This is a genomic window from Haloferax sp. Atlit-6N (genome assembly GCF_003383195.1).
In the GTDB taxonomy this organism is placed as follows: Archaea; Halobacteriota; Halobacteria; order Halobacteriales; family Haloferacaceae; genus Haloferax; species Haloferax gibbonsii.
In genome coordinates this window covers 335227-389040 of record NZ_QEQJ01000001.1, presented here as the reverse complement: position 1 = coordinate 389040, position 53814 = coordinate 335227, and the positions used below count along the sequence as shown (strand labels likewise).

Genomic DNA, 53814 nt, shown 5'->3' with positions numbered 1-53814 from the left:
CACGTCCTCGTTGTTCGATTTCGCGCGCGACCCCGGCCCGTAGCCGAACCAGTCGTGGGTGTGGACGATGTCGGCCTCGGCGGCGCGCTCCGCGAACGTCGACCCCAGCCGTCCGATTCGGGTGATGATGTCCCCTTCGCCCGTCGGGACCCCGACGATTCCCTCGCGGTCCGGCGCGTACTCGGCGGGAAGCACGAGTTCGATGTCCACGTCATCCCGGTCTTCGAGTCGCTCGAACATTTCGCCGACGTGCGTGTCGAGCCCGCCGCTGACGTTCGGCGGAAACCCCCACCCCAGCATCAGGACCTTGGCAGTCATAGATGCCACAATGTACCACAGAGGCCTATTTAATTCCTGTCCGGCAATACTGCGACGGCACCCCACCGAAAGGCGTTTTCGCCGCGGCGACGACCCGCGAGTATGCACGTCCACGTCAACGCCGCCGCCAGCCTCGACGGCAAGCTCTCGTCTCGCCGCCGCGAGCAGGTGATGATAAGCGGCGACGACGACTTCGCCCGCGTGGACGAGATTCGCGCGGCCGCAGACGCCGTCGCCGTCGGCGTCGGAACCGTCCTCGCCGACGACCCGCACCTCACGCTCGACGACCCCGACCTCGTCGCGGCCCGCGAAGAACGGGGCGACCCGCCGCATCCCGCCCGCGTCGTCGCCGACTCGCGCGCTCGAACTCCGACCGACGCCCGGATTCTGGACGACGCGGCGACGACCTACGTGCTCGTCTCCGAGGCCGCGCCCGCCGACCGCCGCGAGGCGCTCGACTCCGCCGGCGCGGAACTCGTCGTCGCGGGCGCGGAGCGAGTGTCGCTCCCCGACGCCTTCGACGCGCTCGAATCGCGCGGCGTCGACCGGCTCATGGTCGAAGGCGGCGGGGAACTCATCTTCTCGCTGTTCGAGGCCGGCCTCGTCGACGAACTCACGCTCTACGTCGGCTCGATGGTCATCGGCGGCCGCGACGCGCCGACGCTCGCCGACGGCGAGGGCTTCGTCGCCGACTTTCCCAAGCTATCGCTCCGCGACGTGGAGCGCGTCGACGACGGCGTGCTCCTGACCTACGACTGCTGAGGATCGCTCCCTGAACCCGGCCGATTTCGCCGCGAACACGGAGTTTCGCGGTCGTGCGTCGGCACGCAAACAGGCGCAATGGGTAAGAGTGTCGCGCCGATACGTGGAGGTATGAGCACTCCGAAGACAACCGATGCACCCGTCCACGTCGAGAGTTCGGACCACCTCGACGAACTCATCGCCGACAACGCGGTCGTCCTCGTAGACTACCACGCCGAGTGGTGCGGCCCGTGTAAGATGCTCGAACCCACCGTGGAGGAAATCGCCGAGGAGACCGACGCCGTCGTCGCCAAGGTCGACATCGACGAACTCCAAGAACTAGCCCGCGAGAAAGGAATTCGCAGCGTCCCGACCCTGCAGTTCTACGCCGGCGGCGAGCAGGTCAAAGAGGTCATCGGCGTCCAGAGCAAAGAGGACCTCGTCGACATCATCGAAGCCGCCGCGTAACTCGGCGTCCGCTCGACTCGACTCGACTCGGTTCCTCAGTTTTCTCCCACGGCGAGCGACGGCGCGGCGCGCGCTCGGGGCGGCGTCGCTCGTCGGGGCGGTTCGGTCGAAAAGCGATGTCAGAGGCCGCTCAGAAGGGCGCGTCGGACACGTCGGGTTCGAACCCCGCGCCCGGTTCGTCGTCGTAGAAGCCGCCGGTCGAGGCGTGGACCGCGTCTATCTCCTCGAACTCGGCGACCATGCGCGCCTTCAGTGCCTGAATCGTCATCGGCGAGATGCCGCATCCGGAACACGCGCCGGTGAGTGAAATCCACACCTCGCCGGTCTCCTCGTCGATTGCCTCGATACCCGCGTCGCCGCCGTGCATCTCGATTTGGGGGAAGTTCCGCCGCATGAACAGGTCGAGCCGTTCTTCGAGGGACTTCTCCGACGTCTGCGAACTCATACCGAGAGGTGGGGTGCGGGCGAGCATAACGATTGCTCCGAACGGGTCGCGGCGAATTTCGCGAGACGCTGTCGGGGGAGTCGGTCGGCGAGGGCTTTTTACCACGGAGAGAGTATCGGAACCTATGATTTCACTCGACGAGGCAGTCACGGCCCGCCTGGAATCTCACGGCGCGCGGTTCGAGGTGCTCATCGACCCCGACGCGGCGCTCTCGATAAAGCGCGGTGAGTTCGACGGCGACCTCGAAGAGGTCATCGCCGCCGAAGACGTGTTCGAGGACGCCTCCCGCGGCGACCGCCCCGCCGAGAACGACCTCGAGAAGGTGTTCGGAACGACCGACCCGCTCCAGATAATCCCCGAGGTCGTCAAGAAAGGGGAGATTCAGATCACGGCCGAACAGCGCCGCGAGATGCAAGAACAGAAGCGCAAGTCGCTCATCAACCGCATCGCCCGCAACGCGGTCAACCCGCAGATGAACGACTCGCCGCACCCGCCGGAGCGAATCGAGCGCGCGCTCGAAGAGGCCGGGTTCAAAATCGACCCGATGGAGCCGGTCGAGTCGCAGGTCGACGACGCGCTCGACGCGCTCCGACCCGTGTTGCCAATCAAGTTCGCCGAAGTCACCGTCGCCGTCCAACTCCCGGCCGAGTACGCCGGCAGCGGACAGGCACAGATTCGGAGCTACGGCGACCTCGAACGCGAGGAGTGGCAGAACGACGGCTCGTGGGTCGGCGTCATCACGTTCCCCGCGGGGATGCAAAACGACTTCTACGACAAGGTGAACAACATCACGAGCGGCACGGCCGAGACGCGCATCGTCAAGGACGAAGACGAACTCTGAGGCGCGTCGGCGAGTCTCGAACGCGAACTACCCCTTCTTGAAGCCGACGAGGAAACCGCCGGAGAAGCCGGCGGAGATAGACAGGGTCGAGAGCACCGTCGAAATCCAGTCCGGCGGCGCGCCGGTCGCGGCGTCCTGCGTGGCGCTCACGAGGCCGCCGGTGAGGCGCTCCCAGTCGACGGTGATGATGCCCCGCGATTCGAGGAACTTGAACACGGCGAGTTCGAGGCCGACGATGACGGCGATGAGCTTCGCGACTTTCTTGGCCGCGAAGCCGATGATACCGCCGATGACGGCCCCGCTCCCGAACTCGATGCCGAGCTGCTGCGGGTCGATGCTCAGTTGCAAGGGGTCCATACGGCGAACATCCCGCCCGTTGGTATAAGTGATTTGTGGGGAGACTGTCGCAGTCACCGAACTGTCAGGTCGCGTCCGGGCAACCTACAAGAGTCCCGGCGTCCAAACGCGGCCATGGAACGGGAGGTGACGGGACGCCATCTCGACGCGTGACCCCGGCCGAGCGGGGCTTAAGTGCCTCCGGCGGCTAGTACCGACTGACACAGTGCAGGCTACGTACCCCACACTCGAGGTGCGGCGATGAGTCGCGTCGTCGTCGCGAAGCGCGTCGACCGCGGCGACGCCGACCTCACGGAGATTTCCGACCTCGCCCGCGCGGCGGGCTACGAGGTGGTCGGCGAACTCACCCAGACCCGAGAGGAGGACGCCGCGTTCCACTTCGGCGAAGGGAAGGTCGGCGAGTTAGCGTCGCTCGTCGCGCGTGAGGACGCCGCCGCCGTCGTCTTCGACAACCGACTGGGCCCCTACCAGACGTACAACATCGCCCAGAAGCTCCCGGACGACGCGGAGGTCATCGACCGCTTCACGCTCATCCTCGAAATCTTCGGCCAGCGGGCCAACACCCGCAAGGCGCAGCTACAGGTCGAACTCGCGGAGCTACGCTACGAACTGCCGCGCGCCGAGGCGAAGGCGTCGCTGGCGAAGCGCGACGAGCGCCCCGGGTTCATGGGCCTCGGCGAGTACGACGAGAGCCGCGAGCAGGACATCAAGGCCCAGATTTCGCGCATCAAGAACGAACTGGACGCCATCGCGGACAAAGAGGAGACCCGGCGCGAACAGCGCCGCGAGTCCGGCTTCGACCTCGTGGCCCTCGCGGGCTACACGAACGCCGGGAAGTCGACGCTGATGCAGCGGCTCGCCGCCGACCTCGAAGTCGGCCAGAACGACGACCTTCACCCGGACCTCGACCCGACCGCGGAGTCCCAAGACAAGCTGTTTACCACCCTCGGGACGACCACGCGCCGCGCCGAGACGGGCAAGCGCGACGTGCTTCTCACCGACACCGTCGGGTTCGTCTCGGACCTCCCCCACTGGCTCGTGGAGTCGTTCAAGTCCACGCTCGATTCGGTCTACCGCGCCGACCTCGTGTTGCTCGTCGTGGACGCCTCCGAGCCCATCGAGGAGATGCGCGAGAAGCTCGTCACCAGCCACGACACGCTCTACGAGCGCAACGAAGCGCCCATCGTGACCGTGTTCAACAAGGTGGACAAGGTCGAGGCCGAGGAACTCGAGGAAAAGCGCGCGGCGCTGTCGGCGCTCGCGCCCAATCCGGTCGCCGTTTCGGGGCTGACCGGCGAGAACGTCGAGGAACTGGCCGACCGCGTCGAGGGCGAACTGCCCGCGTGGAAGCGCGAGCGACTGCTGTTGCCGATGGCCGACGACACGATGAGCCTCGTCTCGTGGCTCTACGACCACGCCCACGTCGAGGCCGAGGAGTACGAGGGCGAACAGGTCCACGTCGAGTTCGAGGCGCGACCCGCAATCGTCGAGAAGGCGCGGGCGAAGGCCGCCGACCTCTCCGCGCCGGCCGACTCGGCCTGAGTCGAACCGTCGGAGCCGCCCGCCTCGGCGCGGGACGGCGGAAGTCGGACCGCTGACCCGACTCAGTCGAGCGTCTCTTTTTCCTTCGTGACGACTTCGACGTCCGAGATGCGCGTCCCCGGATACTGGCCGTCGTCGTTTTTCTCCGCGGCTTTCACCATGTCCCAGACGACGTTGAGGCCGGTCGTCACGCCCTCTAACGCCTCCATCTCACAGCCCGTCTTGCCGGTCGTGCCGACCGTCACGGAGAGCGTGACCGACTCGTCGGCCACCTCGAACTCGGTGTCGACGTTCGTGATGGGTATCTGGTGGCACATCGGAATCGTCTCCCACGTGTGTTTGACGGCCTGAATCGCGCCGATTCGGGCCGTCGCCAACACGTCGCCCTTCCCGATTTCGTCGTCGCGGATGGCCCGAACGGTGTCGGCGCTGAGGTGGATGGTCCCGCGTGCGACCGCGCGGCGGCGGGTGTCCGGCTTCGCCCCCACGTCGACCATCTGAACGTTGCCCTCCTCGTCGACGTGGGTCAGGTCGCGGTCGTCCGAGTCGTTCGACTCCGAACCGGCGCGGTCGTCGCTCATTCCGCGTCACCTCGGAGGCCCGCAGGCAGTCGTTCGAGCAGGTCGGTCGCGACGAGGCCGCCGCCGAACTCCTCGGCGGCGAGGTCGCCCGCGCGGCCGTTCGCGTAGGCCGCGACGGCGGCCGCGTCGAGCGGGGGCAAGACGGCCGCGAGCGCGCCGGTCGCGCCCGCGAGCACGTCGCCGGTCCCGCCGACGGTCATGCCGGGGTTCCCGGTCCGGTTGACGCGGACCCCGTCGCCGTCGGAGACCACGTCGTACGCGCCTTTCACGAGGAGCGTGTGGCCGAGGTCGGCGGCGAAGTCGCGGACGAGGTCGCGCCGCGTCTCCCAGTCGGCGTCGGTCTCGCCGCCCATCTTCCGCAACTCGCCCTGATGGGGCGTGCAAATCAGGGTCGCCTCGGTCTCCACCTCGGGGACGACCTGCAGGGCGTCGGCGTCGACGACGGCGGTCCCGTCGTAGGCGGCGAGGAACTCGCGGACCGCGTCGAGCGACTCGTCGGCGTCACCGAGACCGGGGCCGAAGACGACGACGTCGCGGTCGGCGGCGAAATCGAGGAGGTCGGGGACGTGTTCGGGCGCGAGTCGGTCGCCCGAGAAGCCGCGGACGATGAGGTTCTCGGAGTAGCCCTGCACCTCGCGGGCGACGGCTTCGGGACAGGCGACGCGGGCGAGGTCCGCGCCGGCTCTGAGGGCCGACTGCGCGGCGAGCGCGGGCGCGCCGGTGTACGGACCGCCGCCCACGACGAGCACGTCGCCGTGGTCGCCCTTGTGGCTCTGTGCGTCGCGGTCGAGCGCGAGGAGGTCGCCGGGGCCGGTGAACAGTTCGGCCGCCTCGGGAATGCCGATGTCGGCGACGACGACCTCGCAGTCGAGGTCCCCGAGACCGGGCTTGTCGTCGTGGAAGGTGACGACGCGGTCGGCGTCGACCGCGAGACCCGCCGCCTCGCCCGTGTCGGCGTCGACGCCGGAGGGAACGTCGACCGCGAGGACGGTCGCAGCCGATTCGTTGATGGCGCGGGCGGCCGTCGCCTCGGGTTCACGGAGCGCGCCGGCGACGCCGGTTCCGAGCATCGCGTCCACGACGAGGTCGGGGTCGCCGAGGTCGAAGGCGGCCGAGTCGGCGACGGTCCGCCGGTCGGCCTCGCCCGCGACGAGGGCGTCCCAGTTCTCGCGGGCGATGTCGGTCGAAATCGTCTCCGGGCGGCCGAGCAGGTGAACGGTCACGTCGTACGCCTTCAGGAACCGCGCGGCGACGAGCGCGTCGCCCCCGTTGTTGCCGCGTCCGGCGACGATTGCGACCGACGCGCCGGGGTCCGCGAGGTCGCGGCAGGCCCGCGCGACGGCGTTCCCGCTCGACTCCATGAGCTGTTTCCGCGGCACGCCGAGCGCCTCGGCGTTCAGGTCGACCGCGGCCATGCGTCGACTCGTAATCATACGCCCCCGTTGGCCCGGGGCCGCGTTAACACATGTGGTCGCGGGTCGGATTCGCAACGCTTGACACGGCGGCGACTGAATCCGGGGTAGTGACTCGCCGCCTCTTCGGAACTCTCTGCGGTCTCGTCTTCCTCGTCAACTTCGGCCGCGTCGCGTTCCCGCCGCTCGTCGAGACGCTCCAGACGCAGTTCTCCGTCGGCCCGGCGACCATCGGCGTCGTGACGAGCCTCGTCTGGCTCGGGACCGCCATCCCGCGAATCCCCGTCGGCTACCTGCTCACGCGCGTCTCGCGGTCGAAGGTCGTCCTCGGGTCGGGCACGCTGCTCGTCGTCGCCGCGGCGTTCACCGCGAGCGCGACGTCGGTGCTGACCCTCCAAATCGGCGCGTTCGGCCTCGGCCTCGCCTCGGGCGCGTACTTCGTCTCCGCGACCCCGCTCGTCGGCGAACTGTTCCCCGAGCGCGTCGGCCGCATGGTCGGCATCCACGGCGCGGCCAGCCAGGTCGCCGCCGTCGTCGCCGCGCCCGTCGTCGTCATCATCCTCGCGTCGTACACGTGGCGCGAGACGTTCTGGGTCCTGGCCGCCGCCGCCGCGCTCGTGACGCTCCTCCTCTACGCCGTCTCCCGCGACGGGAGCGCGGGGGCCGGAACGGGCGCTGACCGCGACTTCTCGGCCGCGCTCGGCCACTGGAAGCTCATCCTCACGGGCATCCTCCTCATCGCGCCCGCGGGGTTCGTCTGGCAGGGCCTGTTCAACTTCCTCGTGTCGTACATGACCCAAGCGAAGGCGTTCGACGCCGCCACGGCGAGCACGATGCTCACCATCGTCTTCGCCGCCGGCGTCCCCGCGTTCTCGCTGTCGGGCCGACTCGCCGACAAACTCCCGCACGTCCCCTACATCTTCGGCCTGCTCGTCGCCTTTATCGGCGCGCTCGTCGCCCTGACGTACGCGCAGGGCTTCGTCGCCGTCGCCGTCGTCGTCGCGGTGCTCGGCTACGTCATCCACAGCCTGTTTCCCGCGCTGGACACGTTCATGCTCTCGTCGCTGCCGAGCGACGCCCGCGGGAGCGCCTACGCCGTGTTCAGCGGCGCGGCGCTCCTCTTGGAGGCCAACGGGAGCGGCGCGGTCGGCTTCCTGACCGAGGCGAACTACGCTTTCGAGGCGGTCTTCCGGACGCTCGCCGCGGGGCTCGCGGTGTTCGTCGCCGCGCTCGCCGTCCTCTACGCGCTGAACCGACTGCCGGGCGTCGACCGGACCGGGGCGGACCGGAGCGCGCCCGAGCGCGCCTGACCTCCCGAAACGGTTTACTTCCCGCACCGAAATGTCGATTGTATGTCAGGGTTGCTCCCGTCCGACGGGTCCGTCGATTCGAGCGTCGAGACCGCCCCGCGCGTCCACTGGCTCGACGACGACGAGACGGAGCAACTCCTCGGCTGCCTCTCTTGTGACACCGCCCGCGACCTGCTGTCGTGCCTGCAGGACTCGCCGGCGACGGCGACCGAGCTCTCGAAGCGGGTCGAGACTTCCGTCCAGAACGCCCGCCACCACCTCGGGAACCTCATCGAGGCCGACCTCGTCCGCGTCGCCGGCACCCGCTACTCCGAGAAGGGGCGCGAGATGAAGGTGTACGCCGCCGCCGCGCCGTTCGTCGTCTGCGTCGGCGGCGACGGCGGGGACCGCGAGGCGTTCGCCGAGGCGATCGCCGCCTTCCTCGAATAGCGTCGCCGGCCCGGCCGCCATCCCTCGCGCGAACGTTCAAGTGCGAGTCCGCGGCCAGTCACCGACACCCCTATGGCCGTCGCAACTGGACCACAGAGCGTGACCTGGCAGGAGGTGTTCGGCCACCCGGAGGCGTACCCGGAGCAGGCCGACGGAATCGAGACCGCGATACAGACCGCCCGAGACGACGGGTTCGCCGTCGTGGAGGGCGCGTGCGGGACCGGCAAGACGATGCTCGCGCTCACCGCCGGCATCGACCTCGTCCGCGACCCGGACTCCGACTACGAGCGCGTCTTCGTCCTCACGAGCGTCAAACAACAGCTCCGGCAGTTCGAAGCCGACCTCCGAACCATCAACGAGAACCTCCCGAGCGACTGGAAACCCGTCTCGGGACTCACGCTCGTCGGCAAGTCCGACGTGTGTCCCTACAGCCGCGAGGGCTGCGGCGGCATCGACGACGCGACCGTCTACGACCGCTGTGAGGGCCTCCGCGACCGGACCCGCGGGCTCGTCGGCGACGGCGGCCGGACCAGCGCCGAGGCGCTCGCGAAAGACGCCCGCGAGCAACAGACCGGCCTCCTCGACACCGGTTCGACGACCGCGGGCCCGAACTACCTCGAAACCGCCGGCGACCCGACGCCGTACCCCAAGTCGATGCCGGACTACGAGGACGTGGAGTACTGCCCGTTCTACGCGAACTTCCTCGCTGACCTCCCCGAAGACGGCGACCCAATCGAGGCCGTTCCCTTCGAGTTCGACGATAAGGGCCTCATCGCGACCGAAGACCTCGTCTCGCTGGCCGCGGGCGCGGGGTCGTGTCCACACTCGGTGATGGGCGCGCTGTTGCCCAACGTCGAGGTCGTCGTCGGCAACTACTACCACGCGTTCGACCCGACGACCGTCGGCACCTTCACCGGCGCGCTCGTCGACGACTCGACGTTCGTCATCTGCGACGAGGCGCACATGCTCGAACCCCGCGTCCGCGACCTCGTCTCGGTCGGCGTCGGCGACCGGACGCTCCGCGACGCCGAAAGCGAGTTCACCCGCGTCATCCAGCCCGTGAAGTTCGACGACGCCGGCAAGTCGACCGTCGACGCCGAACTCGTCCGCGGAGAGCTCCAAGAGGCCGACGTGACGCTCCGCGAACTGGAGGAGACCCAGGACTTCATCCGCGACCTCCGGGAGGAACTCGACCGGCGCGTGACCGCGCACCTCGACCGCGAGTACGTCGGCTGGCGCGCCGACCTCACCGAACTCGAAGACGAGGAACTCCCCCTGCGCGACCCCGAGGAGCCCGGCGTCGACGAACTCACCGAGTGGGCCGAGGAGAGCGGCCACGACGAGGGGACGTGGGTCCGCGCCGAGGCGACCGGCTCGGCGGTCGCCCGCATCCTCGACTCGGTGGAGGAAGACGACAAGCGCCGGGCCGCGCCGGCGGCGGGGCGGGCGCTGGCGACGTGGGCCTACGCGGACCACGAAAAGCACTTCCGCGAAATCGAGCTCGAGCGGACGTGGGACGAGATGGAGCCGCCGGAGTCGTGGCGTCGCGCGTACAACGCCCGGCTGTCGGTCCACAACTGCGTCCCCGGCGAGGCCATCGCCGAGCGCCTCGGCGACTTCGGCGGCGGCGTCCTGATGAGCGCGACGCTCGAACCCATCGACGTGTTCCGCCGCGTGACCGGCCTCGACGCCCTCGCCGACGACGGCCGCCCGGTCGCCGAGCGGACGTTCGGCCTCGGCTTCCCCGAGTCGAACCGCGCGAGCTTCGCCGTCGACGTGCCGAAGTTCACCCACAGCAACCGCGGGCCGCCCGGCGAGGAAAACGAGACGCGGCTCGCGTACACCGACGCCGCCGTCGAGGTGTGCGAGCGCTCGCCGGGCAACGTCCTCGTCGGGATGCCGAACTACGCCGAGGCCGAGTGGATGGCGGGCGCGCTCGAAGCCCGCGTCGACAAGCCCGTCCTCCTCGACGAGTCGTCGGACGACGGGGCCACGGAGCGGCTCAAGCGCGACTTCTTCGGCGGCGACGGGAAGGTGCTCGTGACGAGCCTCCGCGGCACGCTCACCGAGGGCGTCGACTACAGCGGCGACAAGCTCTCGGCCGCCGTCGTCTGCGGCGTCCCGCTCATCAACACGTCGTCGCCGCGGACCCGCGCGGTGAAGACGGCCTACGACCGCGAGTTCGGAAACGGCTTCGAGACGGCGCTCACGGTGCCCGCGGTCAGAAAGGCGCGGCAGGCCATCGGGCGCGTCATCCGCGGGACCGACGAGGTCGGCGTCCGCGTCTTCGTGGACGCTCGGTACGCCCGCGACTCGTGGAACGGCGTCCGCGACTACCTGCCGGAACAGGAGCGCGAGGAGTTCAGGCCGGTCAGTCCCGACATGCTCGGCTTCGGCCTCGACCGGTTCTGGTCGTCGGTCGAGTAGTCGCGGGCGCGCCGCGCCGCGGCCGGCGTGCCGAGGGCCAGACGTGTCGTCAGGAGAGCGTCAGCGTTCGTCGTCCCACGCGTCCCGGCAGTCGTCGTCGCAGAAGTGCCGCGCCTGCACGGCGCCGTCTTCGACCCACGTGACGACGCGGTGCGTCGGATTGTTGGCAACCGGCTCCCCGCACGTCGCGCAGGTCGGGGCGTCTTCGGGGTCTACGTTCTCTTCCAAATCGGACGTGGGATCGACCATCGACAGCCAGATGGCGGTCCCGGGCACTTCAACCCGTCTCCGCCGGCAGAAGTCGCCCGGCGGGGCGGATTCTCCCGCGGAACTGTGGAATCCACACCCGCGCGAGGGGAACCGAAGCTATGTATCACTCCGTACTCCCACTTGGTGCAACGTTTTGTAACCAACGGGTATTGTCAATCACTACCACACTTAGTGAAGGTTATGTAATCGCCGTCGCGTGTGTATAGGTGACGGCGAATGTCAGAAGTGCCCGCCTCTCAGGACTCGGTTGCAGGGACCGCTGACCGCACCGGCGCGGATACCACCGGGGATTGCTACCTCCATAGCGTCGTCGTCACCTATCGAGGGAGCCCCGACCAAGTGACCGTTTACCCCCGGCGCGACAGCTGCTGCGACCGAATGGAGGCGTGGTTGACCGCCGACGCCGACGCGTTCGTCTCGCTCGACGAGATGTGCTGATTCGTCGCCGCCGCGGTCGCCGCGCAGCCGACGAGAACGCACGCCGCCGATAGCTCTCCCTGCCGCCGCGTCGGCTCAGCCGACGAACTCGGCGTCGGACAGCGTCTTTTGTACCGCCTCTTCGCCCACCGCCGCCGCCAGCGCCTCGAAGCCGGCGCGCTCGGCGCGGTCGCGGGCGTTCGCCACCAGCCGCGAGACGATGAACTCCGGCGTGGACTTGCCGACCGTCCCGAACCGCGGCTGGTAGTCCACGCGCAGTTCCAACTCGTCGGTCAGGCCCTCGGCGAAGATGCCGTCGATGCGCGCCTCGGGCGGGAGCGGGCTCAGTTCGTCCGCGAGGTGCGTGACGTAGACGCCGAAGGCGTCGCGCTCGACGGTGAGGTTCACGAGGCCGTTGAGCAGGTCGGCCGCGCGGCCCGGCTCGGTGATGGCCTCGAACTCGTCGACGAGCATCAGCGTCCGGCCGTCGCCCGACAGCGGCGGCACGATGGACTTGAGCGTCGATTCGAGCACGCCCGCGTTGAAGCTCGCGTGCCGGCGGTGGAACACGACCGAGTCGAACCGGCCGACGACCGCCGACTCGGCGGGGACCGGAAGCCCCATCGACGCGAGGATGGCGACCTGCGAGAGCGTCTCCAGAAGCGTCGTCTTCCCGCCGCTGTTGGCCCCGGTGAGGACCGACACGCGGTCGCCGACCGGCGGCGTCGGCCCGGCGGCGCACGCGAGTTCGTGGTCGCCGACGGCGTAGGAGACGGGCTGTGGGTCGTCGATGAAGAGGTTTCGGGCCCCGCAGACCGCCAGCCCCGTCTCGGCGATGTCCGGCCGCGTCAGGTCGTACTCGTCGGCGAACCGCGCGAGCGACAGCGACAGCGCGACCTCGTCGACGGCCTCGACCGCGAGGTCCACGTCGTCGCGGGCGGCCCAGATGCGGTCGCGTAGCTCCTCGGCGACGGTCTCCTCGCGCGCGGTGACGTCGGCTTCGAGGTCCTCGACGAGCGCCCGGAGCGACGCGCTCACGAAGTCGGTCGCGTCGCGGGCGTCCTCGGCGGCGACCGCCTCGACCTCGCCGCGCGAGAGGTCGGTCTCCTGGGCGACGTACTGGACGAACGCGGCGCGGAAGTCGTCGAGCGAGCGGACGCCCCGCGACTGGATGGTTTCGAGCACGTCGAACGAGCCGGATTGGAGTTCGTTCGCGGTGTCGAGCCGGCTCCGCAGGCTGTCGAGGCGGTTGTCAGCACCCGCGGCGACCGAGCCGTCCTTGTCGACGTAGCCCAGCGCGCCGAGGGCGTCGCGGAGGGAATCCGGGTCGGCCTCCTCCAGGGCGTCGAACGGCTCCCCGCGAAGTCCGGCCTCCCGGAGTTCGAGCGCGGCGCGAACGGCGGCGCGCTCGGTCTCGCCGGCCTCGTCGTAGTCGCGGAACGTCGCTTCGACGGCGTCGCGGGCGTCGTCGTCGAGGTCGGCCCACGCCTCCCGCGCCGCGAAGACGCGGTCGAGGCGGTCGCGCCGGTCTCCGACGGTCGGGAGCGGCGTCAGCACGCGGATTCGGTCGGCGGCGTGTTCGGTCAGCGCGCGGTCGCTCGCGAGCGACAGGAGGTCGTCGTACACGTCGCGGGCGTCGCGGGTCGACAGCGCGTCGATGCCGGCCTGTCCGTCGGCGCGGCGGAGGATGCGAACCGCCCGCCCGCGCGTGACGCCGGCGTCGACGAGCGCCCGCACGTCGGCCGACTCGATGGCGGCGACCGCCCCCTCCCTGCCGAGAGCCGATTCCAGTCGGTCCGAGGTCTTCGGGCCGACTCCCCAGTAGTCTTCGAGTCGCATACCGGGGGCGTCTCGCCGGGCGCTCTTAGGTCCATCCGTCGGCCGGTGCCGCCGCTGTTCGAGGGGGAGTCCGCGAAGAAAATATCAGTGTGACGTGACGCGCTGGTCGGTGTCGGGGTCGGTGTCGGTCGCCTCGTCGGGACGGAGCAGGTGTCGGCCGGGCACCGACTCCGCGTCGAGGTCGAGGTCGCGGGCGGCACCGACCGCGAGCGCGGTCGTGAGCGTCCGGACGGCGTGCTCGTGGTCGGCCCGGCAGTCCCGGAGGGCCATCGGGCCGATTCCAAGTCGGTGGTACGGTTCGAGGTCGGCGCTGGTGAGCACCCCGCGGTCGAGGTAGTCTGTGGCGATTTCTACGAGCAGCGAATGCACGTGAATGAGCTCGTTTTTCTTCATGGGTTGCACGTATGTGCTCATCCGGCGTAAATGGCGCGGTGGTGCGTGCTTTTGGTCTTGTATCTGCCTCGGCTAGAAATGAATGTACGCGCCGGGGACACGAACGAAACACCCGTCGCTCGTCGGTCGATTTCGCGGAAAGGGAGTTGGGGTTTGGGCAGGGACACGTCCCCAGGGCGGAGAGAGGGGGTAGGTTGTCGATTCCGCCGTAGGGTCGTGCGGGCACGACGAGTGACCCGGGCAGGTCACTGTGGCCATATAGTCGAATGGCGCGGTCGGTACTAATTCACGGCCCTACGTGGTTAGGGACGGCTCGGGCCGACCGAGAAACGCACAAGTCAGTGGGGGTTAGAGTCGGGGTATGCACGCACGACGGGACGCCGGTTCGAGGGGGGGTCGAGACGGATGACCGACGGGGCTCCGCAGTCGGTCGACGACCCGTCTGCGACGGAGCGCGAACTGCGCCAGCGACTCGACATCCTCGCGACGTTCAACGAGGTCGTCGCGGACGTGAACGAGGCCATCGTCGACGCCGGCGGGCGCGCGGACATCGAACGGCAGGTCTGCGAGCGACTCGTCCAGACCGACGAACTCCGGTTCGCGTGGGTCGGCGTCGTCGACGAGGCGACCGGCGACGTGGAGCCGACCGAGTGGGCCGGCGTCGAGGACGGCTACCTCGACGAGATAGACGTGTCGGTGTCGGCGGAGCGCCCCGAGGGAAACGGCCCGGTCGGCCGCGCGGTCCGGTCGAACGCGGTGCAGGCGACCCACAGCATCGCCGACGAACCGGCGTTCGGGCCGTTCCGCGAACCGGCGCTCGAACGCGGCTACCGCTCGGCGGCGTCGGTGCCGCTCGTCTACGACGACGCGCGCTACGGCGTGCTCACGATGTACGCCGAACACGAGCGGGCGTTCACCGCGGAGCTCGCCGAGCCGATTTCGAATCTCGGCCACGCCGTCGCCCACGGCATCGACACCCACGTCCGGCGGGAGCGCGAGCGCGAACTCGAACGCCGCGAGCAGGCGTTTTCGCGCATCGTCGAGGACATCGAGGAGTACGCGCTGTTCCGCCTCGACGCCTCGGGTCGCGTCGAGAGCTGGAACCGCGGCGCGGCGGCCATCAAGGGCTACGATACGGAGGAGATACTCGGCGAACACATCGAGACGTTCTACACCGACGAGGACGCCGAAGACGGCCTGCCAGAGCGCCTTCTCGACCGAGCGCGGACCGAGGGCCGAGCCGAAAACGAGGGGTGGCGCGTCCGTGCCGACGGCACTCGCTTTTGGGCGTCTGTCACCATCACCGCCCTGACCGACGACACCGGTGAGGTCATCGGCTTCGCCAAGGTGACCCGCGACATGACCGACCGGAAGCGCCGCGAGCGACAGTTGGACGCGGTGTTCAACAGCACGTTCCAGTACATCGGGCTGGTCGAGCCCGACGGAACGGTCCTCCGGGTGAACGACGCCGCGCTCGACCTCGTGGACGGCGACCGCGACGACATCGTCGGACTGCGGGCGTGGGAGACGCCGTGGTGGCGCGGCGACGACGAGCGAATCGCCGATCTCCGGGCCGCGCTCGACCGCGCGGCCGACGGCGAGTTCGTCCGCTACGAGGTCGAAATCGAGCGACAGAACACCGACCGGCCGGTCGTCATCGACTTCTCCGTCACCCCGGTCCGCGACGACGACGGCGAGGTGTCGCTTCTGGTCCTCGAGGGCCACGACATCACCGCTCGCAAGGAGCGAGAGCGGGAGTTGCGGCGCGAACAGGAGCGACTGGAGTTCGTAAACCGCATCATCCGCCACAACCTCCTCAACGGGCTCAACGTGGTCGGCGCGCGGGCGGACATCGTCGAGGACTTCGTGGACGACGCGGGGCTGACCCACCTCGAAACGATACAGGGGCGCGTCCGCGAGATGACCGAACTCGTCGGGACGATGCGGACGTTCATGAAGGTCATCGTCGAGCGCGAGTCCCACGAGTTCCGACCGCGTCGAATCGACGAGGCGGTCGACCACGGCGCGGAGTCGCTGCGGAGCGAGACCGACGCCGCGAGCGTCGAAGTCGGACGGCTCCCCGACGTCTCGGTCGTCGCCGACGATCTGCTGGACGAGGTCATCGAGCACCTGCTGAAAAACGCCGTCCAGCACAACGACAAGCCGAACCCGGCGGTCGAAGTCGAGGTTGGGGCCGGCGACGACGCGGTCGAACTCCGCGTCTCCGACAACGGCCCGGGCGTCCCGGACGAGGAGAAACACCGCATCGTCGACCAGCGCATCGAGGACCTGTCGAATCCGGGCAACGGGTTCGGGCTGTTTCTGGTCCGCGAAATCGTCGAGAGCTACGGCGGGACGGTCGCAATCGAGGACAACGACCGCGGCGGAGCCACGTTCGTCGTCACGCTCCCGCGAGCGTGAGTTCGGCCCGGGGCCGTCTCGCGGGTCGGTTCGCAGTCGGTCGCGGGAGTTCCCCGTCCGTCGGAGACGACCGAATCGGGTCACTGAACCGCCTAAATTCCACCTGCTGCGATGGGCAGATATATTACTGTTCGCCGTTACTGTGTGTTCGATACGATGGTCACCGAACGCTCGGCGCGCGAGAGCCCCGAACAGCGGGCCGCCGAGCAGGTCGTTCTCGTGGTCGACGACGACGAGGACCTCGCAGACACCTGCCGGTACTGGCTCGACGGCGAGCGGTTCGCCGTCGAGACCGCCTACGGCGGTGAAGAAGCCCTCCACCGACTCGACGACACCGTCGACGTCGTCCTCCTCGACCGCCGAATGCCGAACGTCACGGGCGACGACGTGCTCGACGAGATTCGCGAGCGCGGCCTCGACTGCCGCGTGGCGATGATGACCGCGGTCGAGCCCGACACGGACATCGTCGACATGCCGTTCGACGCCTACCTTGTCAAGCCCGTCTCGGAGTCGGAGGTCAAAGAGACGGTCGAAGAGCTGCTCGTGCGGTCGGGCTTCGAGTCCGAGGTCCGCGAGTACTTCGCGCTCGAATCCACGGAGGCGGCGCTCGACAGCCGCGACGTGGAGGAGCTCCGCGAGCCCGAGGCGCTGTCGGACCTCCGCGGTCGACTGGAGGCGGTCCGAGCCGAACACGAGGCGGCGATTCGTAACCGCGAGGCGCAGCTCGACCGCCTGAACCGGACCAACGAGCTCCTCCGCGACATCGACCGGGCGATAATCGACGCGCGGAGCCGCGACGAAATCGAACAGACCGTCTGCGACGCGGTCGCGAGCGCCCACGAGGCCGCGTTCGTTCTCAGACGCACCGCCGCCGGCACGCTCCGGTGTACCGCCGCGGCGGGCTACGGACTCGACCCCTCGGGCGTCGACCTCGACTTCGTCGACGAGGCGTTCGACATCGACGGAACGGTCGAAGACGGCTTCGCCTTCGAGGACGTCTCCGAGGCGCACCGAGCGGCGGTCTTCGGCGACGACGCCGCCGACCTCGACGCGGTGTCGGCGCTCTGTGTCGCCATCGACTACCGCGAGACGGTGTACGGCGCGCTCGTCGTCTACGACGAGACCGACGGCTTCGACGAGGAGTCCGCAGGACTGTTTTCTGACCTCGGCGCGACCGTCGGCAACGGCATCAACGCGACGCAGAGCAAGCAGCTTCTCAACGGCGACAGCGTCGTCGAACTGGAGTTTCAGGTCGGCGGCGGCGCCGGCGTGCTCGCCGGTCTCTCGGCGACGCTCGACTGCCGACTCTCGCTGGACGGCGTCACCCGAGCCGGCGACGAGCTCACCTGTTTCGTCAGCGTCGCCGGCGCGTCGGGGTGCGACGCGGTCGCGGCCGCTATCGACGCCGCCGACGTCTCGCAGGCCCGCGTCGTCGCCGACGGCGACGAGGAGTCCGTCGTCGAACTCCGCACCGACGCCGAGGCGGTGCTGTCGACCGCCATCGACCACGGCGCGAGCGTGGAGCGGTTGACGCTCTCCGAGGGGAGCGGCACCCTCGCGCTCCACGTCGCGGCCGACGCCGACCACGGCGCGCTCGTGGAGGCGGTGACGACGGCCGCGGCCGGCGTCTCGGTCGTCGCAAAGCGCGAGGTGGAGCGCTCCGTCCAGTCGGCCGACTCCTTCCGGCGGACGCTCGACTCGAAACTGACAGACCGGCAGAAGACGGTCCTCGAAACGTCGCTCGTCTCCGGCTACTTCGAGTGGCCCCGCGGGAGCACGGCAGAAGAGGTCGCCGACTCGCTCGGCATCTCGCCGCCGACGCTCCACGAACACCTCCGGACGGCGGAGCGGAAGCTCATCGAGACGTATTTCGACGAGCTGAACCCCGCGTCGGCGGACGACTGAAGCGGGCGGTCACGGACCGTCGGAAGGAGATTAGTCGAGTTTGGCTTCGGGCGCGTCGCCGACGAATCGGTCGGCGGCGTCGAAGACGTCGCGTTTGGTGACTGGCTTCGTGAGCACGGCGTCAACGGGGAGGTCGGCGAGTTCGTCGCCGGGCGCGGCGCTGAGCATGACGACCGCGAACGACGACGGGTCGACCCGTCGGGAGAGTTCTTCGAGGACGGACTCGCCGGAGAGACCGGGGAGGTTGTGGTCGAGGAAGACGAGGTCGACGCTCTCGTCGAACGTCTGGAGGGCCTCACGCCCGGAGTACGCGACTCGGACGCGGTAGCGGCGTTCGAGCCACAGCGCGAGGCTATCGGCGAGGGCGGCCTCGTCGTCGACGAGGAGGACAGTCGGCGCGTCTGGTGTGGGTGGCTGTGTCATGGCTCGGACCGTGGCTACGTCGGTGTGGCGGAGGCGGTCGGTCGGGGTCGGGCGTGGTCTGCCGAGGGTGGCCGGCGGTCGGCGGGGGTATCGCTCACGCGTCGTTCATTCGCTGGGACCGCGTGTTCCCGCAGCGCGTACAGCGCGTGACACGGTACGGCTCGCGGGAGAACTCGCGGTTCTCGCGTTTCCGGCTCTCGGTCTTGATTTCGATGGAGACGTCGTGCGGCGTCCGGGACTCACACGACTGGCACTCTTCGACGAACTCGTTGTTTCGGGGACTGCTTTTACTCTTCGACATAGAGTGGTCGTAGCAGTAGCTATGGACTGCGCGCCGTTGAATACGGAACCTAATCGATTTGGGACACGACCAATCGAGAGGCGGCGGCCGCTCGTCGGTCGAAGGAAACTACTCCGCGGGGACGATTTTCTCGTCGTACTTGTCGCGGAACTCTTGGATGAGCGTGCCCATCTGGGCGTACCAGTCGTTGAGCATGCGCTGCATGTCGTCCGCGACCTCGTTGGGGTCGGTCGGATGGTAGACGTGGTAGTAGCCGCCGTGTTCGTAGTTCACCTGTTCTTTCTGGATGAGCCCCGCCTGCAGGAGGCGCTGGATGGAGCGGTACGCGGTCGAACGTTCCCGCTCGACCGCCTCGGCGACCTCGTCGACGGTCAGGTGTTCGTCGGTCTCGACGAGCACCTCGAAACACCGTCGGTCGAGTTGCTTCAGTCCGTGGAGACACTCGAGGAGTCCCTCACACTCCATGTCCGATTGCAGGTATTCGACCATCGAGCTAGCCATTATCGGTTCGGGCTACGTGGTCAGCCCTCAAAAGGGTTTGTATAGTTTGCACAACACCGGGCGAGAAACGGCGTCCCGGTGTCGTGGATTCGCGTTCGATGCGAGTGCGGTTCGCGTGCGAGCCGTCGCCCTCAGTCGGCGGTGGAACCCCCGGTGGTCGAGGGCGCGCGCATGGACTTCACGGCGCTGTAGAGCACCGCGCCGGAGACCATGAGCGCCGACCCGAGGATGAGCGCGAGGCTGACGTAGTCGAGGACGCCCATGCCGAGGTAGTTCCCGGCCTGCCGCACGGCGACGGCGAGCGCGCCGAGGAGCAGCATCAGGCCGAAGTAAATCTTGATCTCGTCCTCGTCGACGATGGAGGTCGCGGCGGAGCCGACGCGCGCGCCGAGCGCCGACCCGGCGAGGAGCGGCGCGACGATAGAGAGGTCGACGCCGCCGGACTGCGCGTAGAGGAACGAGCCGATACCGCCCGAGAACATGATTTCGAACAGGTCGGTGCCGACCGCGATGGGCACCGGAACGCCGATGAGGTAGAACAGCGCGGGCATGCGGATGAAGCCGCCGCCGACGCCGAGGAAGCCCGAGAGGAGCCCCGTGGCGAACGCGACCAGGAGAATCATCCACAGCGAGACTTTGACGCCGCCGCGGAGGGTTATCATCGGCGGGAGCGAGTAGCTCTGAATCTTCTTGGCCAGTTCGGGGATGTCGTCGGCGTCGATGTCGGCGTCGCCGTCCACGTCGTGGCTCACGCCGCCGCCGTTGCCGCCCTTCAGCGCCTCGTAGGTGACGAACAGCCCGATACCGCCGAGAAGCAACACGTACGTGACGCTGATGATGTTACCGGCGAGTCCGAGCTCTTCGAGGTAGAGGACGATTTCCTTCCCGACTTCGAGGCCGACCGTGGTCCCGATAATCATCGAGATGCCGAGTTTGTAGTCGACCTGTCCGAGGTCGCGGTGCTTCAGCGTCGCGATGACGGAGGTCCCGAAGACGAACGCGAGCCCGGAACCGACGGCCACGCGCGAGGGATAGCCCATGACGAGCAGCGCGGGCGTCACGAGGAACGACCCGCCCATGCCGAAGAAGCCGAACAGGACGCCGATGAGAACCCCGAACGCGACGAAGAGGGCCAGCATCCCGGCAGACATGCCGAGTAGTTCGAACACGCTCACTCACCACCGATGGCCTTCCGAACGGTCGGTCCGAGTGCGGCGGTCAGCGCGCCGTACCCGACGTACAGCACCATCGCCTCGACGAGGACGACGCCGACGAGCGCGGCGGCCTGTGCGTTCCCGCCCAACGTCTCGATTCCGAACATCTTACCAGCACCCCTCGGGGTGCCCGGAGTGTATTGCACGCATCATACTATCTTGTACACCGCTGGCTAACCGGAGTGAGGATATAACGCTTTTGGGAATACTGTACAATACCATATCGCTGTTGCATACTCGTAAGTTATAGAATGGACATAGAAATACCACTAAATCGAGCTATATTTTGTATCACGAGACGTTACGAACATATTTGTCCGCTATCTATGACAAAATAGTTGTTTGCTTCTTGTGCAATACTATATCTGGCCGGTTACAATCGCATAGACTCGGTCGAGAGCCGCTCACGACGACGTTCTCGGACATCGGCGGCGAGCGTCGACCGTCGACTCGCGGAGGAAACGACCACCGACTGCTCGACAGCGCGCGCGAGCCGCGGCCCATCGGCGGCGGTTCGCCGACAGGGAGGCGAGAACGTCGTCGCCGTCGCTCTGCGGGCGACGGACGGGAAAAGAACGAGATCGGATTCGCCGACGAGGGGTTCAGTCGGCGGAGGTGCCGGTTACGGCGCTCTCGGCGCGGCGGGCCCGCCAGAGCCCCTGCAGGTACGCGCCGACGAACATCCCGCCGATGGCGATGAGGATGGGGTAGTTGCCGACGCCGAGGCTGGCGTAGGCGGCGCCGGGACAGATGCCGGAGATACCCCAGCCGGCTCCGAAGACGACCCCGCCGACGACGACGTTCTTGTCGAACGACTTCAGGCGGCGGCCGTAGTCGCGCCCGGTGAGGGGCGCGCGGTCGCCGAACGCCTCGGCGAGCGCGAAGACGGTGCCGGTGACGACCGCGGCCCCGCCCATCACGAAGACGAGACCGAGGTCGTCGAACTGAAGGAAGTCGAGGACGACCTCCGGGCGGGCCATGTTGCTGACGGCGAGGCCGAACCCGAATATCAGGCCGCCCGCGACGACGACCAGCATGAACCCGAGTCCGCGTTCGTCGTCGCTCACGGCGACACCCCCAGCGCGCTCAGGAGCTGTGCGACCCCGATGGCGACGAGCATGAACGTGGCGACGTTGACGAGCGAGGTCCGCGAGCGCGAGCCGACGCCGCAGACCCCGTGGCCGGACGTACAGCCCTTCCCGATTCGGGTGCCGACGCCGACGAGGACGCCGCCGACGGCGAAGCGCCACGGTTGCACGTCGGAGACCCACCAGCCGTCACCGAACAGGACGGTGTAGATGGCGGCCCCGGCGACGATGCTCAGGGTGAACACGACCCGCCAGTCCCGCGAGGCGACGTACTTCGCCTTGTTGAACCGCGGGAGGTCGGAGGCGTACGACAGCGTCGATTCGAGGAAGGTGCTCGCGCCGGCGATGATGCCCGTCCCGAGGTAGATGACGGCGGTCCCGAGGCCGATGAGGAGACCGCCGAGCGCGTAGTGCGCGATACCGTTCGGAAAGAGCCCTTCGACGAGGAGCGGCGTCAGACCCGACATTTAGTTCGTGAGGGCTTCGTTGCTGGCCGCGCAGTTGTTCGGCCCGAGTTCGAGCTCGAAGGCGCGGTCGTCGTCCGACTCCTGCACGCCGAGGTTCGTCTCGATGATGTCGACGTAGTTGGCCGGCCGCGGCGGCATGTCCGAGAGGATGAACTCCACGAACTCGTCTTTGGGCATCGAAAGTGCGTCCATCGTGTCCTTCAGTTCCCCGAGCGTGGCGGTGTAACTGCCGTCGGCGGCGGGGATTGCCGCGTCGCTGAAGTGCGCGGAGGCGACGATGGCGTCGTCGTCGTGCGAGAGGACGCGCTCCTGCAGCGAGTCGTAGAGCATTCCGGCCGCGTCGGGCGCGCCCTCGTCGCCGTCTTCGAGGTCGGGGCGGGCGACCGACTCGATGAACAGGCCGTCGCCCGTGAACAGCACGTTGTCGACCGCGTAGGTCGTCATGCCGGTCGTGTGGCCGGGCGTGTGGATGGCCTCGATGTCGGTGTCGCCGACGGTGAGCGTCTCGCCGTCCGCGATTGTGTCGTAGGGCGTGTCGTAGTCGACGCCGCGGTCCTCGGCGGCCTCGGGGATGACGCCCGTGACGCCGTGGTCTTCGACCAGCGTGCGGACCCCGCTGATGTGGTCGGCGTGGATGTGCGTGTCGACGGCGTACTTCAGTTCCGCGCCGAGGGCCTTCGCGTCGGCGACGTACTCGTCGGCGAAGTACCGAAGCGGGTCGACGACGGCCGCCTCGTCGCCGTCGACGACGAGGTACGCCAGACAGCCGCTGGAGGGGCGCTGGTACTGCGCGACGAGCGCGTCGCCGTCGGTCTCCAGTTCGGTGTACTCGTAGATGCTCGCCCAGCCGTTCATCCCGCGTTCGAGCGCCACGGCGTCGTAGCCCTCCTGAATCAGGAGCCCGGCGACGTACTCCGAGGAGTGGCCCTTCGCACAGAGGACGACGAACTCCTCGTCTTCGGGCAGGTCCTCGAACAGCGCCTCGTCGAGCTCCTCGTCGAGGAACTCGAAGTAGGGGATGTTGACGTGGGAGACGTTCTCGCCGTCGATGCGCCAATCCTCGTGTTCCGACGGCACGCGATTGTCGAGGATGGTGAGCGCCTCGCCCTCGTCGATGCGGGCTTTCAGCGTCTCGGGCTCGATGACTGGCACGTCGACTTCGAGTTCCGGCAGGTCTGGAACGGTCATGTATGCATCACCCACTATCGGGTGGTTCGACTTAAGCTTTCGGATGGTAGTTTGAATTTCTTGCAATACTAACTCAGAATATATCGTCAGAAGGTAGTGCGATTTCGCACTCGTGCGAGCGTGTAATGACGCTAATCCCCGTTTAACCGCCGATTTCGGCATGCATCGCTGTCGAGCCTAAGTATTGTGTAGTCTACCCAAGAACCGACACACTTTTACGAAGCACCCCTATATTGTGGAATACACCCAACACAGGTGACCTCGAAAAATGAGTACATACGAACCCACCGAAACCCTCGACGTGAAAGGACTGTCCTGCCCGATGCCCGTCGTCAAGACCCGCGGCGCGGTCGACGACCTCGAAAGCGGCGAGATTCTGCAGGTCGTCGCGACCGACTCCGGTAGCATGAGCGACCTGAAGGGCTGGGCTGACTCCACCGACGGCGTCTCCATGCTCGACCAGGAAGAGGCCGAGGAAGACGGCGACGCGGTCTTCCGCCACCTCATCCAGAAGGAATGAGCTCGGACGCCGACGCGCCCGTCGACGCGGGAGCCGCCTCCGTCGAAGACCTCCGCGCGCAGGTCCAAGCCCTGCAGGAGGAGGTCTCCGACCTTCGGGAGGCCACCGACGACGACGGACAGAAGTCGATGACCATCATCGCGACCAAAGGCACCCTCGACATGGCGTACCCGCCGCTCATCCTCGCCAGCACGGCGGCCGCCTTCGGCTGGGACGTCGTGGTCTTCCACACGTTCTGGGGGCTCGACATCCTCCACGAGGAGAAGTCGAAGAACCTGAAGCTCAGCGCGGTCGGCAACCCGAGCATGCCGATGCCGAACGCCGTGGCCGCGTTGCCCTTCATGGACAACGTCGCCACGAGCATGATGGAAAAGAAGATTCAGGAAAACGGGACCGCGACCGTCGAGGAACTCATCGAGACCTCCCTCGACATGGGCGTGGACCTCCAGGCCTGCCAGATGACCATCGAGCTGATGGGCTACGACGAAGCCGAGTTCTACGACGGCGTCACCACCGGCGTCGGCGCGGCGACGGCCCTCCAGCACATGGCCGACGCCGACGTGCAACTCATGATTTAGGCCGGTCCGTCGTCTCCACCGGCCATTCAATCCCCCACTCCACCCCAACCCACACCACCCAACCCAGCCAATCCCTGCGGTTCCCTTCTTACGTTCTTCGGACGCGATGAGTGCCGCGGCCGCCCGCCGTTCTGCGGTTGACGCGTGAAAATCAGAGCCTCGTCGGGCGCGCCGTCGCCCGTCTCAGACGTTCCAGCCGTCGCCGAACGACTCGAACCGTTCGAGGTCGTGGCCGAACAGCACGTCGCCGCCGGTCCGGCGTTCGAGTTCCTTCACTTTCTGGAGGCTCTCGAACCAGTCGCGCTCGCTCCAGAGCAGGCCGGGGCCGAGCGGCACCTCGTCCGTGTAGTTGCCCTCGACGTAGCACTCGTCGCCCGCGACGAGCACGTCGCCGTCGGGCGTCTCGATGTGCGCGCCCAGCACGCCGGGGGTGTGACCCGGTAGGTGGACGAGCCGGAAGCCGTCGAACAGCGTGTGCTCGCCGCCGTGGACGACGTCCCAGTTCAGGTCGCGGTCGAAGTCCGACGCGAGGTACGCGATGGAGCCCTCGGTCGTCTTCGCCGAGTAGTACGCGAACTTCAGTTCCTCCTCGTGGACGTATATCGGCACGTCCGTCCCGGCGAACTCGGCGAGGCCGCCCGCGTGGTCGAGGTGCAGGTGGCTCATCACCACGGCGTCGATGTCGCCGAGGTCGTAGCCGACCGAATCGAGGTCGCCTTCGAGCGTGTGTTCCGCGGCGTCGACGTACTCGAACGCCTCGTACAGCGGGGCGGGCCAGTAGCCGTCGCCCGCCTCGGGGTTCGCTCCGGTGTCCCACAGCACCGTCCGGTCGGGGCCGTCGACGACGGCGTTCCAGACGACGAACTCGGCCGTTTCGTGGTCGGGGCTTCGGTTCGACGCGCTCCCCATGGTGTACCCGTCGAGGACGTACCCCATATCCGTGAGAACGCGACCGCGGTCGACCAGATGGACGCTGATGTCACCCATACGCCGGGATTAGGACGGAGCCGGCATAACAGTTCAGGCAGACAATATATGTCCGCCGGGCACGAGAGATACGCGCCGTCTCGGCCCGTTCGGTCCGAGTAACGACGAAAACGGCCGAAAAACGGCCGCTGAGCGCAAAACTGGAGTCGGAGTCGCGCCGGGCGACTACTCGCCGGGGCCGACTTCCTCGAACGGCTGGACGATGACGAAGCCGCCTTCGCCCGCGAATTCGAGCTGGTAGGACTCGCCCGACGAGCGGCCGAGCAGGCCCTTGATGTTGATGTCGCGGTTCGACGACGGCGAGACGGTTCCGCTCCACGCGACGGTCGCGTTGGGGTCGGTCTTGGCCGGCGTCTGGAGGACGATGGGCTCGCCGTGGGTCGTGATGGCGACGTGGCCGGGGCCTTCGAGGAAGACGTTGAACAGGCCGCCGGAGGACGCCCCGGCGATGCTCGTCAGCATCTTGATGTCCCAGTTCACGCTCGACTCGAACGCGAGCACGTCGTTACCGTTGACGCTCAGTTCCTCGCCCGCGTCGAGTTCGAGAATCTGGACCTCCTTGGCCTGGTCTGCGAGATAGAGGTGCCCGGTTCCGGTCGCCTGCATCATGACGTCGCCCTCGCCCGTGGCCTTCTTCTTGAGCATCCCCGTCAGGCCGCCGGCGGACTTCCGCTCGAAGGAGATGTCGCCGGTGTAGCCGACCATCGACCCGGCCTTGGCCATGACGCTCCCGTCGAGAGCCACGTCGAGTAGTTTCGAGTTTTCGAGTTCGAAGGATTCGCCGCCTTCGGACGGTGCGTGCGTGCTGACGAATTCGTCTAAATCCATTGGAGTCACCGAGTCGCAGCGGAGACGACTCTACCGGAGAGGCGACTGTCAGGGATATAGTTCTATGTGCCGCGAGAATTCGAAACGCGGAGCGACGACCGAAGGGCGTCCGGCGCGCTCAGTCTCGCCGACTTCGGTGGCCGGGGTTCCACTCGGCGTCGAGCGCCTCGTGGGTGAAGGGGACGGCGTCCTCGCCGGCGTAGGTGGCGACCAACTGGCCGTCGCCTTCGAGGTAGTACTTGTAGGTCGTCAGCCCTTCGAGACCGACCGGGCCGCGGGCGTGAATCTTGCCCGTCGAGATGCCCACCTCGGCGCCGAGACCGTAGCGGTAGCCGTCGGCGAACCGGGTCGAAGCGTTGTGGAAGACGCTGGCGGCGTCGACGCCGGTCATGAACGTCTCGGCGCGCTCGGTGTCGCCGGTGACGATGGACTCCGTGTGTTTCGAGCCGTGGGCGTTGATGTGGTCGACCGCGTCGTACAGGTCCGAGACGACCTTGATGGAGAGTTCGAGGTCGCCGTACTCGGTGTCCCAGTCGTCGTCGGTCGCGGGGTCGACAGCGACGTGCTCGCGGGTCGCCTCGTCGCCCCGGAGGACGACGCCCTCGTCGCGGTAGCGCGCGACGACCGTCGGCAGGAAGTCGGCGGCGACGGACTCGTCGACCAAGAGCGTCTCGACGGCGTTGCAGACCGCGGGGTACTGCACCTTCGCGTCGAGGGCGATGTCGGCCGCCATGTCGAGGTCGGCCGCCTCGTCGACGTAGACGTGGCAGATGCCCTCGGTGTGGCCGAGGACGGGAATCTGGGTGTTGTCCTGGATGTAGCTGACGAACTCCGAGGAGCCGCGGGGCATCACGAGGTCGACCATGTCGTCGAGTTCGAGCAGGCGGTCGACCTCCTCGTGGGCCTCGATGAGCGTCGCCCAGCCGTCGGGGAGCTCTTCGGTGGCGGACAGAATCGTCTCGTACAGCACGCGGTTCGACTCGCTCGCCTCGCTGCCGCCCTTGAGGATGACGGCGTTGCCGGACTTCAGCGCCAGCGCGGCGATTTGGACGAGCGCGTCGGGCCGCGATTCGAAGATGGTCGCGACGACGCCGATGGGGACCGAGAGCTTGTACAGTTCGAGGTCCGCGTCCAGTTCGCGCGCTTCCAGCGTCTCGCCGAGCGGGTCGTCCTGCTCGGCGACGGACTCGACCATCCCGGCGATGTCGTCGAGTTTCGCCTCGTCGAGTTTGAGGCGGTCGACGAGCGCCTGCGTGTACTCGCCGTCCGCGAGCATCGCCTCGGCCTCCTCGACGTCCTCGCGGTTGGCCGCGAGAATCGCCTCGCTGTTGTCGCGGATGGCGTCCGCGATGGCTCCGAGCGCGGCGTCGCGGTCGGCCGCGTCGACGTTGGCGAGGCGCAGCGCCGCCGACTGTGCCTGTTCGACCTGCGCGGTCGTGTCTCGCTCAGTCATCGAGTTCACCATCGAGGGGGAGGAACATTGTTCCCACCGATTCGCGCTCGGCGATCTTCGCCAGCACGTCGGGTTCGGTCGACTTCGCGATGACGGCGGGGATGCCGTACTCGGCGGCGTCGCGCGCGCCGCGGACCTTCGTCTGGATGCCGCCGAAGCCGCCGGTCGAACTCGCGGTGACGATGTCCTCGACGTCGCTGTAGTTGTCGCCGACGACCTCGATGCGCTCGGCGTCGGGGTCCTCCTTCGGGTTCCCGGTGTAGACGCCGCCCACGTCGGTGAGCGTCACGAGCAGGTCGACGCCGATGCCGACCGCGATGTTCGACGAAATCATGTCGTTGTCGCCGATTTGGAGCTCCTCGGTGGCGACCGCGTCGTTCTCGTTGATGATGGGCACGACGCCCCACTCCAACAGCGTCTCGACCGTGTTCCGGAAGTTGGTGAACCGTTCGGGGTTCTCCAGGTCGTGCTGGGTGATGAGAATCTGGGCGACCTTCCGGTCGTAGCGCTCGAAGCTCTCGGTGTAGCGGTGCATCAAGAGGCTCTGGCCGACCGTCGACAGCGCCTGCGACGCTTCGAGGGTGTCGCGGTCAGCTGTGGGATGGTCGAGGCGGCCGATACCGGCACCGACCGCGCCCGAGGAGACGAGAAGCACCTCCTTGCCGCGCGAGAGGAGCGATTCGATGTCGTCGACGAGCTTGTCGAGCTTGTCGTCGTCGAGGTTGGAGTCCTCGTCGGTCAGCGAGTTCGTGCCGGCCTTGACGATGACGCGCTTCGCCTCGGCGGCGGCGTCGCGGGCGGCGGCGACCGCGTCGGGGTCGGGCTCGGCGACCTCGGAGGTCTCCGTCGTCTCGCTCACCTCACTCATCGGCGAAGTCCTCCGCGAGCTCCTTCGACCGGCGCTCGGCGGCGACGACCGCCTCGGTGACGGCCTCGTCGGCGGCGCTGTCCCAGAGGACCTCCATCCCCTCGATGGTCGTCCCGTTCGGCGAGCAGACCGCGTCGATGAGTTCGTCGGCGCTGCGGTCGTCCTGCACGACGGTCTCGGCCGCGCCCTTGAACGTCTGGGCGGCGAGAATCTCGGCGTCTTCCTCGGAGAGCCCGCCCGCGACGCCGGCCTGCGTGACGGCCTCGATGAGATAGAAGACGAAGGCCGGGCCGCTGCCGTTGACCGCGGTGGCGATGTCCATCTGCGACTCCTCGACCTCGACGAACTCGCCCACGTCCGAGAGGAGTTCGCGGACCTCGTCGGTCAGGTCGCCGGTCGCCGCCGCGGCCATGTCGCGGGTCTCGGCGGCGAGGTTCGGCATGATGCGGACGACGCGGGCGTCGGTGCGCGCCTCGACGAACGAGGTCGGGACGCCCGCGGCGATAGTGACGAGAGTCTGGTCGGGAGACAGGTCGAGTTCCGAGAGGACGGCCTCGACGATGTCGGGCTTGACCGCGACGAACACCACGTCGGCGTCGGCGGCGCGCGACACGTCGTCCGTCGTCGCTTCACAGTAGTCGGCGACCGCGGCGAGGGCGTCGGGGTCGAGGTCGCAGGCGACGACCGAGTGACCGCCCGCCTTCCAGAGCCCGGTGAGGAGGGCGCTCCCCATGTTTCCGCAGCCGATAACGCTCGTGCGTACCATTTGCTGAGTCAAGGTACGACGCTCAGATAGTAACTGCGTTCCGGTCAAGCGATGCCAAACCGGAAAACGAGTTGTCAGTTCTCTCCCCGGTCTCGGGTCGCCTCAGAGCGCGCCCTGCCGGTAGATGAGGTTGCGCTGAATCTCGTTCGCGCCCTCGTAGATAACCGGGATGCGAACGTCGCGGTAGACCCGCGAAATCTTGTACTCGTTGAGGACCGACCGACCGCCGTGGAGCTGCATGCCGCGTTCGGCCACGTCGACGGCCGTCTCGGTCGACTTCGTCTTGGCGGCGGCCGCCCAGAAGCCGGCGTCCTCGTTGGTTTCGACCTTCTCGGCGGCGCGCCAGTTGAGCGCGCGGGCCGCCTCGAACTCCATGCGCATGTCGGCGAGGATGTGCTGGACCGCCTGGAACTCCGAGACGTTGCGGCCGAACGCCCGCCGCTCGTGGACGAACTCCCACGCCTCCTCGATGGCGGCGGCGGCGAGGCCGAGGCTGTGGCCGCCGACGATGATGCGACCGTGGTTAAAGAAGTCCGCGAGCATGTAGAAGCCGCCGCCCTCGGTGCCGATGAGGTTCTCCTCGGGAACCTCGCAGTCGTCGAAGACGATGTGGCCCTGCTTGGACGCGCGCATGCCCATCTTCTCGGGGATGTGCTCGGCCTCGTAGCCGGGCGTGTCCGTCGGCACGATGAACATCGAGTAGTTCGAGTAGCGGTCGTCGGTGTCGGCGGTCTTGGCGTACACCGTCAGCCAGTCGGCCTCGACGGCGTTGCCGACCCAGTACTTCTCGCCGTTGAGGACGTAGCCGTCGTCGGTCTTCTCGGCGGTCGTCTCCATGCCGGCCATGTCGGAGCCGGTCTGCGGCTCGGACACCGCGAGCCCCGAAATCTGCTCGTTTTCGGCGACCGGGCGGAGCCACTTCTCCTTCTGTTCTTCGCTGCCGTAGTCCTCCATAATCTCGCAGCCGAACGAGGCGAGTTGGAGCGTCAGCGCGATGCCGGCGTCGGCGCGGTAGAACTCCTCGGAGATTGCCAGAATCTGCTGGAGGTCGAAGCCCTTGCCGCCGTACTCCTCGGAGATGTCCTGTGCGACGAGCCCCGCGTCCATCCCCGCCTGGAGGACCTCGTGGGGGTACTCGCCGGACTCGTAGTATTCCTCCGCGACCGGTTCGATGTGCTCTTTGGCGAACTCGCGGGCCTCCCGCTTGAGTTCGCGGGCGTGTTCGGGCACGATGGAGTCGTCGAGAAGTTCCATGTCCCGACATAGGATTGTACAGTAAAAATAGTGTATGGAACCAGTCTAAACTTCAAACTGGTTCTTCGTTAGAACCCACGACCGACCCGGCGCTCACTCGTCCGACGGGGCCTCCGCGTCGGGCGTCTTGCCCTCGATGAGCGAGGAGTCGTCGTACTGGTCTCGGAGCACCTTCTTGTCGAACTTGCCGGTCGCGGTCTTCGGGACCTCCTCGATGAAGACGACCTCGTCGGGGGCCCACCACTTCGGGAACTCGTCTTCGACGAGCGCGACGAGTTCGGCCTTGAGCGCCGCTTCGTCCGCGCCCGCCTTCGGGACGATGAAGGCCACGGGGCGCTCCTGCCAGCGCTCGTGGGGCACGCCGATGACGGTCGCCTCCGCCACGTCGTCGTGAGCCATGATGCTGTTTTCAAGTTCGACCGACGAAATCCACTCCCCGCCGGACTTGATGACGTCTTTCGCTCGGTCGACGATTTGGACGTAACCGTCTTCGTCCACCGTGACCACGTCGCCGGTCTTCAGCCAGTTGCCCTCGTAGTCTTCCTCGTTCGCGTCGGGGCGCTCGAAGTACTCGGTCGTCACCCACGGGCCGCGCACCCAGAGTTCGCCGAAGTCCTCGCCGTTCCACGGGACCTCGTCGCCGTCGTCGTCGACGACGCGCATCTCCAGTCCCGGCGCGAGCAGGCCCTGCTTGGCGCGCTTTTCGTACTGTTCTTCGGCCGGGAGGTCCTCCATCCCCGGCTTGAGATGCGCGACGGTGCCGACCGGCGACATCTCGGTCATCCCCCACGCGTGGAGCACGTCCACGTCGTACTCCTCGTCGAACCGGCGGATGACCGACCTGGGCGCGGCCGACCCGCCGATGATGATGCGTTCGAGCGACGAGATGTCCGCGTCGTTCTCGTCGAGGTAGTCGAGCAGGCCGAGCCACACCGTGGGCACGCCCGCGGTCATCGTCACGCCCTCCTCCTCGATGAGTTTGGCGAGGTCCTCGGGCGTCGGCGACGGGCCGGGATAGACGTGTTTCGCGCCCGCCGCGGTCGTCGAAAACGGCAGGCCCCACGCGTTGACGTGGAACATCGGCACGACCGGCATGATGACGTCCTCCGCGCCGATGTCGAGACCCGACTTGGGGAGCGTCGCCATCGTGTGCGCCCACAGCATCTGCTGGGAGTACTCGACGCCCTTCGGTTCGCCGGTCGTCCCCGACGTGTAGCACATCCCCGCCGGTTGGTCCTCCGGGAGGTCGGGCCAGTCGTACTCGTCGGGGTAGTCGGCGATGAACGACTCGTAGTCCGTCACCGGGGATAGCCCCACGTCCTCGGGGACGTTCGAGGCCATCACGACGAACTGCTCGACGGAGGCGAAGGCGTCCTCATCGACCGCGCCGGCGAGTTTCGGCGCGAGCGACGGGTCCACGAAGATGATGCGGTCAGCCGCGTTCTCGACGATGTACTGGATGTGGTGGTCGGGGAGAAGCGGGTTGATGGTGTGCAACTGCGCGCCCATCGACGGCACGCCGAAGTACGTCTCGAAGTGTCGGTTGTGGTTCCAGCAGAACGTCGCCACCCGGTCGCCGTCCCCGATGCCGGCGTCCGAAAGCGCCCCCGCGAGCCGTGCCACGCGTCCCTCGTACTCCGAGTACGTGTAGCGTTCCAGCCCTTCGGCGGTCCGAGAGACGATTTCGCGGTCCGGAAAGAGCTTGCCCGCGCGCCACAGGAACGGCCGAAGCGTCTGGTTGGTAGCACCTACCATACAGTCCACTTGCGGTAAAACGTAATGATTGTTTGGACGCAACCCGGCGAGACGCGGGCTGTGGGTTTTGCTTCACCCGCGGGCGCGTTCACTCCTCGTCGCGGTCGGGAGCGGGTTCGTCGTCGCCGCCGTCGCCGTCGTCGATGTCGCCCTCCGCGCTCTCGACGTCACCGCGTTCGTCTTCGTCGGCTATCGCCTCACCGTCGTCGTCTCTTGTCGCCTCGCCACCGTCGTCTCCGCCACGTTCCGCGTCCGCCGGGTCGGCCTCGGCGTCGTCGATGGCGGCCCCGTCGGCGTCGCTCGCGGGCGTCACCTCGTCGACTTCGGCCTCGGATTCGTCGGCTTCGCGTCCGCTCTCGGTCGCGCGCGCTTCGTCGCGTTCCTCAGCCGCCGCGCGCTCCGGTTCGGCCTCCGCGACGGGCTTGGCCGCGACCAGTCGCTCGCGGACCGCCTCGCGGTCGATGGTCTCCGAGACGGTCCGCGGGAGTTCCTCCGCGGTCTCGATCAGTCTCGGACACTTGAACCCGGCGAGCCGCTCGCGGCAGAAGGCGTCGAGGTCCTCGTCGTCCGGGGGGTCTTCCGGGTCGGCGGGGACGACGAGCGCGGCGACGCGCTCGCCCCACTCGGAGTCGGGGACGCCCAACACGACGACGTCGTCCACCGCCGGGTGTTCCCGCAGGACCGCCGCGACCTCGCCGGGGTCGACGTTCTCGCCGCCGGTGATGATGCGGTCGTCCTTCCGGTTCAGGACGTACAGGAGGCCGTCGTCGTCGCGGTAGCCGATGTCGCCGGTCCGGAGGCCGGCGTCAGTGAAGGCGTCGGCGGTCGCCTCCGGGTTCCGGTAGTAGCCGGGCGAGACGGTCGGTCCGGAGACGACAATTTCGCCCGGCGTGCCGGGTTCGACGGCGGTGCCGTCCTCGTCGACGACCCAGAGGTCGGTGAAAAACAGCGGTCGCCCGACGGTCCCCACGTCGTCGAACGCCTCGTCCGGGGTCGCGGTGGCGACCTGCGAGGCCGTCTCGGTCATGCCGTAGGTCGGGTAGACCGGCACCGAGTAGTTCCGACAGCGCTCGACGAGGTCGTCGGGGGCGGGCGCGCCGCCGAGGAGCACCACGCGGAGCGAATCGGAGAGCGTGCCCCTGCTGTCGAGCATCCGCTTGAGCATCGTCGGCACGAGCGAGACGCCCGTCGCGTCGTACTTGCCGATGTCGTCGGCCGCGCCGCCGGCGTCGAACCCCTCGCGGAGGACGACGGTCGTCCCGTACAGCGGGCCGCGGAGAATCGGGCCGATGCCGCCCATGTGGTGCAGCGAGAGCGTGACGAGCCACCGGTCGTCGGGCGAGACGCCGAGTCGGAACGCCCCGGCGACGGCGTTGGCGAGCAGATTGCCCATCGTGAGTTTCACCGCCTTCGGCGTCCCGGTCGTCCCCGAGGTGAAAAGCAGGAGCATCGTCTCCGAGAGCGACCAGCCCGCGGGTTCGACCCGCTTCGGCGCGATAGACGAGAGGTTGATGACGCCCTCCCAGCGCGGGTCGTCCACGGAGACGACGGGCACGTCGGTCGTGGCCTCGACCGCCGTCGACTCGGTGGACTCGCCGCAGACGAGCGTCGTCACGTCCGCGAGTTCGACGTTGCGGCCGACCTCGTCGGGGGTGAGTCGGTCGCTGAGCGGGACGAGCACCGCCCCGAGCCGCGTCGCGGCGTGGATGAGTCGGACGTAGTCCACGCCGGGGTCGAGAACGACGCCGAGGTGGTCGCCGGCCTCGACGCCGAGCGCGGCGAGTTGGCCGGCGGTCTCGTCGACGAGCGCGTCGAGTTCGCGGAAGGTCCACGAGTCGCCGGTCGCTGCGTGGATGAGCGCCTCTCGGTCGGGCGCCGCGGCGACCCGGTGGGAGAGCCAGTCGCGCATCGGTCCGGCGAACCCGCGACCCTCGCCGCCGGGTGCGGAGCCGTCAGCGGCGGAGCCCTCATCGCCACCGTCTGAACTGCCGGTGGCGGCTGCGTCGTCGTCGGTCGACCCGTCCGCGGGCGCGTCGTCGTCGGCCGTGTCGTCGGGGTAATCTCCCGTCATCGCTCAGTGCGAGACGAACTCGACGAGGACGCCCCCCGTGGACTTGGGATGGAGGAAGGCGACCTCGTGGCCCCACGCGCCGGGGCGCGGTTCCTCGTCGATGCGGTCGACACCGGCGGCCTCGGCGGTCCGGAGCGCGGCCTCGATGTCGTCGGTCTCGATGGCGACGTGGTGGATGCCGCCGCCGCGCTTGTCGAGGAACTTCGAGATGGCACCCTCCTCGTGGGGTTCGAGCAGTTCGAAGTAGCCGTTTTCGAGTTCGAGGAAGACGACCGACATGCCGTCGAACGTCTCCTCGTGGGCCACGGGCGCGTCGAACAGCTCCGCGAACAGCGCGGCCAGCCCGGCGGCGTCGGGCGTGGCGATTCCGACGTGGTCGAAGTGCATGTCACCAGTTCGTCGGGCGCAACGGATAAACCCAGACGGTTCGATACTCATGTCATGATAGTAACTACAACTGAGTCGGTCGTCGGCCGCGACATTGAGGTGACGCTGGGTGCCGTCCGCGGGAACACGATTCGCGCTCGGAACGTCGGCCGCGACATCACGCAGGGGCTCCGGAACATCGTCGGCGGCGAGCTCAAGTCCTACACCGGGCTGATGGCCGAGGCGAGAGACGAGGCGACAGACCGGATGGTTGCCGAGGCGGAGGCGATGGGTGCCGACGCCGTCGTCGGCGTCCGGTACGTGACCGCCGAGGTAACGCAGGGCGCGGCCGAGATTCTGGCCTACGGGACCGCCGTCAAACTCGTCGGCGACGACGACGCCGACGCGGAATCGGCGTCCGAGTCGAACGCCGACGTGGCGTGAGCCGACGATGACGCCGACGTCCCGGCGCGCCGCCCGCGACCCGCGGCGGCTCGCGCGCGGGTTCGCTCGACTCGCAACAGACCGGGCCACAGTCGCCGTCTTCGCCGTGCTCGCGGCCGCGTGGGCGGTCGGCTTCTTCGGCGTGTTGCCGAAGGAGATTTGGTTCGTCGACTTCCCCGCGCTGGTGGCCGCCTTCTTCTTCGACACGCTCGCCGCCAACGAGTTCGGCGTCCGCGAGACGGCGACGTTCTACCCGGCGCTCGCCGTCTTCGGCTACCTCCAAGCGATGCTCGTCGTGGCGGTCGTGCGGGTGCTTCGAACCCGACTCGCCGGGGTCGGTGAGTGACCTAAGAGCGGGAAACGCGTCGAGAGCGGGAACGAAAATGAGCGCGGAAGCGCGCGTCAAGAGCGGGACGCGGGAGTCGTGACGGTCGAGAGGGGTGTGACGGCCGTGAGGGGTGCGGTGGTCGTGAGTGGCGTGGAGCGTGCGGGGTGTGTGAGGGACGCGAGCGGGGGCGGTGTGGGACTCACGGCGTTCGGCCGGTCCTCAGTCGCGGGCGGTCCGGGCGACCGTGACCTCGACGGGGACGCCGGGCACGTCGACCGTCAGCATCGAGCGGTCGGCCCGGGTGACGACGGCGCGGGCGACGGCGACGATGGCGGCGACGGTGACGGCGACCGCGAGCGACGCCACGGGGAAGGTGACGACCGCGACGACCGCGGCCATCGACGCGAGCAGGACGGCCTGCGTCGCGAGCGAGGGCGCGGGTCGGTGATGGGAGGGTCGGTAGTCGGAGACGGTACGACTGTCTCGGGAGCGTCTTCGTGACATTCGTCTGGTGAGGTGGACAATCGGATGCGATACCGGGGGCTCTCCGGTCGAAGAGCCCCGCAACGCGACGGCCGCCGCTCGAAACGTCGAGCGACTGGTGGCGCGAACCTCGCGCCGACAGACGGCGGCCGGGCGTGTGACGGGTTTAGAATACGATAAGCGGCATCATAAGCCTCGATTGTCTCCACTCGGGGGGTGATAATAAAACTCGTTAGCCGGGTGAATGTATAATTCGAGTGACTAGTTGGCACGGGGCGAGACGGGCTGGGCGGTCGGACTGAAGGGAGACGGAACGCGACCGCCGGCATTGGTTGCCGCCGAGTCTCGGGGGCCGACTCAGGCCATGCCGGGTTCGTACTCGCCGAACTCCTCGCGGAGGACGCCGCATATCTCGCCGACCGTCGCGTAGGCCTTGACCGCCGTGACGATGAGCGGGAGGAGGTTCTCGTCGCCGTTCGCGGCGGCGCGGATGTCCTCCAGAGCGGCCTCGACGGCCGCCTCGTCGCGGTCGTCCTTCCGGGCTTCGAGCGACTCGACCTGCTTGGTCTCGTCTTCTTCGGCGACCTCCTGGACCTCGACGGTCGGCTCCTCGTCCACCTGATACTCGTTGACGCCGACGATGACGCGCTCGCCCTCCTCAATCTCGCGTTGGCGCTCGTAGGCCACGTCCTGAATCTCCCGCTGGACCCACTGGTTCTTCACGGCGTCGAGCATGCCGCCGCGCTCGTCGACCTCGTCGAGCAGGTCGAACGCCTCGTCTTCGATGTCGTCGGTCAGCGCCTCGACGTAGTAGCTCCCCGCCAGCGGGTCGATGGTGTCCGCCGCGCCCGACTCGTGGGCGAGAATCTGCTGGGTGCGGAGCGCCGTCCGAACCGACTTCTCGGTCGGCAGCGACAGCGCCTCGTCCTTCCCGTTGGTGTGCAGCGACTGCGTGCCGCCGAGGACGGCCGCCAGCGCCTGATAGGCGACCCGGACGACGTTGTTCTCGACCTGCTGGGCGGTGAGCGTCGACCCGCCGGTCTGGGTGTGGAACTTCAACTGCATCGACTTCGGGTTCTCCGCGCCGAAGCGCTCTTCCATGATTTTCGCCCACATCCGCCGGGCGGCACGGAACTTCGACACCTCTTCGAGGATGTTGTTGTGGGCGTTGAAGAAGAAGGACAACTGGGGGGCGAACTCGTCCACGTCGAGGCCGGCGTCGACCGCGGCCTGCACGTACTGGATGCCGTTACCGAGGGTGAACGCGACCTCCTGGGCGGCGGTCGACCCGGCCTCGCGGATGTGGTAGCCGGAGATGGAGATGGTGTTGAACTTCGGCGTCTCCGCCGCGCAGAACTCGAAGATGTCCGTGATGAGCCGCATCGACGGCTCCGGCGGGAAGATGTAGAGATTCCGCGCGATGTACTCCTTCATGATGTCGTTCTGGATGGTGCCGCGGAGCTCCTCGCGGGGGACGCCCTGCTTGTCGCCGAGCGCGACGTACATCGCCAGCAACACGGCCGCCGGGGCGTTGATGGTCATCGACGTGGAGACCTCCCCGAGGTCGATGCCGTCGAACACCGTCTCCATGTCGTGGAGGCTGTCGATGGCGACGCCCGACTTCCCGACCTCGCCGGCGGCCATCATCGCGTCGGAGTCGTAGCCCATCTGCGTCGGCAGGTCGAACGCGAGCGACAGCCCCGACGAGCCGTTGTCGATGAGGTAGCGGAACCGCTCGTTGGTCTCGGCGGCCGTCCCGAAGCCGGCGTACTGCCGCATCGTCCAGAGCCGCCCGCGGTGCATCGTCGGATAGACCCCGCGCGTGTAGGGCTTTTCGCCCGGGAAGCCCACGTCCTCGTCGTAGTCCACGTCGGCGTCGTCGGGCGTGTAGAGCCGCTCGACCACGTTTCCGCCCGTGTCCGTCGTGAACTCCTCCTTTCGCTCCCCGAAGCGGTCGAGGGTCGGCCCCAGCGTCTCCTCTTCCCACTCGGCTTTCGCCTCCCGAATCTCTTCGAGCTCGTCGGGATCAAACATGGTCGAAGATGTGGTTTGTCCCTACTTAAGCGTACGCGGGTCGGCGAATCGCGGTGCTGCCGCCGACTGCGGGCGCGACGAGGGCGGACGCGAGACCGCGAGACCGAGACGACGGACGCGGTGAGGGCGGAGCGCAAACGCGCCCGCGACGGAACCCACGAATCCGGCCGCTGCGACCGATTTTATGTCGCTCGCGCGCCCTGCTTCGCCATGGACATCCTGACCGACGAGACGCGGCGGTTCCTCGCGGCGACCGCGCCCGAACACGACGCGGTGCAGGCCGAGATGGCCGCGTACGCCGACGAGCACGGTTTCCCGATTATCGGCCCCGAAGCGGGCGGCGTCCTCCGCGTCCTCGCGCACCTCGCGGACGCGGAGCGGCTGTTCGAGTTCGGCTCCGGCTTCGGCTACTCCGCGACGTGGTTCGCCGAGGGGATGGCGGACGACGGCGAACTCTACCTGACGGAACACGACGCCCACGAACTCGACATGGCGCGGGACTTTCTCGACCGCGCCGGCCTCGCCGACCGGACGACCTTCCTCGAAGGCGACGCGCTCGACCTGTTCGAGGGCGTCGACGGCGAGTTCGACCTCGTGCTCTTGGACCACCAGAAACACCGCTACGCCGAGGCGTTCGACCTCGTCGCCGACCGCGTCACGGAAGGCGGCGTCGTCGTCGCCGACAACGTGATGCGCGGCCCCGTCGACTTCGGCGCGCTCACCGACTGGAGCGAGGGGCAGGCTGAGGCGCTCGACGGGGCCGACGCCGACACCCGCGGCATCGCGGCGTTCCTCGACGCGGTGCGGGCCGACCCGCGGTACGAGACCATCGTCCTCCCGGTCGGGAGCGGTCTCGCGGTCAGCACGCGGGTCGAGTGAGCCAGCGAGCGTCGGCCCGGGCTCGCCCCGCCGCGCACCGACGTTCGCCACGCTTTTGAGCGCTCACCCCGACCCTTCGGGTATGTTTGGAGGCGGCGGGATGAACCCACGCAAAATGCAGCAAATGATGAAGCAGATGGGCATCGACGTGACGGAGCTCGATGCCGAGGAAGTCGTCATCAAGACGGCCGACGAGGAACTCGTCTTCTCTGACGCGCAGGTCACGCGCATGGACGCGCAGGGCCAGGAGACCTACCAAATCGTCGGCGAGCCCGAGACGCGCGAACTCGGTGCCGGTGACGACGGCGACGACGAGGCCGCGCAGGCCGCCGACGCCATCCCGGCAGACGACGTGGCCATCGTGGCCCAGCGCGCCGGCGTCCCCGAAGACGAGGCCCGCGAAGCGCTGGAGGCCGAAGACGGCGACCTCGCCGCGGCCATCTCGCGACTGGAGTGATACTCCTCGTCCACGGCGACCGGGAGTACCTCCGGGCGCCCGGCGACGAGCTGCACACCGACCTCGGGATGCTCACCGTCCCCGAGGACGTCGAAGCCGGCCAGACGCTCGAAACCCACATCGGCGAGGAGTTCCTCGTCCGCGAGCCGCGCGGCCCGGACCTCTTCAACCACTTCGAGCGCACCGGCGCGCCGATGATGCCGCGCGACATCGGCCTCATCGTCGGCCACACCGGCGTCGCGGCCGGCGAGCGCGTCCTCGACGCGGGCACCGGCACGGGCGTCCTCTCGGCGTACCTCGGTCGCCTCGGCGTCGACGTGACGACGTTCGAACGCGACGCCGAGTTCGCCGACGTCGCCCGCGAGAACATGCGACTCGCCGGCGTGGAAGAGCGCGTCGACGTTCGCACCGGCGACATCACAGACGAGGTCGACGACCTCGCGGCGTCGGCGTTCGACGTGCTCACCCTCGACACCGAGAACGCGCCCGAGGTCGTCCGACACGCGCCGGACCTCCTCGTGACCGGCGGCTACGTCGCCGTCTACTCCCCGTTCGTGGAGGGCACGCGCGCGGCCGTCGAAGCCGCAAGAGAGGCGGGCCTGTCGGACGTGGAGACGTTCGAGACGATTCAGCGGCACATGGACTTCAACGACCGCGGGTCGCGCCCCTCGACCGCCGGCGTCGGCCACACCGGCTACCTCGTCTTCGCCCGCAACGAGTGAACGACGCCGACGCCGCCGGGCCAGCCCCGCTTTCGGTCCGTCGGCGTCGCCTCACCCGACGCGGCGAATCACGCGAAACAGCTCTTCTCTGAACCGCTCCGGCTCGATTACCTCGCGGAGCGCCGCCGCCGTCTCCGCGTCGCCGCCGCGGACCTCGCGGGGGTACGCGCCGCCGGTCAGGAGGAACTCGCCGTCGACCGGCGTCACCGCGAGGTAGGCGTCGGCCGCGAGTTCGACCCCCGCGAGTTCGACGGTCGCGGCGTACCGGACCACGTCGGCCTCGGCTTCGGTCCCGCCGTCGCCGGCGGAACCAGTCTCGTCGCCGCCACCGACTCGAACCCGAAGCGTCCGCGACTCGACGCGCCGAACGTCCGAGAAGCCGCGCGCTCCGAGGCGGGATTCGAAACCGGCGCTCGCGCGCTTGCCGACCAGTTTCGTCAGCGCCTTCGACGGCGGCGTGTGCGGCCGAATTTCGAGGCGGCTGGCGAACAGGAAGCGCCACGGGCCGTCGGCGGTCGCCGGGACGCGCTCGCGGATGGTGGCGTCCTCGTAGACGACGGTTCGGGCGACGACGCTGACGGGACCGAGTTCGAACGGCCGGTCGGTCGCGTCGTCGACGCGGACCCACCCCTCGAGCGGCGGGAGCGTCGGCGGGGCGAGCGCGTCGGACATACCCCGCGTTACGGACGGAGGGCTGAAAAAGGCGAGTCGCTCAGTGGTCGTCTTCGCGCCACTTGTGGTCGCACTCGACGCAGGTGAAGAAACGCGTCTCGGACTCGTCGGCCGAGCGGATCTGCTTCATCTCGTAGCGCGCCACGTCGTGGCCGCACTTCGGGCAGATGGTCTTCGTCGTCGGGCCGATGTCGGCGTTGTCCACGTCGGACATGTCGACGACCTCGCTGGACTCTTGGCCCTCGGTCGTGACCATCGATTTTTCCTTTTCGCTGTCGCGCGCTTTCTCGTGGCCGTTCGGACAGACCCAGACGCCGTCTTGCGGCGTCATCAGGGACCCGCAGTCGTCGCAAAACTCCATGATAGTACGTCCTACCGCTTGAGGGACTTAAGCGTCAGGATTGCGCCCCGCTCGCGGGGTGAGCGCTAAAAAAGCCGGTGTCGAACGGGCGGCTCAGGCGTCGCCGTCGGACTGCCCCGGCTCGCCGAGCGCCTCGATCGGCATCGCGTTGTTCAGTTCGTAGTACAGGTCCTTCGCGTCGGCGAACTCGGCCGTGAGGCAGTTCCCGACCAACTCGCCGAGGTCGGCGTTCCCGTCGGCCATGAGCACCGTCACACCGTCGAGGGAGGCCGCGGCGTCCCGGCGCGAGACCGGGTACGAGAGGTCTTCGAGGAGGGATTCGACGCGGCCGAGCGTGATGGGATCTTGCACGATTATTCATTATACATGCAGCGCCTTAGCAGTTGTAGGAGCCGTGCTAGCACGGGTATCACGGAGTACGGACGAAGCTAATTGACCGATTGCGCCGTCGAAACGGGGCTTCACGTCGGTTTCCTACTCGAAGTCGGGGTCGCGCTTGTCGAGGAAGGCGTCCATCCCTTCGCGCTGGTCGTGGGTGCCGAACAGGCCGCTCCAGACGCGGGCCTCGAAGTCGAGCGCGGCGTCCCGCGGGGCGTCGTGGGACATGTTGATGGCGGCTTTCGCGCCCGCGAGGGCGTGTCGCGGCTTCGACGCGAGGTCCGCGGCGAGGTCCTCGACGTGCGAGTCGAGTTGGTCGTGGGCCACGACCTCGCCGACGATGCCGTACTCGTGGGCGTCGCTGGCGTCGATGCGCTCGCCGAAGAAGATGAGTCGGCGGGCGACTTCGTCGCCGACGAGCGCCGGCAGGCGGACGCTCCCGCCCCACCCGGGCATGATGCCGAGGTCGATTTCGGTCTGGCCGAGCAGCGCGCGCTCGGAGGCGACCCGGAGGTCGCACGCCAGCGCGAACTCCATGCCGCCGCCGAAGGCGTAGCCGTTGATGGCCGCGATGGTCGGCGCGGGGAACTCCTCCAAGCGCGTCGCGATGCGGTGACCCTGCTCGGCGTACGCCTGCGCGGCGGGCGACCCGATGTCCTTCATGTAGCCGATGTCCGCGCCCGCGATGAACGCCTTCTCGCCCGCGCCGGTGAGGACGACCACCCGCGCGCCGCCGTCTTCGGCCTCGTCGAGCGCGTCTTCGAGCGCGTCGAGCGTGTCCGCGTTGAGCGCGTTCATCTGCTCGGGGCGGTCGATGGTGATGGTCGCCACGTCGCCGTCCCAGTCGAGTCGGAGGGTGTCCCAGCTCATGGTCGAGCCGACGCAAGGGACAGGGATAATAATTAACGTTCCGCGGTCGCGCTGAAGAATCCAGAACAACGTTATACCCCCTCCGTCGAATCCACCGATATGACGCTCTCCGACGAGGCGAAAGAACGCCTCGCCGACATCGTCCGGCTCCAGCCGACGAAGAACAAGGAGTTACAGAACCGCTGGGACCTCGAAAGCGGGAGCGAAGTCCACCGCTACCTCGAGTCCGAGCTCAAAGACTACTACTACCGCGACGACAACAGCCTCATCCGCGCGACGGCCGAGGCCGCCGAACTCGTCGGCGTCGAACCCGGCGTCGAGGGCGACGACGAGGCCGAGTCCGTGCCGAGCGTCATCCGCGTCCCCTCGCTCGAAGCCCGCGTCTTCGAGGTCGTCGCCGGCCCCGACGAGCGCTCCGAGAGCGTCGTCAGCGTCCTCAACAAGCTCCGCGAGGAGTTCGACATCGACCCCGACGTGGACGACGTGCGCCGGGCGCTCCAGAGCCTCCGCCGCAAGGGCGTCATCGAGGTCGTCTACCGAACCGTCCCCACGTTCCGCCTCGCCGTCGAGCGCGACGAGGTCGACGTGGAAGTCGTCTAACCGCTCGTCTCCGCGGTCGCTACGCTCGCCGCTCGAACACCAGCGCGTAGTGGTACGGCGGGATGTCGATTTCCGCCGTCACCGCGAGGCCGGTCGCGTCCTCGACTATCGCGGCGGTCTCTTCGGGACCGAGCCGTAGCTCGGTCGGCGGGCCGCGGGGCTCGCCGGCCACGGTCGTCTCCGACCGGGGGAGCGGTCGCCAGTTGACGACGACGAACCGGCCGTCGTCGGCGAGGACCGACTCGACTTCAGTCAGGAACTCGTCGCGGTTGTCGACCCCGTGGAACGCGTTCGCGAAGAGCGCCACGTCGACGGGGTCGGACACGTGCGCCGATAGCTCGCGGGCGTCGCCGCGAACCGTCGCCACGTTGTCGATGCGCTGCTGGTCGGCGAGGTGTTCGAGTTCCGCGAGCAGTCGGTCGTCGAGGTCAACCGCGTACACTGGGGCCGGCGCGACGATTCGCGCCGCTGGGAGCGCGAAGTAGCCGTTTCCGCAGCCGATTTCGACGACGGTGTCGCCGGTCGACAGCCCGAGCTCCCGAAGCGTCTCGCCCGGCGTCGGCCAGAGCTTTCCCCACCAGTCCCAGTCCGGCAGGCTCGTGTTCTGGAATCGCTCCATACTGCCCGGTCAGAGGGGCGCGAATTTAGGCGTTCTCACTATCGCGTTCGGCACGGTCTCTGGCGCGCTCGCGCCGCGCGTCCAGAATCCGGCGCACGCCCTTGCCGGGGCCGCCCTCGATGGGCCAGCCCTTCATCCGCCACGCCGGGGGCTCCGGCTCGAACGACGGACACGAGTGGGCGCACTCGCGCTGGCTCTGATAGCAGTCTTTCGCGGCGCACCGCGGGACGAGCGCCCGCCCGCGCCGGTCGAGTTCGAAGTGCCGGCAGTCGGGGCGCATCGTGTCCACGTAGTTCCGCCAGCCGCGGTCGTAGGCCCGCTCAGCGAGGACGAGTCGCCGCCGGGCGTCGTCGGGGTCGGGCGAGAGCGAACTCGGATGCCACAGCACCTCCGCCGAGTCGCCGTCGACGCCGAGGATGCCGACTTCGACCGGCAGGTCCTCCAACAGAGCGGGTTCGACCCGCCGGCCCGTCACCTCGGTGGCGACCCAGACCTCGTCGGCGAGCGCCCGCGACACGTCGTGTTCGAGTTGGTCAGCGAGCGCGCGGGCGGCGCTGGCGTCGAGGTCCGGCTTGTTCTCGATGGCGACGACGCGCTCGACCCAGTCGGGGTACGGGGCGGTCCGGCGGTACTCGACGCGGTTCCGCGAGCCGCGGCGCTTCTCGACCAGTCCGAGCCCCGCGGCGCGGTGGACCGCCGGCACGACGTGTCGCCACGGGAAATCCGGTTCGGGAATGGCGTCTCGGTACCACGCCCACTCGGCGGGCGCGTGGCGGACGACGCGCAAGAGGTCGGAGTCGAAGCCGTCGGTCGAGAGGGCGCGCCGGGCGGCGAACGCCTCGGGGTCGACCTCCACGACGACGGTGTCCCAGCGGCGCTCTCGGGTGCCGAGCTGTCGGGCGACGAACGCGGGGCGCGGGCCGTCGGGGTGCCACGCGCGCTCGGCCCAGCGGCAGACCCGCAGCTCGAAGGCGAACTCGGGGTCGCGGTCGGCGGCGTCGCTCACGACCGGGAGTTGCGGCGGGAAGCCGAAGGCGTTTCGGTCGGGTGGCTTCGGGGTGCGACCCGACGACGACGCAGACGACGCCGCGGGTGTTGCCCCCGCGCCGACTCGCGGCGCTGTCGCTGGCTCTCGTCGCGTCTCGGGCGTCGGTCGAACCGACCGACGCTACTTCAGGTACTTGTGTTCGCCCTCGTTCCGCTCGGCGAGTTCGTCGAGGAACTCGTGTGCGCGCTCGAATATCTCGCGGGGGCCGTCCTGCGTGATGGTGTTGATGGCCTGCTCGTAGTCGCGCCACTGGAGGTCGCGGTGCTCCGTCGAGAGCTCCGCGGACGCCTCGAACGAGCGCGCGATGAAGAGGTGAACCGTCTTGTGAATCGTCGTACCGTTCGCCTCGAAGACGTAGCTGTAGTCCTCGCGGAAGCCGTCGATGAGACGGAAATCTTGGATTCCCGCCTCCTCTTTGACCTCCCTGATTGCCGTTTGCTGAAGCTCCTCGTCCCCTTCGACCCCGCCCTTCGGGAACTCCCAGTCCCCGGGACGGCTCTTCAGGAGTAAGTACTCCCTCCGGCCGCGGGTGTCGCGGAAGAGAATGGCTCCAGCGCTAACCGCTTCGACTGCCATTACCCGAAATAAACGTGCCACCCTTTAAGAGGGTATCGGAGATTGTAGCGCGTTCGCACGGTCGTTCGTTCGGGATTCGGGTGGCGGAAGCCCGGAGTCCCCGGTTCGTGTAGATGCGCTTTTACCGTCGGAGCGTGCAACAAGGAGTAGTACCCAGCTATGGCCTTCGTCACAAAACTCACCTTTCAAAGCGGTGATAAGGCGGTCCTCGACCGAGTGGTCGACGACCTCAAGCAGTTCGTCGAGCGGAAGGGCGCGGAGTGCCGCGGCCCCCACTCCGACCAGCCGAAGCAGGTGAGCGTCCCGCAGTATCGGACGCTCCAGCCCGGCGACCAGTTCTCGTCGTGGTCATACCCCGTGTACACCCGTCGGCTCGAAATCCACGGCGCGGACCAGATCGCCCGCGAGGTCGGCCTCAAGGAGTTCCCCGACAGCGTCCACCTCGAAATCGAAGTCGAACAGAAGAAACCGCTCGGTCACCGTCGCTGACGGCGGTCACGGAGCGCGAAAGAAGACGCGGGTCTGCGCTTTTTTGTCTGTTTTTCGACCGCTCAGGCGTCCGGCCCGAGGACCTCGACTACCTCGCCGGTACCGACGTGATTGGTCGCGTCGAACGACGTGACCTCCAGCCGAACCTTGTCCTCGACGGCCGCGCCTCGGCCGTCTTCGACCCGGATGACCGAGTCGCCGATGCGGACGGTGAGACCGTCGCCGTTGCGCTCGCTGACGTAGGCCGTGATGACCTCGCCGGGTTCGAACGTCGGCGTCGCGGTGCGGAACGTCCAGCCGGCCAAGAGCTTATCGAGGCGGCTCATACGCGGCTCACCTCCTCGCTCGTGCGGTCGGAGACGTACTCGCGGCCGTAGCCGGTCCACGCGGCGAACAGGAACACCGCCACGAGGAACCAGCCGTGGAACACGTAGGGGAAGACCGACGCGGGGTTCACGAGCATCTCCGCCGTGAACCACGGCGTCGCCTCGCCGCCGACGAGGCCCTGCATGGCCCCGTAGCCGGCGAGCAGGCCGCCGCCCCACGGGAAGATGTAGCCGAGCGCCGAGGTGTTGGCGTCGAGGATGTTGGCGCGGCGGTAGCCGTTGATGTTGAAGCGCTTGCCGAGCGTGGCGACGTAGGGCGCGATGGCGATTTCGGCCGCCGTGTTGATGGTGACCGTCGCGTTGACGAGCGCCGTCCCGACGACCATCGTGGTCTCCGCGCGGCGGACCGTCGTGGCAACGCGGTCGATGACGAGTTCCTGAATCGCGTCGAAGCCGCCGCCGGCGCGCATGATTTCCGCGCCCGCGACGAGCAAGAGCGTCAGGACGATGAGCGGGAAGAAGCCGGCCGCGCCGGAGTAGACGCTCCCGCCGACGCCGACCTGCCCCGCGGGGACGGTCTCGACGACGGCCCCGAGAAGCGGGAGCGCCTCGACCGCCTGCGTGAGCCCGTTCTGCGGCGCGCTGAACAGGAGCATGCTCCCGACCGAAACGTCCACCAAGTTCGCCGCGCCGAGCGCGACGTTGAACGCCGCCGCGAGGAGCAGTCCCCACGAGACGGCCTCGATGATGTGTCGGCCGCGGACGGCGAGCGCGATGACCACGGCGATGTCGAGCAGGTGGACGAGTCCCCACGGCGACACGGACGCGGAGACTTCGCCGGCCACGTCGACGTACGGCATGCCGCCCCAGACGCCGGGGATTCCGAAGCCGGCGACGAGGTACGCCGCGATTGCGAGCGTCGCCGCGACGACGGCGTACTTCACCCGCGAGGCGACGACGCCGCCGATGTCGGCGTCCTGCGTGACCGCGGAGACGATGGTGGTGTCACTGACGGGCGCGAGGTTGTCCCCGAACACCGCGCCGGAGAGAATCGCGCCGAACAGCAACACGGGGTTCGCACCGAGGAGGAGTCCCGCCGGGAAGACGAGACTCGTGAAGGCGATTGCGGTGCCGTAACCGGTGCCGATACCGGTCGCCAACAGCGCCGCGAGCAGGAACGTCACGGCCGGGAACAGCCCCGGGCCGACGTTCAGGACCGTGGCCGCCCAGACGAGGCCGTCGACGAAGCCGCCGACCTGGATGGTCTCGGCGAACATGCCCGCCCAGAGCCACGCGACGACCGCCGTCGCGGCGACCCGGCGGGTCATGCCGGCGAAGACGACGTCCGCGTAGTCCTTCCAATCTCCCCGGACGAACAGTAGTCCCACGATGAGTCCTGTCAGCATCCCCGCGACGAGGCCGGTCGTATCGCCGATACCGAGGATACCACTCTGGAAAATCGCCCACGCGATGAACAGGGCGATGGGCAGGGCGCTCACGAGGCGCCCGCCACGGAAACTGAGCTCGATGTCCGGTTCTTCTGGCATCGTTTGTCAGAGATTGACTGTGATATATAATAGGCACGAATTTCCTCCAACTATTTCTTCCAAACTTGAGTTTCTCGGCCACGAAACGTCGGGAGCGTTTATCATCGCCGGGAGAAAAGAGTCCGGACATGAGCAACCGAGCGACGATGGACGACCTCGTCTCGCTTCGCCGCGACCTGCATCGCCACCCCGAACCCGCGTGGCGCGAGTTCTACACCACCGCCCGCCTCGTCGACGAACTGGAGACGCGCGACCTCGACGCGCTCTACGTCGGCCCGGAGATACTCGACGCCGACGAGCGCATGGCCGTCCCCGACGACGCCGAACTCGACGCGTGGTTCGAGCGGGCCCGCGAGGCCGGCGCGCGCGAGGACGTTCTCGACCGCCTCGTCGGCGGCTACACCGGCGCGGTCGCGGTCGTCGAACGCGGCGAGGGCCCGACCGTCGGGCTCCGCGTCGACATCGACGCGCTCCCCATCACCGAGTCCGAGGACGGCGACCACCTCCCGGCCGCCGAGGGCTTCCGCTCCGAGAACGAGGGCTTCATGCACGCCTGCGGCCACGACGCCCACGCGACGATCGGTATCGGCGTCCTCGACGCCGTCCTCGACTCCGACTTCGAGGGGACGTTCAAGGTGTTCTTCCAGCCGAGCGAGGAGCAGGTCGCCGGCGGAAAGGCCGTCGCCGAGGGCGGCCACCTCGACGACGTGGACTACCTGCTCGCGCTCCACGTCGGTCTCGACCACCCGACCGGCGAGGTCGTCTGCGGCGTCGGCGGGTTCCTCGCGGTGTCGCACTTCCGCGCCGAGTTCACCGGCGCGCCGGCCCACGCGGGCGCGAAGCCCGAGGAGGGAAAGAACGCGAACCTCGCGGCCGCGGCGGCCACGCAGAACCTCTACGGTATCTCCCGGCACTCCGACGGACCGACCCGCGTCAACGTCGGCCTGATGGGCGGCGGCACGGCCACGAACATCGTCGCCGAGGAGGCGTTCATCGAAGGCGAGGTGCGCGGCGCGACGACGGAACTCATGGAGTACATGGAAGACCGCGCCCACACCGTCATCGAGTCGGCGGCCGCGATGCACGACTGCGAGGTCGAAATCGGGGTCGAGGGGAAGGCCCCGAGCGCCCGGAGCGACGACGCGCTCGCGGCCATCGTCGGCGGCGTGAGCGAGGGGGTCGAGGGCGTCACCTCGATTCTCGAAAGCGACGACCTCGGCGGCAGCGAGGACGCGACCTACCTCATGCAGTACGTCCAGGACCGCGGCGGCCTCGCGGCCTACGTCGGCGTCGGCACCGACCACCCCGGCGGCCACCACACCCGGACGTTCGACGTGGACGAAGCGACCATCGGCATCGCCGTCGACGTGCTCGCCGGCAGCGTCGAACGAATCGCCGCCGGCCGCCCCTGAGGCGAGCGAAGCAACCCTGAGTCGCGCCGAGAGCGCCGTTCGAGCGATTTCCGACCGCCTCGACTCGCCGGACCGACGCGCGCTCGACCGACCTGCCCGCGACGAACCGCCAGCGGTTATTTGTCCCCCCCGTGCATAGCCGGCAGCGATGGGGCTCCTCGGAGGTGAATCGACCGAAGACGCAGACCTGCGTCCGGGTCTCGCAGTCGTCGGCATCGCCGTCGGCGTCGCGGTCGTCCAAGTCGCCGTCTTCCCCGACAGCCCCGAGGTTCACTGGCTCCGGTTCGCCGTGGAACTCCTCTTGGTTCCGATTCCGCTCGCCGGCGCGTTCGTCGTCGGGAGCGTCCGCGACGTGCAGACGGTCTGGCGACCGCTGTACGCCGGGACCGCGCTGTTCGCCGTCTACGCCGTCAGCGACGCGGTCGACGAGGTCGTCGTCCAGCCCGAGGCGTTCACGCTCGTCTTCGAGGACGGAGCGCTCCTCGTCGGGTCCGCCGCGCTCGCGGTCGGCGCGGTCCGGTGGTCGACCCACCGCGACGCCCGCGAGGCGGACCTCCGCCGCCGCAACGACCGGCTCGACCAGTTCGCGTCGGTCATCACGCACGACCTCAGAAACCCGCTGAACGTCGCCCAGATGCGGCTCGAACTCGCCCGCGACGGCCACGGGACCGAGCACCTCTCGACGGTCGCCGACGCCCACGACCGGATGGAGGCGCTCATCCAAGACGTGTTACAGCTCGCCCGAGCCGGCGAGTCGGTCGGCGAGGTCGAGCGCGTCAGCCTCGCCACCGTGGCCGCGGACGCGGTGACGAACACCAGCCTCGGCGCGTCGGGCCTGACCGTCGAGGCCGACGCGGAACTGCTCGCCGACAGGGGACGACTCACCGCTGTCTTCGAGAACCTGTTTCGGAACTCGGTGGAACACGGTTCGACAGGCCGTCGGGATACTCCCGGCGACACTGTGGAACAGGGTTCCACGGGCAGTCGGATTTCATCCGACGACGCTGTCGAACGCAGTTCGACAGGCGACCAGACCGCGTCTGACGCCGTCGAGCGCGGCGCGGCAGGTGGTCGACCGTCGGCCGACGAGGCACCGAATCCGGGGGTCAGACGACCGGTGCCGGACGCCACCGACGGGGGAACGCCCGGCGTCAACGTCCGGGTCGGTCCGCTGGAAGACGGCTTCTTCGTCGAGGACGACGGCCCCGGCATCCCACCGGAAGAACGGGAGCGCATCTTCGAATCGGGCTACAGCACCGACTCGCGGGGGACCGGCCTCGGCCTCGCTATCGTCTCCGGCGTCGCCGACGCGCACGGCTGGGAGGTGGCGGCGACGGACGGCGAAAACGGGGGTGCCCGGTTCGAGTTCCGAAACGTCTCGTTCGCGGCGGAGTCCGAGGTCAGTACTTCGGGTCCGCGCCCGTGAGTTCGTAGATGTCGTCCATGATGCGGTCCCGCTCGACCTTCCAGCCCTCGAGGGCGCTCGGTCGGGTCGGGTAGCGGCCGTAGTGGGCCAGCAGTTCGTCGGCGAGGCGCTTGATTTTGAAGAACTCGTAAATCTGGCTCCAGTGACCGTAGCTCGACGCCGCGGTCTGCGCGAGGAGGACGGGGCCGAACGAGGTCGTTCCGGAGTAGAGCGCCTCGGCGAGCTTCTCGCCGGGGATGGAGGCGATGAGACCCATCAGGTCGTCCACGTCGACGGCGGTCGAGAGGATGTTGTACACGTCGAGGCTGGCGTAGCGGCCGCCGAAGTGGTCCATGACGCGCTGGTTGTAGCGCCAGAGCATCTCCTCGCTCACGTCGCCCGCGTCGAGCGCGATTGCGGCCTGCTCGCCGGCGTACTTGCCGGCGTAGGCCGCGCCGGCGATGCCGCCGCCGGTCGTCGGGTTGACGTGGGCCGCGGCGTCGCCGACGGCCATGTAGCCCGGCGCGGTCGCCGAGTCGTAGGGCCGGCGGGTCGGGAGCGCGGCACCGAGCTTGTCGATGACCTCCGCGCCCTCGAACTCGGGGCGCTCCCGGAGGTCCTTCTTCAGGTCGTCGACGAGCTTCATCGGCTCCTCCGTCATCTGGAAGCCGAGGCCGGCGTTGATCTCGGTCTCGGTCCGCGGGAAGTACCAGACGTAGCCCGCGGCGACCTCGGCCGGCTTGAACACGAGCGCGTCGGACCACTCGACGGGTTCGGGAACCTCGACGACCTCGCGGTACGCCGACGAGAAGTGCTGGTAGGAGACGTTCGTGTCGAAGGTGGCGTCGGAGAAGTCCACCTTGTCCTGCAGGAGCGACAGCGAGCCCGCGCCGTCGATGACGATGTCGGCGTCGTACTCGACGACCTCGCCGTCGTGTTTGCCGACGATGCCGGTGACGGTGCCGTCGTCGTCCTGTTTCACGTCCTGGACGACCGTGTCGTAGTGGAGTTCGACACCGGCCTCGTCCGCGCCCTCGATGATGAGGCGGCCGTACTCCCAGCGGTCGATGACGGCGAGTTCGCCGGGGACCGGGATATCGAGGACGGTGTCCTCCTGCGGAATCTCGAAGCGGCCGTGGTCGACCTCGGTGTTGGTGAACGCGGGCTCGATTTTCGACTTCGGAATCGCCTCGGGGAAGGCGTCCGCGCCCTTCAGGGCGTCCCCGCAGGCGATGTGCCCCGCTTCCTCCGCGGACTTTCGCTCGACGATGGTCACGTCGTAGCCCGCGTTCGCGATGGTGGCGGCGGCGTAACAGCCGGAGGTTCCCGCGCCGACGACCACCACGTCCACGGACTGGGTCCGTGGGCTCGCCGAGGAGTCCTCGGCGGTGTCGTTCTCGTCTGTGGACATGGTATCACCTCCATATCGCGGGCTGAAAACTCTTTACTCCCGCACCGACCGTTCGGGAGGGGTTCGACGGAGACCGGCCCGCCCGAGATGCGGCGCTCGAACGGGCGAAAACGGAGAACAGGGGAGCGGAAAAGACGGGGGAAACGAGGATTCCGGGTCGCTCAGCGGTTGTCGTCGCCGGTGTCGTAGTGCTCGCCTGCCGCCTCCGGGATGCGGGTGCGGCCGACGAGCGCGAGGACGACGAGGACGGTCACGTACGGAATCGTCTGGATGAGCGAGTCGGGGATGGCGTAGCCGGGTACCTGCTGGAGGCGAATCTGGGCGGCCTCCAGCCCCGCGAAGAGGAACGACGCGCCGAACGCGCCGATGGGGTTGTAGTTCCCGAAGAGGTACGCCACGATGGCGATGAAGCCCTTCCCGTTGACCATCGTCTGGTTGTTACCGACGAACTGACCGAGGCCGAGCGACAGCGCGGAGCCGCCGATGCCGGCGAGGAAGCCCGAGAGGAGGACGCCCGCGTAGCGGACGCGGCTCACGTCGACGCCGACGGTGTCGAGCGCCTTCGGGTTCTCGCCGGACGCGCGGACGTGGCGGCCGAACGCCGTGCGGTTCAGGACGTACCACGACGCCGGGACCGCGACGAGCATCATGTACACCGCGGGGTCGGCGTCGAAGAACGCGCCGAAAAACGGGATGTCCGAGAGGACGGGAATCGTCCACGTCCCGAGGGTCGTCCCGAGGTTGTCGGTGTTGACGCCGCCGTAGTAGACGGTCGCCGCGAACGGCGCGAGACCGAGCGCGATGAGCCAGACGGCGAGGCCGGCGATAATCTGGTCGGCCTTGAATCGGATGCAGACCACGGCGAACAGCGCCGAGAACAGCACCGACGAGAGGATGCCGGCGAAGAAGCCGATCCAGATGGCCGGGAGACCGAGGACGGTCATCTCGGGGCCGACGACGGCCGTCGTGATGACCGCGGTGAACGCCGAGATGATGAGCAGCCCTTCCAGCCCGATGTTCACCACGCCAGCCTTCTCGGAGAAGATACCGCCGAGCGCGGCGAAGGTGATGGGTACCGAGAGCCGGAGCGCCGACGAGAGCGTGCTCCGACTCGTGAGGATGGCGAGGAAGTTGCCCCAGATGCTGCCCGGGAACGCGAGACCGAGGAGCGCGATGAGCAGGAAGACGCTCAGCGCCCCGCCGGCGAGGGTCGCTCTGTAAGACAGTTCCGTGTCGCGGAGTCGGTCGATGGTGGTCGTACTCATTCGTCGTCACCTCCGAGGGAGCCGCCGTCCGTGGCGACGGTCTCGCGGTCCGGTTCGAGGTCGATCGCGGAACCGAGCATGCGGAAGAACTCGGGCATCGCGACGAACAGGATGATGAGGCCGCGGAGGACGCCGACGAGCTGTTTCGGGACGCCGGTCCCGAACTGAACCGCGAGCGAGCCGGATTTGAGCGTCCCGAACAGGAGCGCCGCCGGGACGACCCCGAACGGGTTGTTCCCCGCGAGGATGGAGACGGTGATGCCGTCGAATCCGAGCGCGGGGACGCCGGCCTGCCACTTGCCCATGACCATGAGCACCCAGATGGCGCCGCCCATGCCGCCGAGCGCGCCGGAGAGGAACATGCTCGTGACGGTCGTGCGCTTGGCGTCGACGCCGCCGTACTCGGCGGCTTCCGGCTGTTCGCCGCTCGTCCGGAGGTCGTACCCGAACGAGGTCTGTTCGAGCAGGAACCAGACGGCGACGACGAGCGCGAGACCGAACGCGAGCGCGAGAATCGAGAAGTCGCCGCCCTGCGGGAACGCCACCGGGAGGAGCGTCGCCCAGTCGGGAAGCGGCGTCGTCTCGACGACCTGCGAGTCGGGGTTGCCGTAGAACTCGCTGACGAGGACGAACGCGATCTGCGCCGCGATGAAGTTCAGCATGATGGTCGTGATGACCTCGTTGGCGTCGGCGTACGCCTTGAGCGCGCCCGGAATCGCGCCGTAGAGACCGCCGACGAGCGCG

Annotated in this window: 60 protein-coding genes (2 of these 60 cut by a window edge); 21 read left to right on the top strand and 39 right to left on the bottom strand. The window is 68.2% G+C overall.

The window, feature by feature from the left end; translation table 11 throughout:
• Positions 1-300: the beginning of a glycosyltransferase family 4 protein gene (locus DEQ92_RS01925; RefSeq protein ID WP_115820354.1), read on the bottom strand. 810 nt of this gene lie to the left of the window's left edge; the window shows 300 of its 1110 coding nt (coding positions 1-300); its start codon is at positions 298-300; its stop codon lies beyond the left edge, outside the window.
• A gap of 120 nt (positions 301-420) precedes the next feature.
• Here DEQ92_RS01925 and DEQ92_RS01920 point away from each other — a divergent pair, with 120 nt between their 5' ends.
• Together DEQ92_RS01920 and trxA are read left to right on the top strand one after the other, a co-directional pair.
• Entirely contained in the window at positions 421-1080 is a 660-nt protein-coding gene (locus DEQ92_RS01920) for a 2,5-diamino-6-(ribosylamino)-4(3H)-pyrimidinone 5'-phosphate reductase (RefSeq protein ID WP_115820353.1), read from the top strand.
• A 111-nt stretch (positions 1081-1191) separates the two neighbouring features.
• Complete coding sequence (gene trxA, locus DEQ92_RS01915; RefSeq protein WP_008093133.1) at positions 1192-1527, top strand: thioredoxin; 336 nt, start codon at positions 1192-1194, stop codon at positions 1525-1527.
• A 130-nt stretch (positions 1528-1657) separates the two neighbouring features.
• Here trxA and DEQ92_RS01910 read toward each other — a convergent pair whose 3' ends face one another.
• On the bottom strand, positions 1658-1972 hold the full coding sequence (locus DEQ92_RS01910; RefSeq protein ID WP_004043595.1) for a NifU family protein: 315 nt from the start codon (positions 1970-1972) through the stop codon (positions 1658-1660).
• Positions 1973-2096: 124 nt separating this feature from the next.
• On the opposite strand from DEQ92_RS01910, the gene DEQ92_RS01905 reads away from it, so the two are divergent.
• Positions 2097-2813 (top strand): ribosome assembly factor SBDS, encoded by a 717-nt coding sequence (locus tag DEQ92_RS01905; RefSeq protein ID WP_004043594.1) that lies wholly within the window; start codon positions 2097-2099, stop codon positions 2811-2813.
• A 27-nt stretch (positions 2814-2840) separates the two neighbouring features.
• On the opposite strand, the gene DEQ92_RS01900 is transcribed toward DEQ92_RS01905, so the two are convergent.
• Positions 2841-3170 (bottom strand): FUN14 domain-containing protein, encoded by a 330-nt coding sequence (locus tag DEQ92_RS01900; protein WP_115820352.1) that lies wholly within the window; start codon positions 3168-3170, stop codon positions 2841-2843.
• Positions 3171-3410: 240 nt separating this feature from the next.
• Here DEQ92_RS01900 and hflX point away from each other — a divergent pair, with 240 nt between their 5' ends.
• A complete protein-coding gene (hflX, locus tag DEQ92_RS01895; protein WP_008093134.1) occupies positions 3411-4712 on the top strand; it encodes a GTPase HflX in 1302 nt (433 codons plus the stop codon).
• A gap of 62 nt (positions 4713-4774) precedes the next feature.
• Here hflX and moaC read toward each other — a convergent pair whose 3' ends face one another.
• Positions 4775-5293 (bottom strand): cyclic pyranopterin monophosphate synthase MoaC, encoded by a 519-nt coding sequence (moaC, locus tag DEQ92_RS01890; protein ID WP_115820351.1) that lies wholly within the window; start codon positions 5291-5293, stop codon positions 4775-4777.
• A complete protein-coding gene (locus tag DEQ92_RS01885; RefSeq protein WP_304999702.1) occupies positions 5290-6726 on the bottom strand; it encodes an NAD(P)H-hydrate dehydratase in 1437 nt (478 codons plus the stop codon). The genes moaC and DEQ92_RS01885 overlap by 4 nt, the downstream gene beginning before the upstream one ends.
• Positions 6727-6815: 89 nt before the next feature.
• Here DEQ92_RS01885 and DEQ92_RS01880 point away from each other — a divergent pair, with 89 nt between their 5' ends.
• The 3 genes from DEQ92_RS01880 (at position 6816) to DEQ92_RS01870 (ending at position 10871) form a co-directional block, all read left to right on the top strand.
• Complete coding sequence (locus tag DEQ92_RS01880; protein ID WP_115820350.1) at positions 6816-8015, top strand: MFS transporter; 1200 nt, start codon at positions 6816-6818, stop codon at positions 8013-8015.
• Between the two features lie 42 nt (positions 8016-8057).
• Positions 8058-8444 (top strand): winged helix-turn-helix domain-containing protein, encoded by a 387-nt coding sequence (locus DEQ92_RS01875; RefSeq protein ID WP_050459004.1) that lies wholly within the window; start codon positions 8058-8060, stop codon positions 8442-8444.
• Between the two features lie 72 nt (positions 8445-8516).
• On the top strand, positions 8517-10871 hold the full coding sequence (locus DEQ92_RS01870; RefSeq protein WP_115820349.1) for an ATP-dependent DNA helicase: 2355 nt from the start codon (positions 8517-8519) through the stop codon (positions 10869-10871).
• 60 nt (positions 10872-10931) lie between these two features.
• Here the strand turns inward: DEQ92_RS01870 and DEQ92_RS01865 are convergent, their stop codons facing one another.
• Positions 10932-11120 carry a hypothetical protein gene (locus DEQ92_RS01865; protein WP_049913423.1) on the bottom strand — a complete coding sequence of 63 codons (189 nt, stop codon included), beginning with the start codon at positions 11118-11120 and terminating at the stop codon, positions 10932-10934.
• A gap of 237 nt (positions 11121-11357) precedes the next feature.
• On the opposite strand from DEQ92_RS01865, the gene DEQ92_RS01860 reads away from it, so the two are divergent.
• Positions 11358-11579, top strand: coding sequence for a hypothetical protein (locus DEQ92_RS01860; RefSeq protein ID WP_049905220.1), 222 nt, complete (start codon positions 11358-11360; stop codon positions 11577-11579).
• A gap of 75 nt (positions 11580-11654) precedes the next feature.
• Here DEQ92_RS01860 and DEQ92_RS01855 read toward each other — a convergent pair whose 3' ends face one another.
• Both DEQ92_RS01855 and DEQ92_RS01850 read right to left on the bottom strand, forming a co-directional pair.
• Positions 11655-13397: a DNA mismatch repair protein gene (locus DEQ92_RS01855; protein ID WP_115820348.1), complete on the bottom strand. Its 1743-nt coding sequence runs from the start codon at positions 13395-13397 to the stop codon at positions 11655-11657.
• 84 nt (positions 13398-13481) lie between these two features.
• A complete protein-coding gene (locus DEQ92_RS01850) occupies positions 13482-13790 on the bottom strand; it encodes a UPF0058 family protein (protein WP_050459007.1) in 309 nt (102 codons plus the stop codon).
• 405 nt (positions 13791-14195) lie between these two features.
• On the opposite strand from DEQ92_RS01850, the gene DEQ92_RS01845 reads away from it, so the two are divergent.
• Together DEQ92_RS01845 and DEQ92_RS01840 are read left to right on the top strand one after the other, a co-directional pair.
• On the top strand, positions 14196-16211 hold the full coding sequence (locus DEQ92_RS01845) for a PAS domain S-box protein (protein WP_115804799.1): 2016 nt from the start codon (positions 14196-14198) through the stop codon (positions 16209-16211).
• A 156-nt stretch (positions 16212-16367) separates the two neighbouring features.
• Entirely contained in the window at positions 16368-18116 is a 1749-nt protein-coding gene (locus DEQ92_RS01840) for a bacterio-opsin activator domain-containing protein (protein ID WP_115820347.1), read from the top strand.
• Positions 18117-18146: 30 nt separating this feature from the next.
• Here the strand turns inward: DEQ92_RS01840 and DEQ92_RS01835 are convergent, their stop codons facing one another.
• The 8 genes from DEQ92_RS01835 to DEQ92_RS01805 form a co-directional block, all read right to left on the bottom strand.
• Positions 18147-18539: a response regulator transcription factor gene (locus DEQ92_RS01835; RefSeq protein ID WP_008093156.1), complete on the bottom strand. Its 393-nt coding sequence runs from the start codon at positions 18537-18539 to the stop codon at positions 18147-18149.
• Positions 18540-18633: 94 nt separating this feature from the next.
• Positions 18634-18840: a hypothetical protein gene (locus tag DEQ92_RS01830; protein WP_004977165.1), complete on the bottom strand. Its 207-nt coding sequence runs from the start codon at positions 18838-18840 to the stop codon at positions 18634-18636.
• Positions 18841-18948: 108 nt separating this feature from the next.
• Positions 18949-19329, bottom strand: a complete 381-nt coding sequence (locus DEQ92_RS01825) for a helix-turn-helix domain-containing protein (RefSeq protein WP_004977164.1) — start codon at positions 19327-19329, stop codon at positions 18949-18951.
• 143 nt (positions 19330-19472) lie between these two features.
• On the bottom strand, positions 19473-20492 hold the full coding sequence (locus DEQ92_RS01820) for a sulfite exporter TauE/SafE family protein (RefSeq protein WP_115820665.1): 1020 nt from the start codon (positions 20490-20492) through the stop codon (positions 19473-19475).
• Positions 20493-20512: 20 nt separating this feature from the next.
• Positions 20513-20662 (bottom strand): hypothetical protein, encoded by a 150-nt coding sequence (locus DEQ92_RS23705; RefSeq protein WP_004043577.1) that lies wholly within the window; start codon positions 20660-20662, stop codon positions 20513-20515.
• A 495-nt stretch (positions 20663-21157) separates the two neighbouring features.
• Positions 21158-21622 (bottom strand): DUF6691 family protein, encoded by a 465-nt coding sequence (locus DEQ92_RS01815; RefSeq protein WP_004977162.1) that lies wholly within the window; start codon positions 21620-21622, stop codon positions 21158-21160.
• Entirely contained in the window at positions 21619-22110 is a 492-nt protein-coding gene (locus DEQ92_RS01810) for a YeeE/YedE family protein (protein ID WP_004977160.1), read from the bottom strand. Before DEQ92_RS01810 ends, DEQ92_RS01815 begins: the two co-directional genes overlap by 4 nt.
• Positions 22111-23298: an MBL fold metallo-hydrolase gene (locus DEQ92_RS01805; RefSeq protein ID WP_050459010.1), complete on the bottom strand. Its 1188-nt coding sequence runs from the start codon at positions 23296-23298 to the stop codon at positions 22111-22113.
• 268 nt (positions 23299-23566) lie between these two features.
• Here DEQ92_RS01805 and DEQ92_RS01800 point away from each other — a divergent pair, with 268 nt between their 5' ends.
• Both DEQ92_RS01800 and DEQ92_RS01795 read left to right on the top strand, forming a co-directional pair.
• Positions 23567-23818 carry a sulfurtransferase TusA family protein gene (locus tag DEQ92_RS01800; protein ID WP_049905219.1) on the top strand — a complete coding sequence of 84 codons (252 nt, stop codon included), beginning with the start codon at positions 23567-23569 and terminating at the stop codon, positions 23816-23818.
• Positions 23815-24396, top strand: coding sequence for a DsrE/DsrF/DrsH-like family protein (locus DEQ92_RS01795; RefSeq protein ID WP_004977157.1), 582 nt, complete (start codon positions 23815-23817; stop codon positions 24394-24396). Before DEQ92_RS01800 ends, DEQ92_RS01795 begins: the two co-directional genes overlap by 4 nt.
• 183 nt (positions 24397-24579) lie before the next feature.
• Here the strand turns inward: DEQ92_RS01795 and DEQ92_RS01790 are convergent, their stop codons facing one another.
• The 9 genes from DEQ92_RS01790 to mce all read right to left on the bottom strand — a co-directional run bounded on the left by DEQ92_RS01790 (position 24580) and on the right by mce (position 34765).
• Positions 24580-25383: an N-acyl homoserine lactonase family protein gene (locus tag DEQ92_RS01790; protein ID WP_004977156.1), complete on the bottom strand. Its 804-nt coding sequence runs from the start codon at positions 25381-25383 to the stop codon at positions 24580-24582.
• A 165-nt stretch (positions 25384-25548) separates the two neighbouring features.
• Positions 25549-26211 carry an AIM24 family protein gene (locus DEQ92_RS01785; protein WP_004977155.1) on the bottom strand — a complete coding sequence of 221 codons (663 nt, stop codon included), beginning with the start codon at positions 26209-26211 and terminating at the stop codon, positions 25549-25551.
• 118 nt (positions 26212-26329) lie between these two features.
• Positions 26330-27664: a glutamate-5-semialdehyde dehydrogenase gene (locus tag DEQ92_RS01780; protein WP_115820346.1), complete on the bottom strand. Its 1335-nt coding sequence runs from the start codon at positions 27662-27664 to the stop codon at positions 26330-26332.
• Positions 27657-28532 (bottom strand): glutamate 5-kinase, encoded by an 876-nt coding sequence (gene proB / locus DEQ92_RS01775; RefSeq protein WP_004977153.1) that lies wholly within the window; start codon positions 28530-28532, stop codon positions 27657-27659. Before proB ends, DEQ92_RS01780 begins: the two co-directional genes overlap by 8 nt.
• On the bottom strand, positions 28525-29298 hold the full coding sequence (gene proC / locus DEQ92_RS01770) for a pyrroline-5-carboxylate reductase (RefSeq protein ID WP_081605245.1): 774 nt from the start codon (positions 29296-29298) through the stop codon (positions 28525-28527). The genes proB and proC overlap by 8 nt, the downstream gene beginning before the upstream one ends.
• Positions 29299-29400: 102 nt before the next feature.
• Positions 29401-30552, bottom strand: coding sequence for an acyl-CoA dehydrogenase family protein (locus DEQ92_RS01765; RefSeq protein ID WP_004977150.1), 1152 nt, complete (start codon positions 30550-30552; stop codon positions 29401-29403).
• A 93-nt stretch (positions 30553-30645) separates the two neighbouring features.
• A complete protein-coding gene (locus DEQ92_RS01760) occupies positions 30646-32307 on the bottom strand; it encodes a long-chain fatty acid--CoA ligase (RefSeq protein WP_115804801.1) in 1662 nt (553 codons plus the stop codon).
• A gap of 88 nt (positions 32308-32395) precedes the next feature.
• Positions 32396-34378 carry an o-succinylbenzoate--CoA ligase gene (gene menE / locus DEQ92_RS01755; RefSeq protein ID WP_115820345.1) on the bottom strand — a complete coding sequence of 661 codons (1983 nt, stop codon included), beginning with the start codon at positions 34376-34378 and terminating at the stop codon, positions 32396-32398.
• Positions 34379-34381: 3 nt separating this feature from the next.
• The gene (mce, locus tag DEQ92_RS01750) at positions 34382-34765 is read right to left on the bottom strand and encodes a methylmalonyl-CoA epimerase (protein ID WP_004977146.1); all 384 of its coding nucleotides are present in this window, start codon (positions 34763-34765) and stop codon (positions 34382-34384) included.
• Between the two features lie 54 nt (positions 34766-34819).
• Between mce and DEQ92_RS01745 the strand changes: the two genes are divergently transcribed.
• The gene (locus tag DEQ92_RS01745) at positions 34820-35188 is read left to right on the top strand and encodes a YbjQ family protein (protein ID WP_004977145.1); all 369 of its coding nucleotides are present in this window, start codon (positions 34820-34822) and stop codon (positions 35186-35188) included.
• Positions 35189-35195: 7 nt separating this feature from the next.
• Positions 35196-35534: a hypothetical protein gene (locus DEQ92_RS01740; RefSeq protein ID WP_004977144.1), complete on the top strand. Its 339-nt coding sequence runs from the start codon at positions 35196-35198 to the stop codon at positions 35532-35534.
• A gap of 201 nt (positions 35535-35735) precedes the next feature.
• On the opposite strand, the gene DEQ92_RS24045 is transcribed toward DEQ92_RS01740, so the two are convergent.
• Both DEQ92_RS24045 and DEQ92_RS01730 read right to left on the bottom strand, forming a co-directional pair.
• Positions 35736-36020, bottom strand: a complete 285-nt coding sequence (locus DEQ92_RS24045; protein ID WP_004977143.1) for a hypothetical protein — start codon at positions 36018-36020, stop codon at positions 35736-35738.
• A 336-nt stretch (positions 36021-36356) separates the two neighbouring features.
• Complete coding sequence (locus DEQ92_RS01730; protein ID WP_004977142.1) at positions 36357-38033, bottom strand: methylmalonyl-CoA mutase; 1677 nt, start codon at positions 38031-38033, stop codon at positions 36357-36359.
• Between the two features lie 210 nt (positions 38034-38243).
• Here DEQ92_RS01730 and DEQ92_RS01725 point away from each other — a divergent pair, with 210 nt between their 5' ends.
• From DEQ92_RS01725 to DEQ92_RS01715, 3 genes are all read left to right on the top strand, one after another.
• Complete coding sequence (locus DEQ92_RS01725; protein WP_004977141.1) at positions 38244-38912, top strand: O-methyltransferase; 669 nt, start codon at positions 38244-38246, stop codon at positions 38910-38912.
• Positions 38913-38994: 82 nt separating this feature from the next.
• Complete coding sequence (locus DEQ92_RS01720; RefSeq protein WP_081605244.1) at positions 38995-39369, top strand: nascent polypeptide-associated complex protein; 375 nt, start codon at positions 38995-38997, stop codon at positions 39367-39369.
• Positions 39366-40091, top strand: coding sequence for a methyltransferase domain-containing protein (locus tag DEQ92_RS01715; protein WP_004977139.1), 726 nt, complete (start codon positions 39366-39368; stop codon positions 40089-40091). Before DEQ92_RS01720 ends, DEQ92_RS01715 begins: the two co-directional genes overlap by 4 nt.
• 51 nt (positions 40092-40142) lie before the next feature.
• Here the strand turns inward: DEQ92_RS01715 and DEQ92_RS01710 are convergent, their stop codons facing one another.
• From DEQ92_RS01710 to DEQ92_RS01695, 4 genes are all read right to left on the bottom strand, one after another.
• Positions 40143-40763, bottom strand: a complete 621-nt coding sequence (locus DEQ92_RS01710; protein WP_004977138.1) for a DUF6517 family protein — start codon at positions 40761-40763, stop codon at positions 40143-40145.
• Positions 40764-40803: 40 nt separating this feature from the next.
• Positions 40804-41124, bottom strand: coding sequence for a transcription factor S (locus DEQ92_RS01705; protein WP_049905217.1), 321 nt, complete (start codon positions 41122-41124; stop codon positions 40804-40806).
• Positions 41125-41217: 93 nt separating this feature from the next.
• Positions 41218-41475, bottom strand: coding sequence for a hypothetical protein (locus DEQ92_RS01700; protein ID WP_115820344.1), 258 nt, complete (start codon positions 41473-41475; stop codon positions 41218-41220).
• A 123-nt stretch (positions 41476-41598) separates the two neighbouring features.
• Positions 41599-42372 (bottom strand): enoyl-CoA hydratase/isomerase family protein, encoded by a 774-nt coding sequence (locus DEQ92_RS01695; protein WP_004977135.1) that lies wholly within the window; start codon positions 42370-42372, stop codon positions 41599-41601.
• A 99-nt stretch (positions 42373-42471) separates the two neighbouring features.
• On the opposite strand from DEQ92_RS01695, the gene DEQ92_RS01690 reads away from it, so the two are divergent.
• The gene (locus DEQ92_RS01690) at positions 42472-42972 is read left to right on the top strand and encodes a DUF5797 family protein (protein ID WP_004969904.1); all 501 of its coding nucleotides are present in this window, start codon (positions 42472-42474) and stop codon (positions 42970-42972) included.
• Positions 42973-42991: 19 nt separating this feature from the next.
• Here DEQ92_RS01690 and DEQ92_RS01685 read toward each other — a convergent pair whose 3' ends face one another.
• From DEQ92_RS01685 to DEQ92_RS01675, 3 genes are all read right to left on the bottom strand, one after another.
• Positions 42992-43591, bottom strand: a complete 600-nt coding sequence (locus tag DEQ92_RS01685; protein ID WP_050459020.1) for a class I SAM-dependent methyltransferase — start codon at positions 43589-43591, stop codon at positions 42992-42994.
• Positions 43592-43616: 25 nt separating this feature from the next.
• Positions 43617-44597 (bottom strand): DUF5787 family protein, encoded by a 981-nt coding sequence (locus DEQ92_RS01680; protein WP_004977132.1) that lies wholly within the window; start codon positions 44595-44597, stop codon positions 43617-43619.
• Between the two features lie 162 nt (positions 44598-44759).
• Positions 44760-45215, bottom strand: coding sequence for a bis(5'-nucleosyl)-tetraphosphatase (locus tag DEQ92_RS01675; protein ID WP_004977131.1), 456 nt, complete (start codon positions 45213-45215; stop codon positions 44760-44762).
• Positions 45216-45374: 159 nt separating this feature from the next.
• Between DEQ92_RS01675 and DEQ92_RS01670 the strand changes: the two genes are divergently transcribed.
• Positions 45375-45704: an uS10/mL48 family ribosomal protein gene (locus DEQ92_RS01670; RefSeq protein ID WP_004977130.1), complete on the top strand. Its 330-nt coding sequence runs from the start codon at positions 45375-45377 to the stop codon at positions 45702-45704.
• A 62-nt stretch (positions 45705-45766) separates the two neighbouring features.
• Here DEQ92_RS01670 and DEQ92_RS01665 read toward each other — a convergent pair whose 3' ends face one another.
• Complete coding sequence (locus DEQ92_RS01665; RefSeq protein ID WP_004977129.1) at positions 45767-46030, bottom strand: hypothetical protein; 264 nt, start codon at positions 46028-46030, stop codon at positions 45767-45769.
• Complete coding sequence (locus DEQ92_RS01660; RefSeq protein WP_050459022.1) at positions 46027-47577, bottom strand: Na+/H+ antiporter NhaC family protein; 1551 nt, start codon at positions 47575-47577, stop codon at positions 46027-46029. Before DEQ92_RS01660 ends, DEQ92_RS01665 begins: the two co-directional genes overlap by 4 nt.
• A gap of 128 nt (positions 47578-47705) precedes the next feature.
• Between DEQ92_RS01660 and DEQ92_RS01655 the strand changes: the two genes are divergently transcribed.
• Both DEQ92_RS01655 and DEQ92_RS01650 read left to right on the top strand, forming a co-directional pair.
• Positions 47706-48989 (top strand): amidohydrolase, encoded by a 1284-nt coding sequence (locus DEQ92_RS01655; RefSeq protein ID WP_115804805.1) that lies wholly within the window; start codon positions 47706-47708, stop codon positions 48987-48989.
• Positions 48990-49137: 148 nt separating this feature from the next.
• Entirely contained in the window at positions 49138-50415 is a 1278-nt protein-coding gene (locus tag DEQ92_RS01650) for a HAMP domain-containing sensor histidine kinase (RefSeq protein ID WP_050459024.1), read from the top strand.
• On the opposite strand, the gene DEQ92_RS01645 is transcribed toward DEQ92_RS01650, so the two are convergent.
• From DEQ92_RS01645 to DEQ92_RS01635, 3 genes are all read right to left on the bottom strand, one after another.
• Positions 50390-51805, bottom strand: coding sequence for a geranylgeranyl reductase family protein (locus DEQ92_RS01645; RefSeq protein WP_115820343.1), 1416 nt, complete (start codon positions 51803-51805; stop codon positions 50390-50392). The two genes, DEQ92_RS01650 and DEQ92_RS01645, sit on opposite strands and share 26 nt — an antisense overlap.
• 161 nt (positions 51806-51966) lie before the next feature.
• Entirely contained in the window at positions 51967-53070 is a 1104-nt protein-coding gene (locus tag DEQ92_RS01640; protein ID WP_004977118.1) for an ABC transporter permease, read from the bottom strand.
• Positions 53067-53814, bottom strand: partial view of an ABC transporter permease gene (locus tag DEQ92_RS01635; protein WP_004977116.1) — the 3' portion only. The gene runs 521 nt beyond the window's last position; the window shows 748 of its 1269 coding nt (coding positions 522-1269); its start codon lies off the right edge, out of view — the gene reads right to left on this strand; its stop codon occupies positions 53067-53069. The genes DEQ92_RS01640 and DEQ92_RS01635 overlap by 4 nt, the downstream gene beginning before the upstream one ends.

Bases quoted from the DNA above. Each gene is read 5' to 3' on its own strand.
- DEQ92_RS01920 (WP_115820353.1), top strand. From the start codon at position 421: ATGCACGTCCACGTCAACGCCGCCGCCAGCCTCGACGGCAAGCTCTCG.
- trxA (WP_008093133.1), top strand. From the start codon at position 1,192: ATGAGCACTCCGAAGACAACCGATGCACCCGTCCACGTCGAGAGTTCG.
- DEQ92_RS01910 (WP_004043595.1), bottom strand. From the start codon at position 1,972: ATGAGTTCGCAGACGTCGGAGAAGTCCCTCGAAGAACGGCTCGACCTG.
- DEQ92_RS01905 (WP_004043594.1), top strand. From the start codon at position 2,097: ATGATTTCACTCGACGAGGCAGTCACGGCCCGCCTGGAATCTCACGGC.
- DEQ92_RS01900 (WP_115820352.1), bottom strand. From the start codon at position 3,170: ATGGACCCCTTGCAACTGAGCATCGACCCGCAGCAGCTCGGCATCGAG.
- hflX (WP_008093134.1), top strand. From the start codon at position 3,411: ATGAGTCGCGTCGTCGTCGCGAAGCGCGTCGACCGCGGCGACGCCGAC.
- moaC (WP_115820351.1), bottom strand. From the start codon at position 5,293: ATGAGCGACGACCGCGCCGGTTCGGAGTCGAACGACTCGGACGACCGC.
- DEQ92_RS01885 (WP_304999702.1), bottom strand. From the start codon at position 6,726: ATGATTACGAGTCGACGCATGGCCGCGGTCGACCTGAACGCCGAGGCG.
- DEQ92_RS01875 (WP_050459004.1), top strand. From the start codon at position 8,058: ATGTCAGGGTTGCTCCCGTCCGACGGGTCCGTCGATTCGAGCGTCGAG.
- DEQ92_RS01870 (WP_115820349.1), top strand. From the start codon at position 8,517: ATGGCCGTCGCAACTGGACCACAGAGCGTGACCTGGCAGGAGGTGTTC.
- DEQ92_RS01865 (WP_049913423.1), bottom strand. From the start codon at position 11,120: ATGGTCGATCCCACGTCCGATTTGGAAGAGAACGTAGACCCCGAAGAC.
- DEQ92_RS01860 (WP_049905220.1), top strand. From the start codon at position 11,358: ATGTCAGAAGTGCCCGCCTCTCAGGACTCGGTTGCAGGGACCGCTGAC.
- DEQ92_RS01855 (WP_115820348.1), bottom strand. From the start codon at position 13,397: ATGCGACTCGAAGACTACTGGGGAGTCGGCCCGAAGACCTCGGACCGA.
- DEQ92_RS01850 (WP_050459007.1), bottom strand. From the start codon at position 13,790: ATGAAGAAAAACGAGCTCATTCACGTGCATTCGCTGCTCGTAGAAATC.
- DEQ92_RS01845 (WP_115804799.1), top strand. From the start codon at position 14,196: ATGACCGACGGGGCTCCGCAGTCGGTCGACGACCCGTCTGCGACGGAG.
- DEQ92_RS01840 (WP_115820347.1), top strand. From the start codon at position 16,368: ATGGTCACCGAACGCTCGGCGCGCGAGAGCCCCGAACAGCGGGCCGCC.
- DEQ92_RS01835 (WP_008093156.1), bottom strand. From the start codon at position 18,539: ATGACACAGCCACCCACACCAGACGCGCCGACTGTCCTCCTCGTCGAC.
- DEQ92_RS01830 (WP_004977165.1), bottom strand. From the start codon at position 18,840: ATGTCGAAGAGTAAAAGCAGTCCCCGAAACAACGAGTTCGTCGAAGAG.
- DEQ92_RS01825 (WP_004977164.1), bottom strand. From the start codon at position 19,329: ATGGTCGAATACCTGCAATCGGACATGGAGTGTGAGGGACTCCTCGAG.
- DEQ92_RS01820 (WP_115820665.1), bottom strand. From the start codon at position 20,492: ATGTCTGCCGGGATGCTGGCCCTCTTCGTCGCGTTCGGGGTTCTCATC.
- DEQ92_RS23705 (WP_004043577.1), bottom strand. From the start codon at position 20,662: ATGTTCGGAATCGAGACGTTGGGCGGGAACGCACAGGCCGCCGCGCTC.
- DEQ92_RS01810 (WP_004977160.1), bottom strand. From the start codon at position 22,110: ATGTCGGGTCTGACGCCGCTCCTCGTCGAAGGGCTCTTTCCGAACGGT.
- DEQ92_RS01805 (WP_050459010.1), bottom strand. From the start codon at position 23,298: ATGACCGTTCCAGACCTGCCGGAACTCGAAGTCGACGTGCCAGTCATC.
- DEQ92_RS01800 (WP_049905219.1), top strand. From the start codon at position 23,567: ATGAGTACATACGAACCCACCGAAACCCTCGACGTGAAAGGACTGTCC.
- DEQ92_RS01795 (WP_004977157.1), top strand. From the start codon at position 23,815: ATGAGCTCGGACGCCGACGCGCCCGTCGACGCGGGAGCCGCCTCCGTC.
- DEQ92_RS01790 (WP_004977156.1), bottom strand. From the start codon at position 25,383: ATGGGTGACATCAGCGTCCATCTGGTCGACCGCGGTCGCGTTCTCACG.
- DEQ92_RS01785 (WP_004977155.1), bottom strand. From the start codon at position 26,211: ATGGATTTAGACGAATTCGTCAGCACGCACGCACCGTCCGAAGGCGGC.
- DEQ92_RS01780 (WP_115820346.1), bottom strand. From the start codon at position 27,664: ATGACTGAGCGAGACACGACCGCGCAGGTCGAACAGGCACAGTCGGCG.
- proB (WP_004977153.1), bottom strand. From the start codon at position 28,532: ATGAGTGAGGTGAGCGAGACGACGGAGACCTCCGAGGTCGCCGAGCCC.
- proC (WP_081605245.1), bottom strand. From the start codon at position 29,298: ATGGTACGCACGAGCGTTATCGGCTGCGGAAACATGGGGAGCGCCCTC.
- DEQ92_RS01765 (WP_004977150.1), bottom strand. From the start codon at position 30,552: ATGGAACTTCTCGACGACTCCATCGTGCCCGAACACGCCCGCGAACTC.
- DEQ92_RS01760 (WP_115804801.1), bottom strand. From the start codon at position 32,307: ATGGTAGGTGCTACCAACCAGACGCTTCGGCCGTTCCTGTGGCGCGCG.
- menE (WP_115820345.1), bottom strand. From the start codon at position 34,378: ATGACGGGAGATTACCCCGACGACACGGCCGACGACGACGCGCCCGCG.
- mce (WP_004977146.1), bottom strand. From the start codon at position 34,765: ATGCACTTCGACCACGTCGGAATCGCCACGCCCGACGCCGCCGGGCTG.
- DEQ92_RS01745 (WP_004977145.1), top strand. From the start codon at position 34,820: ATGATAGTAACTACAACTGAGTCGGTCGTCGGCCGCGACATTGAGGTG.
- DEQ92_RS01740 (WP_004977144.1), top strand. From the start codon at position 35,196: ATGACGCCGACGTCCCGGCGCGCCGCCCGCGACCCGCGGCGGCTCGCG.
- DEQ92_RS24045 (WP_004977143.1), bottom strand. From the start codon at position 36,020: ATGTCACGAAGACGCTCCCGAGACAGTCGTACCGTCTCCGACTACCGA.
- DEQ92_RS01730 (WP_004977142.1), bottom strand. From the start codon at position 38,033: ATGTTTGATCCCGACGAGCTCGAAGAGATTCGGGAGGCGAAAGCCGAG.
- DEQ92_RS01725 (WP_004977141.1), top strand. From the start codon at position 38,244: ATGGACATCCTGACCGACGAGACGCGGCGGTTCCTCGCGGCGACCGCG.
- DEQ92_RS01720 (WP_081605244.1), top strand. From the start codon at position 38,995: ATGTTTGGAGGCGGCGGGATGAACCCACGCAAAATGCAGCAAATGATG.
- DEQ92_RS01710 (WP_004977138.1), bottom strand. From the start codon at position 40,763: ATGTCCGACGCGCTCGCCCCGCCGACGCTCCCGCCGCTCGAGGGGTGG.
- DEQ92_RS01705 (WP_049905217.1), bottom strand. From the start codon at position 41,124: ATGGAGTTTTGCGACGACTGCGGGTCCCTGATGACGCCGCAAGACGGC.
- DEQ92_RS01695 (WP_004977135.1), bottom strand. From the start codon at position 42,372: ATGAGCTGGGACACCCTCCGACTCGACTGGGACGGCGACGTGGCGACC.
- DEQ92_RS01690 (WP_004969904.1), top strand. From the start codon at position 42,472: ATGACGCTCTCCGACGAGGCGAAAGAACGCCTCGCCGACATCGTCCGG.
- DEQ92_RS01685 (WP_050459020.1), bottom strand. From the start codon at position 43,591: ATGGAGCGATTCCAGAACACGAGCCTGCCGGACTGGGACTGGTGGGGA.
- DEQ92_RS01675 (WP_004977131.1), bottom strand. From the start codon at position 45,215: ATGGCAGTCGAAGCGGTTAGCGCTGGAGCCATTCTCTTCCGCGACACC.
- DEQ92_RS01670 (WP_004977130.1), top strand. From the start codon at position 45,375: ATGGCCTTCGTCACAAAACTCACCTTTCAAAGCGGTGATAAGGCGGTC.
- DEQ92_RS01665 (WP_004977129.1), bottom strand. From the start codon at position 46,030: ATGAGCCGCCTCGATAAGCTCTTGGCCGGCTGGACGTTCCGCACCGCG.
- DEQ92_RS01660 (WP_050459022.1), bottom strand. From the start codon at position 47,577: ATGCCAGAAGAACCGGACATCGAGCTCAGTTTCCGTGGCGGGCGCCTC.
- DEQ92_RS01655 (WP_115804805.1), top strand. From the start codon at position 47,706: ATGAGCAACCGAGCGACGATGGACGACCTCGTCTCGCTTCGCCGCGAC.
- DEQ92_RS01650 (WP_050459024.1), top strand. From the start codon at position 49,138: ATGGGGCTCCTCGGAGGTGAATCGACCGAAGACGCAGACCTGCGTCCG.
- DEQ92_RS01645 (WP_115820343.1), bottom strand. From the start codon at position 51,805: ATGTCCACAGACGAGAACGACACCGCCGAGGACTCCTCGGCGAGCCCA.
- DEQ92_RS01640 (WP_004977118.1), bottom strand. From the start codon at position 53,070: ATGAGTACGACCACCATCGACCGACTCCGCGACACGGAACTGTCTTAC.